40 protein-coding genes and 1 riboswitch are annotated in these 47560 nt (G+C 39.5%); of the genes, 6 read left to right on the top strand and 34 right to left on the bottom strand.

Annotated elements, in window-relative coordinates; translation table 11 throughout:
• Positions 1–205: 205 nt before the first annotated feature.
• Positions 206–1342, bottom strand: coding sequence for a glycosyltransferase family 4 protein (locus BUB87_RS09185; RefSeq protein WP_073344468.1), 1137 nt, complete (start codon positions 1340–1342; stop codon positions 206–208).
• A gap of 28 nt (positions 1343–1370) precedes the next feature.
• Positions 1371–2297 (bottom strand): Na/Pi cotransporter family protein, encoded by a 927-nt coding sequence (locus BUB87_RS09180; protein WP_073344467.1) that lies wholly within the window; start codon positions 2295–2297, stop codon positions 1371–1373.
• A gap of 195 nt (positions 2298–2492) precedes the next feature.
• Here BUB87_RS09180 and BUB87_RS09175 point away from each other — a divergent pair, with 195 nt between their 5' ends.
• Together BUB87_RS09175 and BUB87_RS09170 are read left to right on the top strand one after the other, a co-directional pair.
• Positions 2493–3644, top strand: coding sequence for an MGDG synthase family glycosyltransferase (locus tag BUB87_RS09175; protein ID WP_073344466.1), 1152 nt, complete (start codon positions 2493–2495; stop codon positions 3642–3644).
• Between the two features lie 103 nt (positions 3645–3747).
• Positions 3748–5232 carry an aminotransferase class I/II-fold pyridoxal phosphate-dependent enzyme gene (locus BUB87_RS09170; protein WP_073344465.1) on the top strand — a complete coding sequence of 495 codons (1485 nt, stop codon included), beginning with the start codon at positions 3748–3750 and terminating at the stop codon, positions 5230–5232.
• Positions 5233–5284: 52 nt separating this feature from the next.
• On the opposite strand, the gene ymfI is transcribed toward BUB87_RS09170, so the two are convergent.
• The 17 genes from ymfI to BUB87_RS09085 form a co-directional block, all read right to left on the bottom strand.
• Complete coding sequence (gene ymfI, locus BUB87_RS09165) at positions 5285–6025, bottom strand: elongation factor P 5-aminopentanone reductase (protein ID WP_073344464.1); 741 nt, start codon at positions 6023–6025, stop codon at positions 5285–5287.
• The gene (locus BUB87_RS09160; RefSeq protein WP_073344463.1) at positions 6022–6288 is read right to left on the bottom strand and encodes a metal-sensitive transcriptional regulator; all 267 of its coding nucleotides are present in this window, start codon (positions 6286–6288) and stop codon (positions 6022–6024) included. The genes ymfI and BUB87_RS09160 overlap by 4 nt, the downstream gene beginning before the upstream one ends.
• Positions 6289–7578: a 3-phosphoshikimate 1-carboxyvinyltransferase gene (gene aroA / locus BUB87_RS09155; RefSeq protein WP_073344462.1), complete on the bottom strand. Its 1290-nt coding sequence runs from the start codon at positions 7576–7578 to the stop codon at positions 6289–6291.
• Positions 7569–8423 (bottom strand): prephenate dehydrogenase, encoded by an 855-nt coding sequence (locus BUB87_RS09150; RefSeq protein ID WP_073344461.1) that lies wholly within the window; start codon positions 8421–8423, stop codon positions 7569–7571. Before BUB87_RS09150 ends, aroA begins: the two co-directional genes overlap by 10 nt.
• Complete coding sequence (gene aroF, locus BUB87_RS09145; RefSeq protein ID WP_073344460.1) at positions 8420–9439, bottom strand: 3-deoxy-7-phosphoheptulonate synthase; 1020 nt, start codon at positions 9437–9439, stop codon at positions 8420–8422. Before aroF ends, BUB87_RS09150 begins: the two co-directional genes overlap by 4 nt.
• Positions 9440–9609: 170 nt before the next feature.
• The gene (locus tag BUB87_RS09140) at positions 9610–11358 is read right to left on the bottom strand and encodes a glycoside hydrolase family 2 protein (protein ID WP_073344459.1); all 1749 of its coding nucleotides are present in this window, start codon (positions 11356–11358) and stop codon (positions 9610–9612) included.
• A gap of 202 nt (positions 11359–11560) precedes the next feature.
• Positions 11561–12565, bottom strand: a complete 1005-nt coding sequence (gene mglC, locus BUB87_RS09135; RefSeq protein ID WP_073344458.1) for a galactose/methyl galactoside ABC transporter permease MglC — start codon at positions 12563–12565, stop codon at positions 11561–11563.
• Positions 12566–12585: 20 nt separating this feature from the next.
• Positions 12586–14100, bottom strand: coding sequence for a sugar ABC transporter ATP-binding protein (locus BUB87_RS09130; RefSeq protein WP_073344456.1), 1515 nt, complete (start codon positions 14098–14100; stop codon positions 12586–12588).
• Positions 14101–14177: 77 nt separating this feature from the next.
• A complete protein-coding gene (locus tag BUB87_RS09125; RefSeq protein ID WP_200792792.1) occupies positions 14178–15269 on the bottom strand; it encodes a galactose ABC transporter substrate-binding protein in 1092 nt (363 codons plus the stop codon).
• 226 nt (positions 15270–15495) lie between these two features.
• Positions 15496–17274 carry a sensor histidine kinase gene (locus BUB87_RS09120; RefSeq protein ID WP_073344454.1) on the bottom strand — a complete coding sequence of 593 codons (1779 nt, stop codon included), beginning with the start codon at positions 17272–17274 and terminating at the stop codon, positions 15496–15498.
• Between the two features lie 22 nt (positions 17275–17296).
• Positions 17297–18922 carry a response regulator gene (locus BUB87_RS09115; RefSeq protein WP_073344471.1) on the bottom strand — a complete coding sequence of 542 codons (1626 nt, stop codon included), beginning with the start codon at positions 18920–18922 and terminating at the stop codon, positions 17297–17299.
• A 131-nt stretch (positions 18923–19053) separates the two neighbouring features.
• Positions 19054–19374 carry a thioredoxin gene (gene trxA / locus BUB87_RS09110; RefSeq protein ID WP_073344451.1) on the bottom strand — a complete coding sequence of 107 codons (321 nt, stop codon included), beginning with the start codon at positions 19372–19374 and terminating at the stop codon, positions 19054–19056.
• A 77-nt stretch (positions 19375–19451) separates the two neighbouring features.
• Complete coding sequence (locus tag BUB87_RS09105; protein ID WP_073344448.1) at positions 19452–20504, bottom strand: GNAT family N-acetyltransferase; 1053 nt, start codon at positions 20502–20504, stop codon at positions 19452–19454.
• Position 20505: 1 nt separating this feature from the next.
• Positions 20506–21117: a DedA family protein gene (locus tag BUB87_RS09100; protein ID WP_073344446.1), complete on the bottom strand. Its 612-nt coding sequence runs from the start codon at positions 21115–21117 to the stop codon at positions 20506–20508.
• Between the two features lie 21 nt (positions 21118–21138).
• Entirely contained in the window at positions 21139–21573 is a 435-nt protein-coding gene (locus BUB87_RS09095) for a MarR family winged helix-turn-helix transcriptional regulator (RefSeq protein WP_073344444.1), read from the bottom strand.
• Between the two features lie 36 nt (positions 21574–21609).
• A complete protein-coding gene (locus tag BUB87_RS09090; protein ID WP_073344442.1) occupies positions 21610–22737 on the bottom strand; it encodes a glycosyltransferase family 4 protein in 1128 nt (375 codons plus the stop codon).
• An 87-nt stretch (positions 22738–22824) separates the two neighbouring features.
• Positions 22825–23502, bottom strand: a complete 678-nt coding sequence (locus tag BUB87_RS09085; RefSeq protein WP_073344440.1) for a hypothetical protein — start codon at positions 23500–23502, stop codon at positions 22825–22827.
• A 122-nt stretch (positions 23503–23624) separates the two neighbouring features.
• On the opposite strand from BUB87_RS09085, the gene BUB87_RS09080 reads away from it, so the two are divergent.
• Positions 23625–24959: a hypothetical protein gene (locus tag BUB87_RS09080; protein WP_073344438.1), complete on the top strand. Its 1335-nt coding sequence runs from the start codon at positions 23625–23627 to the stop codon at positions 24957–24959.
• A 5-nt stretch (positions 24960–24964) separates the two neighbouring features.
• On the opposite strand, the gene BUB87_RS09075 is transcribed toward BUB87_RS09080, so the two are convergent.
• The gene (locus BUB87_RS09075; protein ID WP_073344436.1) at positions 24965–25228 is read right to left on the bottom strand and encodes a putative Se/S carrier protein; all 264 of its coding nucleotides are present in this window, start codon (positions 25226–25228) and stop codon (positions 24965–24967) included.
• A 137-nt stretch (positions 25229–25365) separates the two neighbouring features.
• Here BUB87_RS09075 and BUB87_RS09070 point away from each other — a divergent pair, with 137 nt between their 5' ends.
• A complete protein-coding gene (locus tag BUB87_RS09070) occupies positions 25366–26016 on the top strand; it encodes a CAP domain-containing protein (protein WP_073344434.1) in 651 nt (216 codons plus the stop codon).
• Positions 26017–26018: 2 nt separating this feature from the next.
• Here BUB87_RS09070 and BUB87_RS09065 read toward each other — a convergent pair whose 3' ends face one another.
• Together BUB87_RS09065 and yunB are read right to left on the bottom strand one after the other, a co-directional pair.
• On the bottom strand, positions 26019–27455 hold the full coding sequence (locus BUB87_RS09065; protein ID WP_073344431.1) for an aminopeptidase: 1437 nt from the start codon (positions 27453–27455) through the stop codon (positions 26019–26021).
• 69 nt (positions 27456–27524) lie between these two features.
• Entirely contained in the window at positions 27525–28208 is a 684-nt protein-coding gene (gene yunB / locus BUB87_RS09060; RefSeq protein WP_200792791.1) for a sporulation protein YunB, read from the bottom strand.
• A gap of 107 nt (positions 28209–28315) precedes the next feature.
• Between yunB and BUB87_RS09055 the strand changes: the two genes are divergently transcribed.
• Positions 28316–30913 carry a PBP1A family penicillin-binding protein gene (locus BUB87_RS09055; protein ID WP_073344426.1) on the top strand — a complete coding sequence of 866 codons (2598 nt, stop codon included), beginning with the start codon at positions 28316–28318 and terminating at the stop codon, positions 30911–30913.
• A gap of 49 nt (positions 30914–30962) precedes the next feature.
• Here the strand turns inward: BUB87_RS09055 and BUB87_RS09050 are convergent, their stop codons facing one another.
• The 12 genes from BUB87_RS09050 to BUB87_RS08995 all read right to left on the bottom strand — a co-directional run bounded on the left by BUB87_RS09050 (position 30963) and on the right by BUB87_RS08995 (position 47063).
• A complete protein-coding gene (locus BUB87_RS09050; protein ID WP_073344422.1) occupies positions 30963–31784 on the bottom strand; it encodes a LysM peptidoglycan-binding domain-containing protein in 822 nt (273 codons plus the stop codon).
• A gap of 3 nt (positions 31785–31787) precedes the next feature.
• Positions 31788–31917: riboswitch (cyclic di-AMP (ydaO/yuaA leader) on the bottom strand.
• Between the two features lie 773 nt (positions 31918–32690).
• Entirely contained in the window at positions 32691–34619 is a 1929-nt protein-coding gene (locus tag BUB87_RS09045; protein WP_073344419.1) for an ABC transporter substrate-binding protein, read from the bottom strand.
• A gap of 512 nt (positions 34620–35131) precedes the next feature.
• Complete coding sequence (locus tag BUB87_RS09040) at positions 35132–36079, bottom strand: transketolase family protein (RefSeq protein ID WP_200792790.1); 948 nt, start codon at positions 36077–36079, stop codon at positions 35132–35134.
• Complete coding sequence (locus BUB87_RS09035) at positions 36072–36893, bottom strand: transketolase (protein ID WP_073344415.1); 822 nt, start codon at positions 36891–36893, stop codon at positions 36072–36074. Before BUB87_RS09035 ends, BUB87_RS09040 begins: the two co-directional genes overlap by 8 nt.
• A 77-nt stretch (positions 36894–36970) precedes the next feature.
• Positions 36971–37621 carry a fructose-6-phosphate aldolase gene (gene fsa, locus BUB87_RS09030; RefSeq protein WP_073344413.1) on the bottom strand — a complete coding sequence of 217 codons (651 nt, stop codon included), beginning with the start codon at positions 37619–37621 and terminating at the stop codon, positions 36971–36973.
• A gap of 2 nt (positions 37622–37623) precedes the next feature.
• Positions 37624–39138 carry a xylulokinase gene (xylB, locus tag BUB87_RS09025; protein ID WP_073344411.1) on the bottom strand — a complete coding sequence of 505 codons (1515 nt, stop codon included), beginning with the start codon at positions 39136–39138 and terminating at the stop codon, positions 37624–37626.
• Between the two features lie 12 nt (positions 39139–39150).
• Positions 39151–40293: a TIM barrel protein gene (locus BUB87_RS09020; protein ID WP_073344408.1), complete on the bottom strand. Its 1143-nt coding sequence runs from the start codon at positions 40291–40293 to the stop codon at positions 39151–39153.
• Between the two features lie 33 nt (positions 40294–40326).
• Entirely contained in the window at positions 40327–42699 is a 2373-nt protein-coding gene (locus tag BUB87_RS09015) for a glycoside hydrolase family 3 N-terminal domain-containing protein (protein WP_084111110.1), read from the bottom strand.
• Between the two features lie 80 nt (positions 42700–42779).
• Positions 42780–43463, bottom strand: a complete 684-nt coding sequence (locus BUB87_RS09010; protein ID WP_073344406.1) for a hypothetical protein — start codon at positions 43461–43463, stop codon at positions 42780–42782.
• Positions 43460–45469 (bottom strand): beta-galactosidase, encoded by a 2010-nt coding sequence (locus BUB87_RS09005; RefSeq protein ID WP_073344405.1) that lies wholly within the window; start codon positions 45467–45469, stop codon positions 43460–43462. Before BUB87_RS09005 ends, BUB87_RS09010 begins: the two co-directional genes overlap by 4 nt.
• A 46-nt stretch (positions 45470–45515) precedes the next feature.
• Positions 45516–46385, bottom strand: a complete 870-nt coding sequence (locus tag BUB87_RS09000) for a carbohydrate ABC transporter permease (protein WP_073344402.1) — start codon at positions 46383–46385, stop codon at positions 45516–45518.
• Between the two features lie 12 nt (positions 46386–46397).
• Positions 46398–47063 carry a carbohydrate ABC transporter permease gene (locus BUB87_RS08995; protein ID WP_268761631.1) on the bottom strand — a complete coding sequence of 222 codons (666 nt, stop codon included), beginning with the start codon at positions 47061–47063 and terminating at the stop codon, positions 46398–46400.
• 283 nt (positions 47064–47346) lie between these two features.
• On the opposite strand from BUB87_RS08995, the gene BUB87_RS08990 reads away from it, so the two are divergent.
• A partial coding sequence (locus BUB87_RS08990; RefSeq protein WP_073342111.1) for a transposase occupies positions 47347–47560 on the top strand: 214 nt, incomplete at its 3' end.

Raw genomic sequence — 47560 nt, 5'->3', positions numbered from 1 at the left:
AGGGGAAACCCGAAAAAATTTTTTTAAGAACCTTTGAATCCCTACGGTCTTCAAAGGTTCTTAAAAAAGCTCAGGGGATCCCTGATTAAATATTTTAACCAATTTAATTCATTTTAATGCATAAAATGTAGAAAAAAGGTTATACTAAGAAATGGGTTAAATAAAATGTTAATTGATTCTTATCAAGAAAGAGCATGAAATTAATCTAAATACACAAAATATTTTTCACTCCCTTATGTTTATTGGCCTTCTTCAATTGCATGTAAACATCCTGGGTCTTAAGGCACATCTTTTCAGCACTGAATTTATTGCAATACAATTCAAATCCTTTTTCACCACATCTTCTGGCATATTGAGGGTCATCCAGAAACCTTAAAATAGCGCGTTTCAACCCTTCTGCATCACCGGGTTTTACCAGTAGACCATTTACGCCATCTGTCACTTCCTCTGGTATACCCCCTACATCTGTGGCTACAATAGGCTTGCCCGCTCTCATGGCTTCAATGATAGATACAGGCATACCCTCTGAAAAAGATGGCAGAACAAACACATCCGAGCTGTCCAGCAGGGCATTTACATCATCTCTGTGGCCCAACAGTTTTATCCGATCCGCCCTATTCAGCTCTTTAATCAGACTTTCTAGATGATCTCTTTGAGGGCCGTCCCCCAGTATGAGAAATTCAACGTTGTCTCTCATATTTAAAATGTCGTCAGCGACCCTGATAAAGTATTCGACGCCCTTTTGAGGTATAAGCCTGGCTATGGAGATTACCCTCTTCACATATTTTGGCACAGATTGGCCATAAACGCCTGCTTCATATTCGCGATATGGGATACCATTATATATCGTCAGTATTTTGCTTTCATGTATTCCTACCTGATTGATCACATATGCCTTTAGTGCGTCGGCCACTGCGATATATACGCTTGTCCATCTTGAAAGTACTTTCTCCATAACCACAAAGAACTTTTTCACAACATGGTTGTCAGGCATATAGTTATGAATTGTCACCACAGTAGGCTGCAACCTATTTACAATGCATGCAAGCCTGCCCACAATAGATGCGATATATCCGTGCATATGCACCAGCTCAGGTCTCTCCTTTTTTAATATAGAGGCTATTTTCGCAGCGCTGCCAAGCAATGAAAATATATTACTATCGTTGTTAAAAACAATATCATAAACCTTTATGCCTTTGCGCTGAAACCAATTTCGGGTATCATTATCAAAATCTCCTATCAAAGAAACATCATGGCCGTTTTCCACCAACCATGAAAGCAATATTTTTACATGGGATAGCATACCTCCACGGGACGTCCTCACAATATGCACTATTTTCATTCTATACATCTTCCCTCACATAATAACTTTATAATTGCAAAGAAACCACTATGTATTTGAAAAATGGAAGTAATATCAACGTGGTTCCCACATTAAAAAGTGTATGCACCATTGCGATCTGCTCTGCAGGGTCTTCTCCACTCAATATTATTGACAGATTAACCAGCGGCTTTAACAGCAGCATAAATATAATAGTTCCGAATACATTAAAAAGCAAATGAAAATACGCCGCACCTTTTGCTTTTTTATCTCTGGTCATAATAGCTGCTACAAGGGTATCAAAACACGTGCTTATATTCTGTCCAAACACCATGGGTGCCGCGCCCATGGTGGATATTAAACCGGCTCTTGCAAAAGACTGCAACATAGCTATACCAGCTGTAGACGATTGAATCACCGCGACTAAAAGAACACCTAATAGCAACCCCTCAAGGGGCTTCCCACCAATATCCCGAAGTATCCTTACAAAATCCAGGTTTTTTTTAAGGGGTATTAGTGAGTGGCTCATATAGTTTATACCGTAAAACAATAAGCCAATACTGATGATAAATTGAGATAGCCGCCTTATCATTATATTCCGTCCTAAGATATAGCCTAAAACCCCTATAGGGATGAAGTATATGGTAAAATCAAACACATTAAATGCCAGTACGTTAGCTGTAACAGTCGTTCCGATATTAGAACCCATTATTATTGCGGCAGCCTGGCCCAAGTCGATAATTCCTGCATCAATAAAGCTTATAATCATAATTATAACACCGCTGCTGGAACCTGAAAATACTGTTATTAAAAATCCTAAAAAGATGTTTGCCAAAACATTTTCAGAAACGCGGGCAAACATCCGCTTTACCCTTCTCAAAGCCATCCTTTTTATCGCGTCATTCATGAAATACATTCCGAACAAAAATATGCCCAAACCCAAAAGAATTCTTATGAGTACTATTATATACATCATATAACGCTCCCAATATTCAATTCACTGAAAAAAATATCAGCTATTGCCGCTCTTTATACTAAAATCATATTTACAAAGGTACCTTTTGATTCCTGGATTTTGTAGAAAACTTTGCTCAAAACAACGCTAAGCGGTTTTTGTTCACATATTTTTAAACATTTTGTGATATAATGAATTTCACGGAGGATTTTTATTATGGGAAAAAGGATTTTAATACTATCAGAAAAGGTCGGAGAAGGCCATGAGCGGGCGGCTAAAGCCGTCCAAAAAGCTATATATACATTGGAATTTGCAGCTCATGTTTTGATTTTAAATCCGTGGAAGACATTTTACCCAGCTTTGACGCAGCTATCAACAGAGACGTATCTCATGACATTAAAAGTTAAGCCAGAGTTATGGGGATATATATATGACAAAGAAAGAGCACAAAAAGGTAAAAAAATAATCAAAGTAGTCGGCAAAGGAATTTATTTCCAGATGGAAAGGGTTCTAAAACATTTCAAACCCGATTTTATCCTGTGTACCCATCCTTTTACATATTATGCTATATACCACTTTAAAAAAGAATTAGTTAAAAATGGTGTAACAATCGCTTCCATCATCACAGATTATGACATCCACGGCTACTGGATAGATGACTGCGTCGATATTTATTTTGTAGCATCTGATGATATCAAACAAAAAATAGCTGATAATGGCGTTAGACCGGATAATATCTATGTAACAGGGATTCCCGTAGATCCGTCTTTTAGCAAAAGACCAGACAAATACAAAACAAGAATAAAACTAGGCCTTGATGTAGAAAGACCTGTGGTCCTGATAATGGGCGGGGGATTGGGCCTGGGCAATATAGAAAGCATAGCCCAGGAGATATCAAAGGTACGCCGGAATTATCAGGTAATAATTATCGCAGGCAGCAATGAAGAGCTAAAAAATAAGGCTATGGCTATAGCTCGCGAATCATTGACGCCAATGCATGTTACAGGATTTGTCAATAATATAAATGAATATATGGCAGCATCGGACTTAATAGTGACAAAAGCTGGCGGCCTGACTATATCTGAAGCCCTGGCTATGGAATTGCCCATAATCATCAACACCGCACTGCCCGGTCAGGAGATGTACAACCTGGATTTTCTATTAAAAAAACAGGCGGCCATCAAAGCCAATGGCGCTAAAGATATAATTGCCGCGATAGATCAACTCTTAACCAATGCAGAACTATATGAAACCATAAAAGAAAATTGCAGAAAAATATCAAAACCTAATTCAGCTATAGATGTAGCAAAAATAATACTTGATAAAATCGACCAATCAAAAAAATTTTTTAACCCTTCTAATAAATAAGTATTGAAAAAATTCCCGCAGAGGTCTATAATTATATCGCTGCAAGCCCGAAACTTTGCAGAGTTTCGGGCTTTTAAACCGTAGAAAGAAGGTGTTAATAAACTTGAACAAATTAGATCAAACCAGAACCCCGCTTTTTGATGCACTCTTAAAGTACTATGAAAATAACACCGTGCCTTTTCACGTGCCAGGCCATAAAAAAGGCGCGGGAATGTCCGATAAATTCAAGAATTTTGTTGGAACAAACGTCTTATCTATTGACGTAACCGTCTTTAAAGAAGTGGACAGCCTGCACAAACCTACAGGCGCCATAAAAGAAGCCCAGGAACTGGCTGCAGATGCTTTTGGCGCTGATGCCACATTCTTTTGCATTCACGGTACTACCGGTGCTATTCAGGCAATGATACTGAGTACTGTAAAAGAAGGGGATAAGATCATTGTTCCCAGAAATGTACACAAATCTGTCACATCGGGGATCATTTTGAGTGGTGCTATTCCCGTGTATATAAAGCCTGAAATCGATGACAGGCTGGGAATTGCCATGGGTGTAACACCGGCTGCCGTAAAGAAAGCGATACGGGAAAACCCCGATGCAAAAGCTGTTCTCATCATCAACCCCACATACTACGGCGCCGCTACCGATATAAAAAGGATCGCCGATATCGTTCACCAGAACAACATGCTGTTGCTGGTTGATGAAGCCCACGGCCCACACCTCAAATTTAATGAAAAGCTACCAATATGCGCCCTTGATGCTGGCGCTGATATAACGTCACAGAGCACCCATAAAATACTGGGAGCTATGACCCAAGGCTCTATGCTTCACGTAAAAAATACCATAGATATCAACAGGGTTAAAGCTGTTATGAGCCTTCTTCAGACTACCAGCCCTTCATATGTCATATTAGCATCACTGGATGTAGCCAGGATGCAGATGGCTACAGAAGGTAAGGCTTTGCTGGATAGAACTATTGAATTAGCACAATACGCCCGTAAGGCAATAAACCAAATACCAGGCCTGTACTGCCCTGGCGAAGAGCTTATAGGTCAAAACGGCGTATACGACTTTGACCCCACAAAGGTAACCATAAACGCCCGGGACCTGGGAATTACAGGCTATCAGCTAGAAAGGCTGCTGGCAGAAAAATACCACATTCAGCTGGAGCTCGCCGATATGTACAACGGCCTGGCGGTATTTTCTATAGGTGACACTCGGGAATCGGTAGACGCGCTTTTACAGGCACTCAAAGAAATAAGTGCTTCCTATTATACCAAAACCGTAAAAAGATTTACATCCCGTGAAATACCCGATATTCCTGAACAGCTACTAAATCCAAGGGAGGCTTTTATCAGTGATACAGCGTCGCTGTTGTTAAAGGACAGCGTAGGCCAGATAAGCAGCGAGTTTATCCTCTCTTATCCACCAGGTATACCTGTCCTATGTCCCGGCGAGATAATAACGCAGGATATCGTTGACTACGTAGATGAAATGAAAAGAGCAGGGCTATTTGTGCAGGGGACAGAAGACCCTGAGGTCAATTACATCAAGGTCGTAAGGGATATAAAAGCAATCAATATAACCGCGTGACAAATGAAAACCCCCTTCAATCCACTTCATAACATGGTTGAAGGGGGTTCATTTATAAATATCCTCCATCCACCGTCAATATCTGCCCTGTTATATAACGAGCTTGGTCAGAAGCAAGGTAAACGGCTAAATTAGCTACGTCATCGGGGTTACCCAGCCTCTTTGCAGGTATATTAAGGCAAATCTCTTTCAGTTCATCATCGCTAAAATCATTTAACATATCCGTCTTTATAATACCCGGAGCGATAGCATTCACCCTTATGCCGCTGGGACCAAGCTCCTTGGCCAATGCTTTCGTCATGGCTATTATAGCTCCTTTGGCAGCAGAATAAGCAACTTCCATCGCCGCGCCAGAAATACCCCATATGGAAGAAATGTTTATGATGCACCCAGCTTTCTCTGATACCATATACGGCAAGACCTCTTTTAATACATTGTATGTCCCTGTCACATGGGTATCTATGACTTCTCTCCATTGGTCGTCTGTCATGTCAGTAAAAAGGGCATAGCAGGCAACACCTGCATTGTTTACAACTATATCAATTTTCCCCAGGTTGACCCTGGCTACTTTGACCATTTCTCTGACCATCTTTCTATCCCTGACATCCGCTCCAAAAGCTATAGCATAGCCGCCTTTATTTCTTATCTCGTGGACAAGGTCTATAGCTTCATCCCTTGATTTATTATAATTGACCAGAACCCTTGCCCCTTCCATGGCCATTTTATAGGCCATAGCTCTTCCTATCCCTCTGGAAGCACCTGTAACTATGGCTGTTTTCCCTTTAAGTCTCATTTCACAAATTTTAATATCGACCGTATTACTTTATTGACCTCGTCAACGTTAACGCCCTGCTTTTCCATATTTATAAGGCATTCATTGGCGTGATTTTCTAGAATTGAATAACCTACTTTTTCTATGGACGACTTTATAGCGGCTATTTGTAGCAGGATTTCATCGCAGGTCTTGCCTTCCTCTACCATCTTTTCAATACCATCAATATGCCCTTTTATAGTTCTTAGCCGAAATATAATATCTTTTTTCATATCATGAGCCATTTATATATCTCTCCTTATACCATTTAGTATTTCTATAAAGCCAGGAAATGAAATATCAACGCATTCAAAGTCTTCAATGGTGGTCTCTCCTTTTGCAACAAGAGCCGCTATTGCCATGGACATGGCTACTCGATGGTCTTTAAAGCTCTTTACCGTCGAAGCATTAAAACCATTCTGAGGCCTGCCATATATAACCATGCCGTCATGGGTTTCTCGAACATCAGCACCCAATGCTCTGAGGCCCCGGGATATCGTATAAATCCTGTCGCTCTCTTTAACTCTTAGTTCTGATGCATCTTTTATCACAGTAATTCCTTCGGCCATAGCAGCAGCAACGCAGAAAATAGGTATTTCATCTATCATTCTGGGTATTATATCGCCGGATATGGTAATGCCATGTAAGCAGCTGGTCCTCACCCGTATATCAGCTACGGGTTCGCTGCTCACTATCCTCTTATTTATTATCTCTATATCAGCGCCCATATTCAAAAGGGCATCAATTATACCTGTCCTGGTGGGATTTACCCCTACACCCTTTATCAGGATCTCTGAATCAGGTACTATAAGACCCGCTACTATAAAATAGGCTGCCGATGATATATCTCCTGCAACATCCACGATTTGCGGTTGGAGACGGTTTACAGGGCGTGAAACGATGATGTTTCCCGATATGGTCACATCTCCTCCAAAATATGACAGCATTATCTCGGTGTGATCTCTGGATTTTACCGGCTCATAAATGACCGTCTCTCCTTCGGCGTACAAAGACGCCATGAGAATAGAGGATTTCACCTGTGCGCTGGCTATGGGCATTTGATAATTGATACCCTTTAGTACAGAACCTTTTACTGTTATAGGAGGAAAACCACCGTCTCTGCCATCAATCACCGCTCCCATCTGCCTCAAAGGCTTTATAACCCTATCCATAGGCCTTTTCCTTATAGAATCATCCCCGTCCAGCACGCAGTCAAAGGTTTGTCCCGAGAGGATGCCCATCATTATCCTTATGGTGGTACCAGAATTGCCTACATAAAGAATGTCTTCAGGCTTTCTAAGCCCTTTGAGGCCTTTTCCGTGTACCACGATCCTCTCATCAAATTCCTCTATATCTATTCCCAGCTTTCTAAAACAAGATATGGTAGACAAGCAATCCTGACCTCTTAAAAAATTGTACACCACCGTATCTCCATCAGCAAGAGCCCCTAGCATAATTGCCCTATGTGAAATAGATTTGTCGCCAGGAACTACCACACTCCCGTATAATCCTTTGCAATCACCCTTTATCTGCATGATATAACCCTCTCACGATAATTTTTTGCGTTTAAAAAAAACTCGGCTAAATCCTCTTCCTTCTCTTCTTCTAACATGGCTCTAAAGTGTTCCAATGTATCTTCAAACATCTTTATAGCCCTGGCAATTTCTTTTTTATTGCGAAGGCATACGTCCTTCCACATTTCCGGAGATGAAGAAGATATCCTGGTCAGGTCTCTAAAGCTTCCCGCTGCTATCTCCTTTAATATCCCTTTTTTGTCGTTGTCCATCGTAAGATTTAATAAAGCTGCAGATATGACATGGGGCATATGGCTTATTACAGCCACTGCCACATCGTGATAATCAGGATCTATCAACAACGGCCTCGCCCCTATTGCAGAAACAAGGGATATGAGCATTTCAACCTTTTCATCCGGTGCACCGTCAGGCAACAAAAGATATGTGCAACCCTTTAGCAAGTCCTTGCTGCTATTGTTATAGCCTCCTTTTTCTAATCCTGCCATAGGATGACCGGATATAAAGTATACATCATCGGGTATCTCGCTGCTTACCCGCCTCAACTCTTCTCCTTTTACACTGCACACATCTGTTATGACCGTACCGGGCCTTACCCTCTCCGCTACAGCTTTAACCGTGTTATAAACCGCATTCACAGGGGTACACACAAATACCACATCAGCAGCAATAGTCTGGCCGGAATCCCCCAGCGATAGCCTGTACTCGTCAATTGCACCCTCTGCCAGGGCTTCTTTCAGGCTCTCTACATTTATATCCAAAGCCCATACATGGTGATCTGTATGGGCTTTTATAGCTTTTGCCAGCGAGCCTCCTATGAGGCCCAAACCTATTATTCCTATATTCATAGGCTGATCCTTCTTCCCAGGACCTCAGCGATTTTTGATATGCTCTTGACCAGATCGTCAAACTCATCGGGTTTTAAAGACTGAGGGCCGTCGGACAAAGCCGATTTAGGATCAGGGTGAACCTCGATTATAAGACCATCAGCACCTGCCGCAATGGCCGCCATTGCCATGGGTTTTATAAGATCCCGCCTGCCTGTGCCATGGCTGGGGTCCACAATGATAGGTAAATGGCTCTTGGACTTTATAACCGGCACAGCACTTAAATCCAGCGTGTTCCTGGTATACGTCTCAAAGGTCCTTATACCCCTTTCGCATAGCACAACATTAGGGTTCCCTTCCGCCATGATATACTCGGCAGCATTTAGCCACTCCTCTATAGTAGATGCAAGCCCTCTTTTCAAGAGAACCGGTTTTCCGCTCTTGCCGACCTCACGGAGTAGTTGAAAGTTCTGCATGTTGCGAGCACCAATCTGGAGCATATCTACTTTTTCAGCCACTCGCTCCACGTCCTGCGTATTGACAACCTCTGTAACTATTTTAAGGCCTAATTCTTCTCTGGCCTCAACCATGTACTCAAGGCCTTCCCATTGCAAACCTTGAAAGGAATATGGAGATGTCCTGGGCTTAAATACGCCTCCCCGCAACATCCTGGCACCAGCATCTTTAACCGCCCTTGCAGTAATCATGAGCTGCTCCCTGCTCTCTACAGCACAGGGACCGGCAATCAGCACTATATCATCTCCTCCGATTTTAACGCCGTCCACATCCACAACAGTAGGCTGTGGCTTAAAGCTCCTGTTCACCAGCTTATAGGGCTCAACGATCGGAACGGCCTTTTCTACTCCTGGCAGCAGCTCAACAGGATACCCTTCAAGGACTTTCTTGTCTCCTATAATGCCTACTATAGTCCTCTCGGTGCCTTTGGATATGTGGTAGTTCAAACCCTTCCTGGCCAAAAACTCACATACATTTTCCAGATCTTTTTCTGAGTAATCTGGCTTCATCAAAATAATCATAAAACATTCCTCCTCTACCATCCTACAATAGAACAAAACTAAATTAATATAACCAACCGTACTACCATGCTACGAAAACACCGTCTTATCACGATATCTCGTCACATGATAAATAAATTATATCACAACATCCGCGGCTTTGCCAGGAAATTTTATAGCATCATAAGGCTCTACTCCTCTATAGCTGCCTTCTGGCTGTTTATAGCATAAATCGCTTTTACATCAAATTTAGGCTTTCTGTCGTATGTGTATAAACCATTTACTTCCTGTTCTATATCATAGAGCTGAGTATAGCAGAAACCACAGATGGCAGGATTGCTCAGCAAGGCCTCTGTCAACCCTTTGTACCTTTCCATAAACTCCTGCTCACTGGCAGGCCTCTGCCCATAACCCCAACCCTTATCATTTCCCGGGCTCCACCATATACCGCCGTATTCGCTTACAAAATACGGCTGGCCTTGATACTTTTGTCTATCAGGGAATGTAACATAGACTTCCCCTCCATTTTTCATGGGTTCAAACTTTGCCCTAAACACCTCTGGATTCTGCTCATAGTCGTGTATGTCAAAAACATCCGTTGCCACATGGAAGTTGCCACTGGTATCTATAACAGGCCTGGTCTTATCAATGGCTTTTGTCACATTGTACACGATTCGCAGCACTTCATCATCCTGCCTGGTCCCGTTCAGGTCCCATGTTTCATTAAACGGACACCAACCGATAATCGACGGATGGTTAAAGTCCCTTTCCACCGCTTCAAGCCACTCAGGCAAAAACCTCTCTAAGCCCATGGGTGTCGTTATATTTAGCCCCCAGCTGCCGTATTCGCCCCAGACCAGGTAGCCCAGCTTATCAGCCCAATACAAAAATCTCGGTTCAAAGACCTTCTGATGCAATCTCGCTCCATTGAAACCAAGTTCCATGGATATCTCTATATCTCTCTTTAAATCCTCATCGCTGGGCGCCGTATATATACCATCGGGATAAAAACCCTGATCTAAAACCAGTCTCTGAAAAACAGGTTTACCATTTATTAAAATCGCATTTTTGCCTAAAATAACGCTTCTAAGCCCAAAATAGCTTTTTACGGAGTCAACCGGCTCCTCATCTTTGCAAAGCACCAGCTCCAGATCATAGAGTTCGGGACTACCCGGCTCCCACAGATGTATCTCCGACAGCTTTATGCAAAATCTGGCCGTTTTTCCTCCTATAGATACCTTTTCATAGCCTACTTTCTTGCCATCGTAAAGAGCTGTACCTTCTATGGTATACCCATCTGTATCGCCTTCAAAATACGTTTCTATGTATACGCATTCATTCTCTGGATCGGGTATAATCTTAAACGAGGATATATACTCCTGAGGCACACACTCAAGCCATACCGTCTGCCAGATACCCGTCGTCCTGGTATAATCACAGCCATGAGAGTAATACTCGCTGCTCTGCTTACCTTTAGGCTGAAGCCCCGAGCGCACATCGTCTTCCGCACAAACCACTACCACATTGGTGCCTGGTTTTATAAGACCTGTTATATCAAAGGAAAAAGACGTATACCCACCACGGTGTTTTCCTGCAGAGACGCCATTAATCCATACTTCCGTTTCATAGTCTACAGCTCCAAAATGAATAAGTACCCTTTTACCCATCCATTCATCAGGTATATCAAATTCTCTCTTATACCATACCGCTGCCATAAAATCCTTGTACTCTATCCCTGATAGCTTGCTCTCAGGGCAAAAAGGTACCAGTATCTTGCTCTCCAATTTTCTCTCGTATATTTTTCTAGCTCTGCCGCTTTTTCCATGATCGATCTCAAACTCCCAGATACCGTTTAAATTAATCCATGAATCCCTCACCATCTGCGGCCTGGGGTATTCAGGTCTCGGTATAACATTTTCTTTACTGCCCTGAATCGACATCATAATCCCCCTCTGCTTTCATTTTGTTAACGTATTTCTTAAAATTTCTCTCTTATTTTACTCTATTATTTAAAACGCTGTCAATGTATTTTGTATATACCCTAAGACCACCGCATATAAAAATAAAAGGCCTTCACCTTTTACATGGATAAAAGATGAAGACCTTTTATTTTATAGAATTTTAAAAACATACTATCTCTTACTATTTCTTGGCGAGGTATTTACGGATATCAAAAGCTATTGCCGCAATGATGACAATTCCCTTTACGATCTGCTGCCAATATGCGGACAATCCTAATATAACCAGGCCATTATTGAGCACTTCAAAGATGAGAACACCTGTAATGATGCCAGAGACTTTTCCAATACCGCCCGAAGTAGATACCCCTCCTATGGTAGCAGCAGCTATGGCATCAAGCTCATACATAAGACCATAGTTGTTTGTAGCTCCCCCGGTTCTGGCCGCCAGTAGCGCTCCAGCCAAACCGTAAAGAGCACCTGCGATTCCATAAACCATTATCAAGGTGCGTTTTACGTCAACACCAGATACCTCAGCGGCATTGGGATTCCCGCCTATGGCGTATATATATTTACCCAGACGGGTTTTATTTAACATAAACCACACCAATAACGCTACTATAGCAGCGATCAGTACTATATTGGGAATAAAAAATATAGAACCTGAAGCGAGATTTGTAAAATCATCCCTCAGACCACCTATAGGCTGAGCATTGGTGTATATGCTAACAGCACCGTAAACTATTACCGTCATACCAAGGGTGGCAATAAAAGGCGGTATTCTCAGATAAGCGGTGATTGAACCATTAATTATGCCTATAATCAAACCTAAAAGTATAACCAGAAGAATTGGCACAAAAACAGGAAGATGAGGCAATGCTTTAAACATCTTGTAAGCATAGTCTGGTCTTTGAAGAAGACTTGCCGCAACACAAGCGGTAAGCCCCACCACACGTCCCGCAGACAGATCAACTCCTCGTGTAATCAAAATGCCGCCTTCGCCTAAAGCGATGATAACGCGCACAGACGCTATTATAAGAACATTTCTCAGGTTTGCCAGCGAAAGAAAATTATTATCCAATAAACCTATTCCCAAAGTTAAACCCAACAACACAAGATAAATCGCATTTTTGTTCATAAATTCACGCAAACTAAAGCTTTTTTCTTTTTTTAATACGGCATCTGTCATTTTTATTAAACCCTCCTCATCTATGCAACAAATTGCGTAGCATACTTCATTATTAATTCCTGAGTAGCCTCTCTACCATCCACTATACCGCTTACCCGGCCTGCACACATTACCATTATCCTATCCGACATGCCCAAAAGTTCAGGCATTTCCGAAGAGATCATTATTATGCTTTTACCCTGCTTAGCCAGATCAGCGATAATCTTGTATATTTCATATTTTGCACCCACATCAATTCCCCTGGTAGGCTCATCGAAGATCAGGATGTCAGGGTTATTCAACAACCATCTGGCAAATATCACCTTCTGCTGATTTCCACCTGACAGGAACTGGATGGCGGTTTTCAGTGATGGAGTTTTTACCTGAAGTCTATCTATAAAAGACCTTATGTCATTAATAGCACGCCTTTGATTTAAGACAAACTTATAATCTATATAATTATCAATGCTGGAAATTAAAGCATTATCCTCTACCGATAAAACCGGAAATATACCTGTATTTCTTCTATCTTCAGTGAGCAGGGCTATACCATGGCGCTTTGCATCAATGGGATTTCGAATTTTAACCTCTTTTCCCGATATAAATATCTTTCCGCTGGATATACTGCGCAACCCAAATATGGCCTCTACCAGCTCAGTGCGCTGGGCTCCTACAAGCCCTCCTATACCCAGGATTTCCCCTCGCCTGAGTTCAAAGGTTACATTCTTAAATGATTTGGGATCGGCAGCTGTAAAATCTTCTACCCTCATTATGACATCGCCAGGAGTATTTTGCCGAATAGGAAACCGGTTAGTCAGATCGCGGCCCACCATCTTCGATATAATCATATCGATAGAAAGCTGACTTGCAGGCCATGTACCCACGTATTGACCGTCTCTCATGATAGTGACTTCATCTGATATTTCCAAAATTTCCTCCATTTTGTGAGAAATATATATAATAGCAATACCCTGTTTTCTCAGGTTATTTATGATTTCAAATAAATGCTTTACTTCATTTTCGGTTAACGAGGATGTGGGCTCATCCATAACGATCACTTTTGCTTTGCAGGAAATAGCCTTTGCTATTTCTATCATCTGTATCTGAGAGACAGAAAGCTTGGCCACCAGTGTATCCGGCTTTATATCTATTTTAAGTTCTTCCATCAAAGCCTTAGTGTCGTTGTACATCTTTTTGTGATCCACCACTTTAACGCCCATAATTTGCCTGACCGGAAATCTCCCCAGCCATATATTCTCCATAACACTTCTATATGGAACAGGATTGAGTTCTTGATGAATCATAGATATACCATGGTCCAACGCTTCCCGGGGATTTCGAAATTGAACCTTCTTGCCTTCTAGAATCACCTCACCGGCATCAGGCACATATATCCCAAAGAGGCATTTCATCAATGTAGACTTACCGGCTCCATTCTCGCCCATAAGGGCATGAACTGTACCTGGTCTGATTTTCAACGTCACATTGTCCAGAGCTTTTACTCCTGGAAAACTCTTAGAAATATTGCGCATCTCTAAAACATATTCTTGTGCCATACACTACACCTCGTTTAATAACATCGTTTTTCGCCTTTTAATCAGAGATTCAGGGAGCAACAAAACTCCCTGAATCTTTATTTAGCAAATTCACTTAAATTGTCCTTTGTGACAGGTCTATATGGAACCCATACGTATTTTCCATCGCTCAAATTCTTTACAGCTTTAGATGGATCTTCTCCTTTTGCCAATGCATAAGCCACATCCACAATGGCCTGAGCCTGACCCTTTGCATCGTTTAAAACAGTACCCAGCAGCTGTCCTGCCTTTATAGCATCAAGAGCAGGTGCAGTGGCATCTACGCCTACAACCGGCATGTATTTACCGCCCTGGAAATATCCTGCAGCCTTCAATGCTTCAATAGCTCCCAATGCCATATCGTCATTGTTTGCAAGTACGGCCTCAATTTTATCTCCAAAAGCCGATAACCATGCCGCCATTTTCTCCTGTCCCTGTGCGCGCTGCCAGTTAGCGGTATCGCTGGCCAGTTTAACCGTTTTTATTCCAGCATCTTCAAGGGCCTGTATAGAATATTTGGTACGTAAAATAGCGTCTTGATGTCCTGGTTCTCCTTCCAGCATCACATATTCCAGTTTGCCGTCTTTGTTTTTATCGGCCTCGGGATGCTTTTTCCAATAATCAGCCAGAATCTGTCCCTGAAGTTTACCGGATTCTTCTGCCTTGGCTCCTACGTAATACACTTTATCCCACTTGCTCATATCCTCTTTTAAAGGCTCCCTGTTAAAGAAAACTACCGGTATTCCTGCTTGCTTTGCTTTCTGAATAATCACAGAAGCAGAAGTACGATCCACCATGTTTACAGCCAATACATTGTAGCCTTGAGTGATAAATGTATCAATCTGATCATTCTGCGTTGCCTGCTGACCCTGACCATCTACGGCGTTTATTGTGATCCTATCGCCTGTAGCTTTGCTTTTTTCCTGAGCTGTCTTTTCAATGTTATCCCGTACATTAGAAATAAAAGTGTCATCAGCTTTGTAAAGTGCAACTCCTATCTTGATCTCTTTGCCGCTGGATGTCTTAGTACTGCCAGAACTGGCCCCGCTCCCCTGGTTGTTCTGTCCTCCGCTGCAGCCCACCAATATCCCTGAAATCAATGCTGTAGCAGCCATTAAGGAGATAGCTTTCATCATCCTTTTCTTTAACATTTATCCATGACCTCCTCTTTATTTTTCATATTTTTATTCTCCCTATGTCAATGATAATGTTATCATCTGTTTAAGTATAAATTAATATAAAATCCTACGATTTTTCATAGAAATTCTACTTTTTATATGTTTTTATACTGCTAATTTCACTGCGTAAAGCCCTTAAATCTGCGCACAAAAAAAAGGCTTTAAAAGCCTTTTACATGTAGATATACTCCTATGTGCCTTAATCTTTCACCACAGGAAGCCATATGCTCACAGTGGTTCCTACCTCCTCTTCACTCTCTATATGCAAGCCATATTCCTTCCCAAAAAACAGCTGTATCCTCTCATGGACATTTTTTATCCCTATACCAGAACCCTTCCTGCCTTCGGTCTGATACTCCAGGATGTGTTCCAGAACCTCAGGTTTTATGCCAACACCATTATCCTGGACTTGGTAAAGCAACTTATCGTCCACAATCCTCGCAGTAACCTTTATAAAGCCCTCATCTACCATATTTTCAATGCCGTGATATATGGAATTTTCAATTATGGGCTGCAAAATCAGCTTTAACGTCTTACATTCAAGAGCCTCCTCCTGCGCTTCAATTTCAAATTTGAACTTATCTTTATACCTTATTTTCTGAATCGTCAAATAACTCCTGGCATGTTCTAGCTCTTCTCTTACGGTAATTATATTCTTGCCCCTGCTTATGCTTATCCTAAAAAACCTGGCCAGCGCCGTCACCATATCGATGATTTCCTGCACTTTTCCGTTTTCAGCCATCCAGACAATGGAATCCAGCGTATTGTACAAAAAATGAGGGTTTATTTGCGCCTGTAATGCATTTAATTCACTCTTTCTCTTTTGCTCTTCTTCAAGCACTATCTGATTCATAAGGTGTTTAATCCGCGAAACCATCAAATTAAAAGCCTTTGCCAGTTGTGCTATCTCATTTTCGCCTTTAATGTCAAAATGCACATCGAAATTTTCAGCCTGTACCATCTTCATAGACTCTTCCAGGCGCTTCATTGGCCGGAAGATTTTTCTAAAGATTAAAGTAGATCCAAAAATCACAAAAAAGAACCCTAAAACCACCGACAGCACAATAAACCTGCTTACTTCTTTCTTCGTGGCTATCAATTCTTCCATATACGATATACCTACTATTTTCCACCTGGTGTACGCCACCGTCCTAACTGTCACCAGCCGCTTTTCTCCGTTTATGTTATCAAGATAACTGCCATCAGGGCGGTTGGCAAAAGCCATGTTGTTTTTCTTATTCAGGTCAAGATGTCCCGTTTGCTGAGGAGGACGATATATCATATTGCCATTAGAATCTATTATATAGATATAACTCCTTTTCCCGAGGTTTACCATCTGACACAGGCGATCTATTGTGCGAAAGTTCATGTCCAGCAACAAAACCCCATTCAGCCTCTGCCCTTTTTGTTCAAAAGTAACACCCCTGCTCAATGATATCACCCAGCTATGTTGCTCTTCAAAAAGGTTTTGAACATGGGGCGAAGAAAAATAGTAATTTCCAAAGTTCCTCAAGGCCAGATTAAACCAGCTTTCTTTTCTGACATCAGCTCCTCTTTTTAATTTTGAAAAAGGTGTCGCCAGCAAAAGTTCTCCTTTATCTGAAAAAACAGCCAGCGTTGCTATATCATTTTTCGAGTTTAATATCACATTCATCTGGTCCAGTACCTTGCTATTAGGAAAATCCTCCCCTACACTCAACTGGTTGCTTATGGTATTGGATATATATATCATGTCTTTAAGATAATACTCAAGATTTAAATTAACTTCTTCCAGCACCTGCCGGAAATTGAGAGCTGCATCCTGTTCCGCCACCTGTAAAAATTTATCATAGAGAACGAATCCTATAAAAAGCATGGCCAAAAGTACGACCATAGCAAAAGAAACCGTGATTATAAATTGTATACTTCTTACTCTTACACCTTTAAATAACCTTTTGAAAAAGCCACTGAAATAATCAAAAAATGCTGTTTGTCTCAATTTTTCAACCCCTATAAGCAATCTATCGCTTTATAGAATTTCTATACTCCGTAGGAGATATGCCTACATATTTTTTAAAGCTATAACTAAAATAATTAGGTTCCGTATAACCTACCTTTTCAGCGACCTCAAATACCTTCATGTTTGTCGTCCTTAAAAGCTCCTTTGCCGCTTCCATTCTGATCTTCAGCAAATAATTCATATAAGTTGTTTTCGTCTCTTTCTTAAATATAAAGCTAAAATAGGTAGGACTTATATGGAGCAACCTGCAAACCCTGTCTATGGTTATGTCGCTTTCGCCGTAATGGCTTCTAGCGTATTCCTTCGCCTTTTCCACAATGAGTTTATATGTGTCCTGCCTATCATTTAAAATGCTATTCATTATCTTAATACATATACCTTTGAGCCATCCCTTAACTGCCTGAATATTATTGAACTTATATACTTCAGTAAAGATGTCCAGATTGGCACCAAATATCTCCTCTGTATTAATGTTAAGCCCCTTTGTAGTCTTCAATATAGTGGTAAGAATTTCTATCAAATACACTTTATAGTCATTAATGGAAACCTTTGCCCAATCCACGCCTTCAAACAACCTATCCACTACTTCTTCGATATCCTCAGGAGTACCTACTTTTATACAGCTTGTGAGCATACGCTCCTTTTCTTCATCAAATATAATCTTCTCTTCTCGCTGAGGCTCTATATCTTCTATCCATATAACTCTGTTATTACCAAGTATCAATCTGTAATCCAGCGCAGAGACCGCCTGTTTATAAGAATTGCTTATATCCCCTATATCTCCACATACCACGCCCACTCCAACAGTAACTGTAAATTTAAGGAATTTTTCAATGTTGCTGCGTATCTCTTCCAGCGTGGAAATTGTCTTTTTTATGACTGTATACTCATCGCTCTCATCGCTAACCGTTATGATCACAACCTGCTCATTGTTTAAAAATGCTATTCCCAGCTGGTATTTCTCCACTATTTCCTCGCATATATTCAAAACTGCAAAGCTTAATAACTCACTATCCTGTGGCAAAATAAATCCCATATCAGGGGGTAATTCATCGCTGTTGTCAACACTTACGATGGACACCACAAATCTCTTTCCATCCAAGTTTATGCCATAAGCTCGCGCCTTTTCCGCGATCTCCCCTTTGTTCAACCTACCCATAACCAGTGACGCCAGAAATTTTTCTCTCAATATAGGTAAGCTCTTCCTGTAGTGTTCCCTAAGAACCTGGATATCCTGACGCTGAGCGATTTCCTCATCGATCTGCGACTTTACTTTTACAAGTACATCAATCAACTCACGGGATGAAATGGGTTTTAAAACATAATCTACCACATTTAATTTTATCGCTTTTTGCGCATACTCAAACTCATCGTATCCTGTCAATATTATTACCTTGATAGTAGGATATTTTTCCCGTAAATTTTCGGCTAATTTTATACCGTCCATAAACGGCATTTTTATATCAGTAATGACCACATCAGGCTCCATTTTTTCTGCTACGTCTAAAGCATCCCATCCATTTTCCGCTTCCGCCACCATGTCAAAGCCGTATTTTTCCCATTCGATCTTCTTTATAATACCTTTTCTTACCTCTTCCTCATCGTCTACCAGCAATAATTTATACATAATCAAAACCCCTTTACTTTTTTCGACAAAAACACCCATCTGTTCTCCATTCTATAACACAGCCTTTTTAATTGTCAAGCAACACAAAAGCAAAATAAAGCATCCCTCCATCGCTAGAGAGATGCTTTATTTTAGTCTACGTATTGCAATATTTTATTTAACAGATGCTGCTTCGGTGTAACTCCTATGACCTTATCGACCATCTTGCCGTCTTTGAAAATGCCCAATGTCGGTATGCTCATTATCCTGTATGTCGACGCGATCAGGGGATTTTCATCTACGTTTAACTTTACAACCTTTATCTCAGGATGTTCCTCAGCTATCTGGTCCACAACAGGTGCCATCATCCTGCAAGGCATGCACCACTCTGCCCAAAAATCTACCAGTACCGGTTTATCAGCATTCAACACCTCTTGTGCGAAATTACCATCTCTGGCTTCAATAACCGCCATAATTAATACCTCCTCATTCCGAATACCCTCCCTCAGTGGGGGGTCTAGATATAATATAATATATTTTTACTTTTATGTCAAGAAAATTTTTCTTTTATATAGGTCACAATACTATTTTCTGCCATAACTCCTCCCTTTAAAGCCTTCGACACTATTGTTCCACGGGATATTATAACTCTATACACTCGTTTCTCTTTATCCGTCCACAGATACTTATAGCTTTCGTTGCCTCTTAAAAAATCAAATATTTTAGCCCCATTTTCTATAGCCTCTTTTACCGTGAGGCCAACCAATACATTTCCCAGGCTGAATTTAGCATAATTCTGATCAAATCCGCTGAGGTAATAATAATAGCAGCGGTCTGTTTTAAATCCATATATAACCGCAGCTATTTTCTCATTGATTTTGATAGCATTTAATATCAAAAAGTCCCTTTTAAAAAGCTTTTTTGCCACCGATACGTGAAACTGCCTTATCTTTTCAGAATAAAAAGCACCTGGCATCATCTTTTTGTGCCATCTTTCCTGATGAAATTTGATAAGGTGCTTCATAAACACCTCTACGTCAACCTCAGAACGGGGCTTCACAACCTCGAATCTAAAATCCCTCTCCAGTCTCCTCATAGAGTATTCAAGATTTTTTCTAAAGCGCTTGTTTAATCCACTTTTGCACTGCTCCCAATCCGGCGCCAATTCCATATATGGACAAGATTCCTGTGGAATTACAGCAGCATCATCTTTGAAATTTTCTTTTATGTACTTTAGAAAGTATGAGTCTTCAGGTATGTGTTCAAGGTCAATTATTGCATCGCCGGGTATAGCCCCTCTGGCCAGACTCATTATCTGCTCAAATCGCCATTTTTGATCTATAATATCAATGTAATCGCTGTTATTGTACCCTATAAACCTGTATCGGAGCATTGAACCGATCAGTGGCATCAGCGATACAAGCTCATCATTTTCTTCACCCAGCAGAATAAACGGCTTGCGCCCTTTTTTAAAAAATTTTAACCATTCTACTATCCATTCATAGCTCAGAAAAGGTGTAAAGGATTCAATTTTTTGCAAACCAGCCCATTTGCTCTCGTATTTCTTTAAATCCTCAAGTCTGCGTACTACTGTAAAACCCATTTTAAATTCTCCCGGTTCTATAAAATTTAATGAATTTCCACCACACAAAAACGACGAGTATGATGATAATCGGTATTATTATATAGAGAATATGACCGTTTTTCCTCACTACGTTAAAGATGTTTATGCTCTGAGCGCTTACAACAGTCCAAAAACTCGCCCAGACAAAATCACCGCATAGCGAGTAAAAAGCATAGCTTATCACATTCATGCGCGATATACCAGAAATCCAGATGGCAGGGGTTCTGGTGATCCCTATAATCCTACTTATAAATACAACAACGCCACCATACCTGTCATACCATTTGCTCACCTTATCTATATCCTGAGCAGATACATGCAAATACCTGCCGTACTTTTCTATAAAAGGTCTTCCCCCATAATATCCAGCAGCATATGCCGCCAGATTCCCCGTTAAATTGCCAAGGGTGGCAATCAAAATCACAGCCCAAAGCGAAAAGCTGCCCTTTGCTATCAATATACCTGATGCAAAAAACAATATTTCCACAGGGCCTGGCATACCTGTACCTTCAATGGCCAGGCCCAAAAACACCGCAATATACCCGTATTGGACGACATAGTCGTATAAATGCTTGGCAAAACCGCTGTCCATTTTATACCTATCTCCTGTACACTAAACCCATACTTTCTTAAGCAATTCATTGACCTGCGATAGTAGTTCCTTCAGCTTTTGTTTGTCTTCTTCTTTTAAGGAACGAACTTTGTCTTCCAGCAAACTTATAAAGTGTTCGGCACTTTCCTTTAAGTATTGTTCCCCTTTTTCGGAAAGTTTAACATAGATTATCCTGCGGTCTTTTTTACAGGGTATCCTGTCTACAAAGCCTTCCTCCACCAGCTTATTTACCATGACCGTAAGACTGCCAAAACTTATATATGAAACGCTGCTGAGGTCTCCCATCTTGCAGGGCTGAATTTTTTTTATATTGCTGAGTATTTTATATTGAGACGGCGTTATGACAGCGTCCTTAAATAGATGTTTGAAGTGTTTTATATTGTCAAAATAAAACGCAGCCATAACCGTAGCAAGATCGCGATCCAATGTATCCATACTATCCCTCTTCATTTGAAATATAAATTTAATTTATCATATGTCTATTATATCAAACTCTTCATCAAATAAGCAATTCCAATCGTATTTTTTAGAGGTTTTTCTAGCATTTTCTGAACACTTTTTGTAAAGCTCTTTATCATTTAAAAGGGCACATGCTGCTTCTACAAACTCGGCCTGGCTATAATTTATAGCAATACCTGCACCGTTCTTCTTTAATATTCTTCCCATATCGCCTATATCTGTGGCTATTACAGGCAGACCGGCTGCCATATATTCTATTACTTTTAATGGAAAAGCATATCTAATAAGTTCCACAGGCTTTAAAACCGCTATTCCAATCCGAGCATTTTTGAAATACCGTGGCAGTTCATCGTACTTAACAGTACCGTAAAATCTCACCGAGTTTTCTAATGATAGGTCTTTTACCAGCTGAAACAGCATGTTCCCTTTGCTCCCCTTACCCAACACAGCAAGCTTTATATCAGGTAAAATTTTAATCAGTTCCCGCATTCCCCTTATAACAAACTCCACTCCAGCCCAGTCTTCCAGCGCCCCAGAATATATCAAATCCACCGCATCTACACCTATTCCATCATCTAAAGTCGATTCCGATTCCTCAGCCTTTTTTTCTTTAAAAACGCCAAGATCCACTCCATTAGGTATAAAATATACAGGAGTGTTAGTCTGATATCGCCTCAATTCTACCAGTTCTTCACTTACGCATACAACAATATCTGCCCATGTGAGACAGGTTTTCTCCATCTGCCTTACTCTCTCGTATATTATATCATAGTCAAAAAAGGCGGGAAAATAATCTACATCTTCATACACCAGTTTATTGATCTTGCGCTGGCGCTTCAATATAATAGCGATCATTCCTGCCCAGGGTCCTACGGCCATGCAAACATCATATTGCTCATTATCTATCCGTGAATAAGGAATATACATAGATCTGGGATCAAAGGTATCGAGAAAGCGCAATGATATTGTGATATATCTTACGTTCTCTTCTGTAATATCTCTTATTTCACCGCTGTTTTCAAAAGACGCCGATAAAACCGTTACCTTTATACCCTTGTTTTTTAAGTACCTGATCATATGATGGGGTCTTTGAGTAAGAGAATTGCTTAGATCAATGGTAGTGATAATAAGTACACTCATAAAAACCCTCCTTATGCCACAAAGTCTTGCCATCAACAGCCTTTAAAAAAAACCAGCAACTTGCGTTGCTGGTTTTTTTATTTTAACTTATTTTCCTCCGTATGGTGGTATGATGTCCCACAGCTGCGGTGGGAACATATCCGGGAACGGCCTATGCATAAATTCATCGCATACGTTTGCTGGAAACTCTTCACACTCTGGCGGCGTCGGGCAGAATCCAAAGGACGGTATCAACAATTGTACAGTTATAACCGCTTTTAGTATAATGAAAATACCAATTATAACATTTATAGTGTTATCAGTGTTTACCCTGCCAAAGAGACATTCAGCCTTGGCCTCAAATTTGACGTTATTAGGGTCTGGCTCTGGCAGATAAAGGACTATGTCCTTTGTAAATGTCGTTGGTGTGCCTGTGACGATCTGCTCAGTTCCATCAGAATATTTTACCACGATATCATAAGTAACCTGAAATGTTGCCTGAATTCTGACAAATCCTGGCCTATCAGGTAGTGGCGTCACTGTAAAGCCCGGTGGCAACAGCGTAATGGTTATGTTTTCACACCTATCAAATTGTGGATTGGTTTTTCCTACCAGTGGAACAAGTACAGATGTCGCTATATTATCCAGGCATATCCTCTGGGAACATGCATCATAGACCTTATCAGCTACTATGCATACGATCTCAGTAGGCTCGGGAAATTGTCCTGGCTCTACAGGTCCTGGTACAACCTGCAAACTTCCTATGGTTTTGGCATTAAAAGCCATGTTAATCCTCCTTTCACTTTCTTTTTTAACCTCACTATAATATACGTAAATAAATCTTAAGTGTTACAAATATCGTAAAAAGCATATATTTAATTTGAAACAACAAGTGGGTGGTGATTTTTTTGAATAACCCTCATGAAATTAAAATAATAAAACGCGGAGATGATACATATTGGATATTTTATCTTAAAGAAAACACCCTGTACTATAAGAGGATTCAAGATAATGAACCTATAGAAACACAGCTCACAAAAGAACCTGTCCTATACTACGATGTGGATATAGACCAGGACGACAATATCCACCTTATAGCTATACTAAACGACAATGAAATAAGATATTTTATATACACAAAAAACGGCTGGAAGAATACATTGCTTTATAAATACAACTCCACAAAGCAAGAATACCGCCGCATCGCTATAAAAAAGACAAAAGACCACTTACACGTCTTCTGCAGCATTAAAAATGTTCCCAGCACCAACTGGGATTTAATGCATTACCTGTGGGATGGGTCCCGGTGGAAAGCCAATACACTGGCAACATTTCAGGATGCTGACCCTTACTTTGACTTGGCATATAGCTACAATGATGAAATCTACATCATATTTAACAACTATTTTTCAAACCTCCACAAAAGCCTAAATAAATGGACAAATCCTGTCCAATTTGCATCAGATGTTTACACCCACTCACCGCATATGCTCATCGACAGTGAAAATACCATTCATTTTGTCTGGCAATGCGACAGCGGCATATACTACAGGAAAAAGTTCCAGGGCGGATGGCCAAAAAATACCTGGAGCGAAATAAAAAAGATAACACCGTATAATAGGCCGTCTTACCCTATTATAATGACCCTACACTTTTCCATGTGGATTTTATGGGTACAAGAAAACCAGTTATACTGCAGTATGTCATCAGATATGGGAACGACATGGACCAATCCATTTAAATACCAAACCATAAATCAGGATTTCTCAATTGCTAAATACATCAGTAATTCTCGAAGCATCTTTGACGCACAATACGTCTACGAGTGGGAAAATCCAAACTTAAATATCGCAGTAATAAAAGATTTCTTAAACCATGAAGGCAATAACAACAATTACTTCACTTTTTATATCCAGGAGCTACAGAACTATACCGAAAATCTCGTTACAACACTAAAAAGACTTGAAAAAGAAAATCAAACCTTAAAAAATACCATAAGCACGCTTCAAGTGGAAAAATCCTATGCTGATGATGCCATAGATAAACTCAACATAGAACTCACAGCCATAAAAAAGCAAAGTGAACACATATCGCAAATGTACAATCAAATGCAAAAGGAGATGAAACAGTTGCAGTCAGAAAATATGGCATTGAAGGATGCTCTTGAGAAAACAAAAGCTAAAAATGACAAAAGTATTTTAAAAAGGTTGGCAACATTGTTAAAAACGCACATCCTTATTTAATTATATCATTTTAATTTCTCTACCGCTTTGTATTTCCCGTACATCATCATAACCTTAAAAATTCCCGCTATAGGGAACTTTATTTTGTCGTACTCCTGTGCCACCTTCTCGAAATCCTCTATGCTAAACCTGATAGAATAACTACACCCCTGTGTAATACCCCTTGGTGTAGGCATGACAGCTACATTCAGTCCTAAATATTTTAACCTGCTCTCAAAATACATCGCATGTTGGGAGGAGTAAAACACTATTATACAAAACTCATGCATGGCACGCCACCTCTATATTAATATATTTAATGGCCGTGCACTGTGTTACCTCTCATACCACATATTTCTTAAAGGATTTGTCGCCTGTGAGTAGAATATTTAAAGTAAATACACATAGAAAGGAAGTGCAGCAAATCATGAAAAGATTAAAGATCATGGCAATTGCGCTGGCTACCGCCGCCTTATTTTCAGCAAGCACGGCTAATGCTGCATCGACTGCAATCAATTATAATACTCCCCTTTACTACAGATACCGATACTATACGTATTACAGCTATTATTATAATAGGTATACGCAAAAAACTTATAGCCCGAACACTTACACTTCAAACACAAATAATACTATTAAGCAACATCTTACGCCAGCAACAGAAAATGCAGTAAGATCTGCAGATAATTATGCCTTGTCGCAGGACGAGCAGAAAATGATAAGCTATATAAACAGTGAAAGGACAAAGAGAGGTTTAAGCGAACTCAATATAAACCCACAGCTATCAAAAATTGCTCATTTAAAGGCAGAAGATATGCTGAACAACAACTATTTTTCACATACATCGCCGACCTATGGCTCTCCCTTTGATATGATGAAAAAGTTCGGGATATCCTATACCATGGCCGGCGAAAACATAGCAAAAAATACAGATGTATACAAAGCCCACGTAGCTTTGATGAATTCAGAAGGTCATCGAGCTAATATACTAAATAGTTCTTACACCGATGTAGGTGTAGGGATTGTCCACGATAACAGGGGCGGAATAATCGTTGTGGAAATGTTTATAAAGAAATAAATTTATTTGCCATTGAGATAAAAGGCTTTATATCCTCTATGGGCCATATAAACATCTATCTTAGACGATACCTCATAGGGGGAATGCATACTCAACAGTGCCACACCACAATCTACGACCTGTATACCGTGGTTGGCCGCAAACATGGCTACAGTTCCCCCTCCTCCTAAATCCACCTTGCCCAATTCACCTATTTGCCATGCTACTTTATTATCATTGAATATTTTTCGAATTCTTCCTACAAACTCTGCATTGGCATCGTTAGAACCACCTTTTCCGCGGACACCGGTATATTTAGTCAATACCAGTCCTCTTCCCATATAAGAACAATTTCTTTTCTCAAAAGCCTCTTCATAGTTGGGATCTACTGCAGCATTTACATCAGCGGACAACATCCTGGAATTGTCCATAGTTCTCCTCAAAAGTAGATCACTGTAATTGGGATAGCAAAGTCCCAACAATTCTGCAATGGTATTCTCAAAAAACATAGAATCCATACCGGTATTGCCAACGCTCCCTATTTCCTCTTTATCGGCAAAAATAGCCATGCACGTGTATTCAGGCTTATCCAGCTCCAGTATAGCTGTCATGGATGTGTAGGCACATACCCTATCGTCCTGCCCATATCCACCTATCATGCTCCTGTCAATGCCTACGTCCCTAGCCTTAAGCGCAGGAACCAGCTCCAATTCTGCACTGGTAAAATCTTCTTCTACTATACCGTATTTTTCGTTTAACAATCTCAAAATATTCAGCTTAACCTTTTCATCAGCTTTTTTGTCGTCAATAGGTATGCTACCAAGCAAAGGATTCAGACTCTCACCAGTGATGGCTTCGCCTAAGGTCTTTTTCATCTGCTCTTGTGCCAGATGGGGCAATATATCTGTTATATGTAATACAGGATCGTTTATATCTTCCCCTATCTTTATATTTACTTTTTCTCCATTGGACCTTACCACAACACCATGCAAAGCCAAAGGAATTGTAACCCACTGGTATTTCTTTATGCCTCCATAATAATGGGTCTTAAGCAATGCCAGGTTGTTGTTCTCATAAAGGGGATTTGGCTTTAAATCGATACGCGGCGCATCGATATGCGAGGCGATCATGTTTATCCCTTTTTCAAGGGGTTGCTCTCCTACTACGATTAAAATTACCGATTTCCCGCGGTTTTCAAAGTAAAGGCGCGTTCCTGGCGAAGGTTTCTGACCTTTTGAAATGTATTCATTTAGTGATACAAATCCCTTTTCCTTAGCACGCCTTATAATCTCTTCAGCAGCTTCCCGCTCAGTTTTGGCATAATTTAAGAAAGCCTTGTAATCTTCACAGTATTGAAACACCCTATCTTTTTCCTCAGGACCAATCTTATTCCACGCGTTATCGACTTTATAAGCCAGTTTTTCTGATAACTCTTCACCTAGAGTTTTTTCGTCTCCCATTTTTAGACCTCCTCAAAAAATAAATTTACAAAGAAAATTATAACATAAAGGTAAGCTTTTGCAAAATCGTCACTTTACAGGAATCTTCAGCTTATCATCAGTAGTATCATAATAGCTGTTAGGAACATCTCCTATTATTATATTCTCTGCGATGGGAATCTCTGTGACCACACTTAGTATTTTGCTAGAAAGAGGTGCAACTATCCGCACTTTCCCATCTACTATCAAAAAAATCCTGTGCCTCGTCTGATTTATACCTGCTTTATCAAACTGTGTCCTGAAATCCACTTCAACAGTTCCTACTGGTAGTATGCTTACAGGCAACCGAGGCCCTAGATTTGCAAAGAGCTGACTGCTGAACAGGCTTCCTAAAGGTACATATACCCTTTGAGATTTAATCTGGTCCAGCTGTTTCTGCACCTCAAGAGATGTCTTGGCCGCTATTTTATTCATTTCTACAATATTGGATTGTACCATGGCGATTTTTCCGTTTTTGTCTGTCCGGACATACACCAGATCATTATAATTGATATTTTGTACAACGTTTTTGTATATGGCACTGTCAATGGATTTAATCGCCAGAACTCGAGCTTGTGCCTCTGAAAGAGCGAGAACTATAGGTTCTATTTTTATGTCAATTATGTACAAACAGACGAATATAATTAATAATACCACAATGAAAATATATCCTTTCCCTTTATAAACCCCAAGGCGCTTATTATGAACCCACGGATATTTACGGCGCAAATTCAACATAACACCTCCTGCTTTCATTATATGATATTAAAATTTATAGTGTTAAAGGATTTTATATGATATAATTGTAATATAAATACATTACTATTAAGGAGGCTTGTAAGATGGCCGAACCGAGATCACCCGTTAAACCTAAACGCAAAAAAAAAGTTAGCATACTAAGAATAACATTGCTGGTAATAATGTTGGCTCTGGCCGTCGCCATAGGTGCTGCGGGTGGAAAAGTATTGGCTATTATCAATTCTACGCCAAAGCTTTCGCCAGACGCGTTGTTAGAACAGAATTTATCCACTTCCATATATGCAAAAGATTCCAATGGCAATTGGCAAAGAGTTGCTTTATTACATGGTGTCAATAATCGTTTATGGGTACCCATTTCAAAAATACCCAAACATCTCCAAAACGCAGTTATAGCGATAGAAGATCAAAGATTCAGAGAGCATCACGGCCTGGATTTTAAACGTATCTTTGGTGCACTGATCGCCGACATAAAATCGAGAAGTTTTTCAGAAGGCGGCAGTACCATAACTCAACAGCTTGTTAAAAATACGATGTTAACAGACGAAAAGTCGTTAAGGCGCAAAATTCAGGAAGCTGTCCTGGCATGGCAGATTGAAAATATGTATTCAAAAGACCAGATACTGGAAGCATATTTAAACACCATCTTTTTAGGTAGCCCCAGCGTCAATGCATACGGCGTTGAAGCTGCATCGCTTGTTTACTTTGGTAAAGATGTAAGTAAACTGGACCTGGCAGAATCAGCTTTGATAGCCGGTATCACCAATAATCCATCGCTTTATTCACCGTATGCCAATCCCAAAGAGGCAAAGAAGCGACAGGAATTGGTACTCTACATGATGTTACAAAACGGTTATATAACCAAAGAGGAATATGAGAAAGCAAAGGCTGAAAAACTCGTCTATAAAAGTGCTGAAGGAATAAGAGATTATCAGCATCAATACTTTATAGACCAGGTGATAGAAGATGTCGCCAGCGAACTTGAAAAAAGGGACAATATCACCCGCAATGAAGCTTTAAAAAAGATATACACAGGCGGATATAAGATATATACTACCATGGATCTCAGAATACAAGATGCCATTGAGCAAAACTTCAAAAACAATAAATTATTTCCTAGAGATGAAATCGTCAAGAACCATGAAGGCGAAAACATATTAGAACCCCAGGGAGCAATGGTAGTATTAGATCCAAAAACCGGAGAAGTAAAGGGAATGGTAGGGGGTAGAGGAAGTCAGGAAGGAAAATTCTTGCTGAACAGAGCTGTAAGTCGCCGCCAACCCGGTTCATCCATAAAGCCCATAACAGTATATACCCCTGCAATAGATAATGGTTATACAGCTGCATCGGTGATAGACGACGCTCCTGTAACCTTTGAGATCAAAGGAAGTGGTCCATGGAGTCCAAAGAATTATGAGTCGGGTTATTACAGAGGCCTAGTAACATTAAGGACAGCATTGCAAAATTCTATTAATGTTCCTGCAGCTAAACTGGTAATGGCCCTGGGCGTTCAAACCTCTTATAAATACGGCATTCGTTTTGGGCTCACTTTAACCCATGCTGATAGCCTCTCACCTGCGGCCTTATCACTGGGTGCCCTTACGCAAGGCGTCACTCCTTTAGAAATGGCTGGGGCATATGGGGCTTTAGCTAACGGAGGAGTCTACGTAAAACCTATAACTTTCACTAAAGTACTGGATCGCAATGATAACGTGGTGATAGACAACAGGCCTGTAAAAAGGGTCGTAGTGACTCCACAGGTAGCCTACATTGTAACCAATATGATGCAATCAGCTGTAAGAGCAGGTACAGGAACCAATGCGCTGCTGCCTAATATGCCCGTGGCAGGCAAAACAGGCACGACCGAAGATTACCGCGACGCATGGTTTGCTGGTTTTACCCCACACTATGTTGGTGTCGTCTGGATGGGGTACGATCAACCAAAAACCATGATAGATAGGTATGGAAAGCGCGTAGTAGGTGGTTCATATCCTGCCATGATGTGGAAAGCAGTTATGCAGCAGGTGCACAGCGGCATGAAATACACCGATTTTAGCAAACCAGACGGTATTGTCAGCGCATATGTATGCAAAGACTCTGGAGATTTGCCAACAGACCTTTGCCGGCAGGATCCTCGAGGAGATAGGGTATACAAGGAAATATTTATACAAGGCACGGTACCTACTACTTACTGTAAAGTACACGTATCTGCAAAGATAGATATATCCACGGGCAAATTGGCAACAAATAACTGTCCACCTGAGTTTGTACAAACCCGCGTATTTATAAACCCACCTGACAGACCGCCTGAACTAAACAAATACACGCAGGATGGCAAATACGTACTGCCCACACAAGTCTGCGATGTACACACCACCAAGCCAGAGTTAACTCCTGGCGGAGGCAATAACGGCAAAACTAATTCGCCACCAAACTCTGGTTCGCAAAATACCCCAAACCAAAATACGTCCAGCGACCAAAACAGCAACAGCAATCCTGATCAGAGCCAAAACAACACTACGCCAAATACCCCGAGCAATCAAAATGGCAACACAGCTCCCGACCAGAGCACAAATAGCAGCAATCAGACTCCCCAAAACAGCAATAATACAACAAATCAAAAAATAACTGATAAGATTAAAGATACAATCAATAACATAATAAATGGCACCAAAAAGCAGTAAAAGAGCATGTAACATGCTCTTTTACTGCTTTATATATTTATTTTTTCTATTACTTAAGATACGTAAACACCATCCTGCCAATCCTCGCAGCTATGGGTTGTGACCACAGCCAGCTGTTCGTTGCGCTATCATCAAAATAGAATAGCGCGCCATGAGTTGGATCACTGCCGTGCAACGCGTCATATGCCGCTTTTTTTGCTTCCTCTGATGCAGGTTTGTTTATCCAGCCATTTTCTACAGGCGTAAATTGATAATATCCATCGGTTTTCTCGTAAATGACATCACTTATAGTATTGGGAAAACGATAATCCTTCACCCTGTTAATTACCACAGCTCCTACGCCAACTTTGGCTTCATACGGCTCCCCGTCAGCCTCTGCCGTTATCAGCCTCGCCAATAGATCCAAATCGCTCAGCGAATACGTAATAACGCCTCTATAAACAGAACCCCTGGATGGTTCCTGATAAACACTATTCCCATTGTCGGAAACATAACTTGATCCTGTCGTTGGTGTAGAGCCCGGTATATTAAGCACCTGTCCGGGATATATGTAGTCATCCCATTTGTTATTGGCTTTTCGCAAGGAATAAAGTGATATGCCGTACTTTTTAGCTATAAGGTATAAGCTATCGCCGGCTTTTACCGTATATGTGTCCGATGGTACATATAAAACCTGTCCAGGGTAAATATACGTATCTTTAAGATTATTATATTTCATAATAGTGCTGGCTGTGGTGTTAAAAAGATTTCCTATCTTGTAAAGAGAATCACCTGCTACTACTTTATAAGTGCCGGCATATGCGGTTTGCACTAAAGTAAGAGATAAAGAAACTGTCGCCAAGAAAACCCTGGCTTTTTTTGATTTTAACATAAATTCTTCCTCCTCCTTCGCCTCCGAGGTTAGTTGCCGGGTTCGGGTCGAGGACACACCCTACTCGTCACACGAGATTCACCCCTGAAAAAAATCCCCCGTACTCCTTTCGGAGATTCGGCTTTATGATTTGTTAATAATTTTGTAACATGTTTAATATTATATTAACAAATACTCGCAAATAAATCTATATTAATTTGATGGCAATACAGGTATATTGAACCTATGTTAGCTTTATTATGTAACTTCTTCATCCCCCTGAAGGGAATAGGCTTCTTCCCAGCCTGGCTCTTCAGGAACATTGGATTTCCTGCTAGCAAGCTCTCCTGCTCCTGATTATCACACCTGCCAGATATAGAAAACTTAGCCCTACTGCAAGGCTGGTTAGATTATATTAATAAAGATAAAGGTGCGTTAAGGGCAAGCGAAGCTCGTTTACTTTATCCTTGACGCACCAAATAAAGCAACTATAATTTATTAAGCTATAAGCCTTATAGATAGTATCGTTACCGAAACTGTATAGGCCTTTAGCCAAATTTCATGGCGTACTTATATCAAATGGTTTTATTATAGTAAACTTTATGCCTAGTTGTGACATTTACCCAAGCATTAAACAATTGACCCGGCGACAAAAGCATGGAGATCATCGAAGCTGTGTTGAGCATGCCCAGATTATTGTATATTGACACGTAGTTGTTCTCAGCATATAGCAACACATTGGCATAATCAGTAAGAGGACTATTTACGATTGGCTGAGCTATACTCCCTATGTTAACCGTAAAGCCATCTACCTCAGAAAAGCCATTTTCTTATAATAAGCCTATCCAGATCTGTCATTGCTAATTCATATCCTCTTTTTTTGCAGCTGTCAGAATATATCTTCACCTTTTATTTTGAGACTGCAAATCAGTTAGGCATAAAATCACCATCTACAACCATTTGAATACCCGCAAATCCCAAATTAGTTTCAGCTATTCTCTCTGCATCTTCTGGATCTGTCGGCAAAGGCATATTTCTATTATATTTTTTAATTAAATCTTGCATTGGCCAACCACCCCTCATTTTTGTAGTCTTCATATTAAACCACGTGCCTGTAACATTTTGGAACCAATCTAATCCAAAAGCATTTTCATTGGCAATCCATACTAGGTCGCTGGCGGCTTTTTTCATTTCTTCATCATTCATATATAACATCTTCTTTAGGACTTTATCTATATCAACAAGTTTTCCATCAGAGCCAGGAAGTATCATATTGAGCTGTCCTTTATTAGGCCCTTTTTCCACAACTGGAAAATTACCTGCATTTTTTGCAAAACCCCAGTAAAAGTTAGATAAGGCCCAATATGGTACTGTTATAGGTCCCCAGTTGGCATCAATCCAGTCTGTCGACATATCGTACAAGTGTTTACTTTGTGCATTGTCCCAATAGACCGTCCCATCTACATATAGTGCTTTGGTCGGCATACCGAATTTAGTAAGCTGCTCCGCACATATTTCAGCTGCTGGTCCTAATGCATAATAACCCGCGGTACCTATTATGAAATTATAAACTTTACCGTTTTTATCTCTCCAAATACCATCACTGCCTTTTGTCCATCCAATTTCTTTCAAAAGTTGTGCTGCTTTTTCGGGATCATATTTATATTTTGTCATTTTTTCTTGGACTTCAGGTAGTACCCAGTCTTTAATCATGCTCAAAGGCATGGCCATTATTGAATATCCTATTGTTTCTTTACCGTAATAGTTTCCTACTTCACGAATCTTAGTCTTATCGAAAGCATAAATTAGGGCTCGCCTAAATCTCACATCATCAAAAGGAGGCTTTTTGATATTAAATACAAATCCAAAATCACCACTCGAATCAAACATTTGATAGTGTATTAAATCCTTATTTGACGATAATAAATTTTCTATTATATCTTTTGGTGGCGTTCCATCGCCTCTATCGTATTTTCCTGTCTTATACATTGCATATTGCTGCGCTTGATCCGGCATCTGAACTAAATCTACCTCTTCGAACTTTACATTTTTTGCATTCCAATAATCTGGTCTCTTCTTGAGTATCATATGAGATGGCGTTACATTAACTACTTTAAATGCGCCCGTACCAATAGGATATTTGGGACTACATTTGGTAAATTCCTGCCAGTTCTTTGACAATTCATCACTCAAGTGTTGATCAATATAAAGACCAAAAGCTCCTCTCTTATCAATATCCTGAGCAGGTTTTGCGCTCTTTAAGAGTTCAGCAGCTTTATCTACATATTTACCATATATGTGATATGGTATTGTGGCTTGCCAATCCATTGCTATTAGTAATTGTTTTACCCTTGGATTGGGCTGAGGGTCGTTCCAGGTAAAAATCACTGTATAGTCATCGGGAATCTCTACACTTTTCAAAAATTTACATATAAAAGCACCGTTATTTAAAATGTAATAAGCCCAAACATCTTTGCTGGTAAACGGTTTTCCATCGTTCCACGTTACTCCTTTTCTCAATTTTATGATAGTTTTATTTCCCTCATCCTTGGGCATATCTATTGCCAACCTTGGATAAATCTTATCGGTAGATCTTACCCATTGGTATAATCCTTCCATAGTAAACGTCCATGCTGTACCTATTCCACCAGCACCGTATGGATTTCCTTGAAATAAAGGTGGTTTTGGCCAACCAGCTTGCTGTTCTCTCCATATTTTCCCTTTGTTATATTTAACATCACTAGTGTTTGCAGTTATTTGAGTTACCTTTGTCATTCTATTATTACAGCCCGCAATTAATATTCCTATTAAAAATAGTACAGTCAACAAAAAAGCTGATAATTTTCTTTGATCCAACTTGACTCCTCCCCTCTTATACAACATTTTTAATTTTACTTTGCCTTATTCTACCAAACATATATTAGGTATAATTACTTTGCAATAAGTTTTGATAATCACCTCCCTGCTTACAGTTTATGATTTACAGAATTGTTTGTTAATTAATTTAATTGACTTGCTTTATTGATCGATAATTCCCTCCTTTTCATTCTGTTTTATAAGTCCTTTTTAAAAAAACTTTAATAAGTTACTAATATTAGTCTAACTTACCATAAAAACAAACATTTTTGAAGTTCAAATTTGACCAAATTCGCCGAATATTCGCTGCTTTTTTTTGAATATTGCTCACGTTTTCTCACTCTTTCTCCATTTTTCGCCTATATATGTTTAAAATGCCTTTGTTCCCATATCAAACGCTATCATGGTTTAAATCTTTTTCTGTCTTTTTTTGATTCAAAAATAAAAAGCTATAAAAGAATTTTTCAATCCTTTTATAGCTTCTCCTTATTTTTCATTGCTACGCTGGACATTTATCTGCGCTTTTTAAGCTCTATGGCCTTTAAGGCTTCTTCTACAATATTATCCGGCGTCAGATGGTACAATTTCACCAACTCATCGGGCTTTCCTGATTGCCCAAACATGTCCTTTATACCTACGCGCCTTACGGGTACCGGCACCCTCTCGCTTACTATTTCGCATACCGCTGACCCTAATCCTCCTATTACGCTGTGCTCTTCTGCTGCCACTATGGCTCCTGTCTCCCGTGCCGCCTTGATTATCAGCTCTTCGTCTATTGGCTTTATGGTGTGTATGTCTATCACCTTTGCTTCTATCCCTTTGCCTTTTAATATCTCATATGCTTCTAATGCTGCCGCTACCATTATCCCTGTGGCTATTATCGTTACATCTTTCCCTTCTTTTAGCACTATCCCTTTCCCTATCTCAAATCTGTAGTTGTCTTCTTCATATATTACGGGTACGCTCAGCCTACCTAGCCTTATATATACGGGCCCTTTGTACTCTGCCGCTGCTTTTACCGCTGCCCTGGCTTCTACGTCATCCGCTGGATTTATCACTACCATCCCCGGTATTGCTCTCATTATCGCTATGTCTTCTACCGATTGGTGAGTGGCTCCGTCTTCTCCTACTGTTATCCCTGCATGGGTTGCTGCTATCTTTACGTTTAACTTCGGATAGGCTATGGAGTTCCTTATCTGCTCAAACGCCCTTCCTGTGGCGAATATGGCAAAGGAACTAGCAAAGGGTATCTTGCCGCATGTGGCTAGCCCTGCCGCTGTCCCCATGAGGTCCTGTTCCGATATGCCTACGTTGAAAAACCTCTCGGGAAACTTTTTCGCAAAGTCTGCTGTCTTGGTAGATTTTGATAGGTCGGCATCAAGTACTACTATGTCTTTGTTGTGCTCTCCTATCTCTGCTAGTGCTTTTCCGTAGGATTCTCTCGTCGCTATCTTATTCATTCCTATCCCCCAATTCTTTCAGCGCTTTTTCTTTTTGCTCTTCGGTGGGCGCATTCCCGTGCCACTCTACCTGGTTTTCCATAAAGGATACTCCTTTGCCTTTTATGGTGTGGGCTATTATCATTGTGGGTTTGCCTTTTGTCTCTTTCGCTTTCTCTACCGCTTTTTTTATCTCTTCGTAGTCGTGTCCGTCTATCTCTAATACGTTCCATCCGAAGGCTTTCCATTTGTCTGCTACTGGCTCTATGGTCTTTACTTCGTCGTTGGCTCCGTCTATCTGTAACTTGTTGTAGTCTAAAAAGGTGGTTAGGTTGTCCAGCTTGTAATGGGCTGATGTCATGGCTGCTTCCCATACCATGCCTTCCTGTATCTCTCCATCTCCCAACATCACGTATACCCTGTAGTCTTTTTTGTCCAGCTTCCCAGCCAGTGCCATTCCATTGGCTGCTGATAATCCTTGCCCCAATGAGCCTGTGGTCATGTCTACTCCAGGGGTGCCTTTCATGTCGGGATGGCCCTGCAGCATTGAGCCTGTCTGCCTGAGCTTTATCAGCTCTTCTTTGGGGAAATAGCCCCTTTCTGCCAGTACGGCGTACAATGCCGGCGCTGCGTGGCCTTTGGACAATACAAATCTATCCCTGTCTTCCCATCTGGGATTTTCGGGGTCTATTCTCATAACGTCAAAATACAGCGTAACCAGTATGTCTATCGCTGATAGTGAGCCTCCTGGATGACCTGACTTTGCTGCTGTTATGGATTTTATTATGTTTCTTCTGACCTCTGTGGCAATGTCAGCCAGTCTTTCGTTGTCCATAGTTTTACCTCCTTCGTCTATCTGTGTTTTATAAAAATGAACGGAAAATTATCTCCTGAATGTTTGGTTTTGAATAGTCAGATCTTCAGGTTGGCTTTTGCCCAGTCTTCTTTAAACCGCTCAATTCCCGCGTCTGTCAGAGGATGTTTTATCATCTGCATTATCACTTTATAGGGTACTGTGGCTATGTGGGCTCCTAGTTTTGCTGCTGTGAGCACGTGTATGGGATGCCTTACACTGGCGGCTATGATCTCCGTTTTTATGTCGTAAGTTTTGAATATCTGTGCTATATCTTCTATGAGCTTCATGCCGTCACTGCTTATGTCGTCTAACCTGCCTATAAATGGGCTTACATATGTGGCACCTGCCCGGGCTGCCAGCAAGGCCTGGTTGGCACTGAATATTAGCGTGACGTTGGTCTTTATCCCTTCTTTTGAAAGTATTTTTACTGCTTTTAACCCTTCTGCTGTCATGGGTATCTTTATGACTATGTTCTTGTGGATACTGGCTAATTTTCTTGCTTCCTGAACCATTCCTTCATGATCTTCGCTTATGACCTCTGCACTTATGGGCCCATCTACTATTTCCGCAATTTCCTTTATTACTTCTATAAAGTCTCTGCCTTCTTTTGCTACCAACGATGGGTTTGTGGTAACACCTGATATGACGCCCAGCTCGTTGGCTTCTTTTATCTCCTCTATGTTGGCTGTGTCAATAAAGAATTTCACAATTAATCCCTCCCGTATAAATCCTTAAGCGCAGGATATAACTGCGTATACAGCCTATAATTTTTTTCATATACACCAGATACTTTTTCATCGGGATGTTGCACATTTATCCTTTTTATTATAGCCTCACATGCTTCTGGTACACTATTATATATCCCTGTACCTACTCCTGCCAGAATAGCAACACCAAGCGCAGGTCCTTCTGCCGAATTTATAGTCACTATATCCTTTTTGAAAACATCCGCCTGTATTTGCCTCCACAGTCTGCTCCTGCCGCCTCCACCTGATGCCCTGACTTCTTCCACCGGTATACCCATATCTTCTATTATTTCAAGACAATCTCTTAGACTAAACACAACACCCTCCAGTATAGACCTTATCACCTCGTGCCTGCGATGTTTTGCTGTAAGCCCAAAGAAAACACCTTTGGCATATGGATCTAAATGTGGAGTACGTTCACCCATGAGATATGGCAAATAGACTAATCCTCCACACCCAGGTTCTGCTTGCTCTGCTTCTTTATCCATGTACACATAGGGATCGGTATCAGTCAACATACCTAATGTCTTTTCTTCAAATCCAAAATTATCTCTGAACCATTTTAATGAAAGACCGGCACCCTGGGTTACCCCCATAACATGCCACGTATTCGGTATGGCATGGCAAAAGGTGTGTACGCGTCCCTTCGGGTCAATTGTAACCTTATCCGTATAAGCAAATACTACCCCTGACGTACCTATAGTGGATGATACTATGCCTTTCTTCACAATGCCATTGCCTACCGCTCCTGCTGCCTGGTCGCCACCTCCACCGACTACAGGCGTCCCTTCTTTTAATCCCGTTAGTTCCGCAGCTTTCTTACTTACTTTACCGCTTACTATGTGGGATTCATACACTTCTGGCAACCATGCCATGTCTAATCCTAATCTTTCTACAATTTCTTTGCTCCATTTTCTTTCTTTGATATTCAATAAAAGTGTACCGCTGGCGTCCGATACCTCTGTTGCAAATTCCCCTGTGAGTTTGTACCTTATGTAATCTTTCGGCAATAATATATGCGCAATCTTTTCAAAAATCTCTGGTTGATGCTTTTTTACCCACATGACCTTGGGGGCTGTAAAACCTGTTAAAGCCGGATTCGCCGCTATTTCTATCAACTGCTTTGGCCCGATAATATCTGTTATCTCTTCACATTCAGCACTGCTTCTCTGATCACACCATATGATAGCGCTTCTCAACACATTACCTTCCTTATCCAGCAATACTGCTCCATGCATCTGCCCTGAAAGGCCTATCCCTTTTATCTCTTCTGCTTTTATCCCGCTTCTCCTTATAACGTTGTTGATGCTCTCACACGTGGCTTTCCACCAGTCCTCAGGTTCTTGTTCCGCCCACCCTATCTCTGGTTGATACATATCGTACTCTACCGTATTGCTGGCAATAGTATTACCCTTGGTATCAAACAAAACCGTTTTTGTCCCTGATGTACCTATATCAATTCCTATAAAGTAACCCATTGCTAAACCTCATCATTTCTTTATAAAACTTATCAGTGGCAAACTTATGCTTTTCGGTGCTCTGGCCCTTATTAAAATAGCTTCTACTAATCCTCGATACTGATCTGGCTTGTTTACAGCTTCCAGTATTGCCTCATGGTCCAGCTCTTCTATTCTGGCATTCATGCTCCTTAACGCATCTATATTGTTCTTTACTGCTACATCTACAGGCATCCTCTCCGGATTTATGTCTATGCCGAAGTAACCTCTGTAACCATGCATCTTTAGCACATATAATGCCGCTTCTGCTTGTTCAGGTGATATCACTCCTACATTGAGGTCCTGATCATAATTCCCCAATGGTTGACTGTTCCAGTGGGTGTGCATTAGCTTGCCGTACTCCATGGCAAGGCTGAAGGCATAAGGCAGATCTTCATACGCCATCAGTACATGGCCTACTTCGGGATTTAATCCTACCAGTGAGTGGCCTTCTTCTAAAATTCTCCTGTTCTCTTCATTTCTAAGTGCTCTTTCTACCTTCTGGGCCACCAAAATCCCTTCAGCTGTTGTCCCGTAAATTATCCTTCCTCGCGGTTCATAAGGCTTGGGTTCAATGGCAACCCTTACTCCTGGTACCTGATCCATAGCTTCCGCTATTCCATATGCAAACCTATCTCTCATGGCCATAAAATCGATTCCAAAGGGGTTCTCATAACCGTCGCCACCATGCCATATTATCGCAAAATCTGTGTTTAGCTCTTTATTGAGCTGCAAAGATATCTTAAGCCTTTCTATAGCCTTCTTACGTACCTCTTCAATAGGTGAAGCCAATGAAGAAAACTCCCATTGCTTTTGGAAAAACAGGTTTGGTATAACCGTCAATATCCTTATCCCCGTGTCTCTTGAAAATTTTTTGTACAAATCCATATTGTCTTCATTTATTTCGTTGGGATAATGAGCTTCCAGTGCGCTCACTCCATAATCTTTCAGAGAAGCTATTATATCCAGCCTCTCTTCAATCGACTTAGGCTCTGACATCGCCTCTCTAAATCTACTTCCTGATGGCGAAAAATACCATATACCTACTGAAAATTTAAGGTCAAGGTGAAAATTTTTTAGTTGATTTAACATCTCTTCTGGAGATCTCCTCACTATCTGATTCCTTATATCCAACATCACTACTACCTTCCTTTCATCATAATTTGCTGATTAATCTATCACAACATTAGTGAAAAATTCCTTTTTACCAGATACGTCTAATATTTCCCCGGTAATCTTAAACTCGCCGGAAACTCTTATATCATCCGAAGAGCTTCCTACCATTACTTTCACTATACCGGGTTCTACTACATATCTCATTTCCTCATTGTAAAATCCCAATTGAGTTATAGCTAATTCAAATATCACCTTTTTCTTCTCTCCCGGTTGCAAAGTAACCCTCTTAAACCCTTTTAATTCTTTAACAGGCCTTGTCACATTAGAAACAATCTGCTGTATATAAAGTTGGACCACTTCATCTCCTTTGTAGTTACCAATGTTTTGAATGTCCACACTTATTTTTATTTTATCATCCACACCAACTTCATATGGACTAACCTCTAAATTGCTGAATTCAAATTCCGTGTAGCTTAAACCGTAACCGAAAGGATACAGAGGCTTTGTACTCAGTTCTACATAGTCACCTTTCCAATGTGAACGCCCACCCGATGGTTTATGGTAATAATACACTGGTACCTGACCTACAGAACGTGGAAATGATATGGGAAGTTTTCCTCCAGGGTTATAGTCGCCAAATAAAACATCTGCTACAGCCGCTGCTCCTTCCTCACCGGGTAACCACGCTTCTATGATCGCCGGAATATGCTGTGATATCCAATTTATAGAAAGTGGCCTGCCATTTACTAATACTACGACTACCGGCGTGCCTGTCTCATAGATCGCTTCTACCAATTCTTCCTGTACCCCAGGCAAGTTAAGGTCAGCGCGATCCCTGGATTCTCCTGATGTACAGCTGTCAGTTAAACCGGCTTTGTCTCCAACAACTACTATAGCTACATCAGCTTTTTTAGCAATTTCAACAGCTTCTGCAAAGCCATCCTTTTTGTCCCCTATTACGTCACAGCCTTTCGCATAATACACTTTGGTTTCGGAAGAAATCTTTTCTTTTATGCCTTCAAGTATGCTCTTAATAGGCACAAAGTTGTCTACTAACTCGACCTTTTCTGGTATAGGAGTATTAAATACGTTTGAACTTTCTTTCATCTCCAGTAGCGATTCTATGTGACACGGATAAGCGTAATCGCCAATTATATTTCTGACGCTATCGGCATTGGGTCCGATTACAGCGATGGATTTAATATCTTTTTTCAGTGGTAGTAAATTGTTCTCATTTTTAAGTAATACTATGGATTCCTGGGCTATTTTGTAGGCCAGTTTCCTTTGCTCTGGATTATCAAATACCTTAGCAATCTTTTCTGTATCTACATAGGGATTTTCAAATAACCCTAACAAGAATTTTACTTTCAATATTCTGCCTACTACGATATCTATCAATGATTCCTTTATTAATCCTTTTTCTACTGCCTCTTTCAAAGGTTGTCCGTAACAGTCTTTGCTCGGTAATTCGATATCGACACCTGCTTCCAAAGCTATTTGAGCCGCTTTACCTTTATTTTTTGCTACATGATGATACTCATATAGCATATTTATAGCAAAATAGTCGGATACCACGAGGCCATCAAAACCCCATTCATTTCTGAGGATTTCGGTAAGCAGTTTATTAGATCCGTGGCAGGGAATACCATCTAATTCATGATATGCAGCCATAATCGAGGCTACTTTTGCTTCTTTTACCGCTGCTTCAAAAGGGGATAGAAATACTTCACGTAATTCCCTTTCGGGTATATGTGCTGGTGCCCAGTTCATACCACCTTCTGAGTTTCCATATCCTACAAAATGTTTGGCCGTAGCCATGATACCTTCTTGCAAGTTTTTCCCCTGGAGTCCTTTAATATAGGAAACGCCCATTCTTGAAACCAAATATGGATCTTCTCCGAATGTCTCTTCTACCCTTCCCCATCTGGCATCTCTCGTTACATCCATTAAAGGTGCAAGGGCTTGATGGGCGCCAACTGCTTTCATTTGAGTCCTTATGACAGCACCCATTTCTTCTACTATTTCAGGATCCCATGTGCTGGCAACACCAATAGTTTGAGGGAAACAGGTAGCTCCCTTTGCCATGTACCCGCTGCAAGACTCTTCGTGAACAATAGCAGGTATTCCTAGTCTCGTATTCTCTAATAAGTATTTCTGTATTTCATTTGCCAGTTTCGCCGATTCTACAGGGTCTAAATTACTCGCTCCTCCTATTCGAGTTATTTGTCCTATCCCATCTTTCATAAGAACTTTTGCTTTGTCAGGAGAAAAACTCATATTATCCAATAATTCATAAACCCACACGCTGCTCAATTGAGCAATCTTTTCATCTAGAGTCATCCTCGATAAGAGATCCTGCACCCTTTTTTCTACTGGTTGAGTGGCATCAAGATATAGCATATTTTTCTTTTCATTATTGTTACTCATTATAAAAACAACCTCCCATTCCATATATAAAAATATAAACTGTTATATGTTAAGAATTAATTTTTTTTCGAGATTAAAAACTATGCATTAAAAACTTTTGTTTCCAGCTCATCAACAGTCATGAACTTTAACGATATATTTGTTCCAAAAACATCTTTCATAGCATTTAACACTTTTTCTTGGTCTTTCTGCTTGACATCTTTTATGCCTTTGTTTTCTAAATAATCTAAGGTAGATACAAATTTGATTTTACCATTTTTTTTGCCGATTATTATGCTAAAATACAAATTTTCACCATTAAATATGCATATAGCAACATATGCATCATCTGTTAAATTTTGAATATATTTTTTTAACAGTTTTATCACAGGTGGCACATCTATTTTGGGATAAACATATATCCCTGCTGTGTTGTTAAATTGCTGCACTGCATATTCCACATATTCATCCACATCCATATCTTCATAAGAATGTTCTTGCATATGTCTATTAAATTCTATTAGTGCACTTTTTCTTAATATAAATATTCTTTGAATTCCTGGATTTTCTTTTATAAAAATTTCAGCATAACTTTTAGGATCTTGCACTTTTTCATCAATTACTATTACTTCTCCTTCAGTATCATAAGTACTTATTATTGTTCCATCATCATCGCACAGAATATAAAAATTTCGCCTCATGTCATTGCCTAATTTAAGAACTTCTCCTAAGTTGCGCCAGGTATATGGATCCAAATCCATTATGCAAACATCTTTATCTATCATTTTTCCACCTCCCATACTTTGATAGAATACGGTTTAAGTCGTATCTCAATTTGTCTATTTCCTTTTACATCTTCAGCTTTCCATGCATTCTTAAATTTCCTAAATCCATTAAAATAAAGTTTTGACGTAACTTCTTTTTCAGTAGGATTTGCTATAAACAACAATTCATTTGTTTTATCCGGAGACCTAAATAAACTCAATTCTAATTTTGAATTTGATAATATATATTCTCTCTTTATATCTAATTTCTCTATTATTTCTATGATATCTTCGTAATTGTTTATATAGTAAATTTTACCCGTACCAACTACATTCTCACCTTTCGTAATACCTCTAAAATAGCTTGTACATTCCATATCTGTATTTAAATACGGCAACCCAGGACCCATTACGACTACTCCGCCCTTTTCTGCATATTGAATAATTTTTTGCTGTACACTTTCATCCATAAAATCGTAAGAGCTTAAAATTATCAAAGTGTAACGTTCCATATTTTCAATATGTAGATGGGTGTCTGTTATATCGTAGTCATAATTGTTTTTATCTAATAATATTCCTATGTTCTCAAGCCATGCGTTGTGTGCAGGATGTTTGTCCTTTGTATCAATGTACTTAAAGTCAAAATAATTGCTACTTTTAAACAACTCTTTAGGTATACTTATACCACCATATATATCAACAAAATCATTAAGATTATAGCTATTATGCATAGCTAAAAATCTTCCATAATCGTAATCTCTCATAAGCACTATACTTCTCACTTTTTCATATTTATAAAATTCATATTTTGACATAAAAGTACAGAAGTCTTTATAGAAACTATAGTATTTTTTTCTTATGCGATTATCTCTAGTTACTGGTGAACCCTGCCATCTATCTCTTTCCACAATCATATAGAAGTTTATAGCTTTTATACCATGCATAAACACTGACATAGTTGTAAATTCCTCTTCATCGGGCAAAAACGTCTTGGGAAACGAATACCATACTCCTGAACCAAACTCAGGTATAAAAGGCATTTTACTGGTGCCAGCTAAATATTTGACCATCTTTTTATAGTCATGATAATCTTCTCTATTAGGATACCTATCTATACCATATACATCTATCTCTTCAGTATCTTCTGCTGAGACAACATCCATAGGAGTCCAGTACTGGTAAGCAGCATTGTGGTAAACTGGAACATCTATGCCTCTATCCTTCCACATCCTGGCTATACGCCTCAGAGAATATATAATCTGGTATTCCTTGTACCTTATCCAGTCGAAATAATAAGGTAATTCTCTTTTGTGTTGAGCATTAAACTCTATAGGAGGATATACTTGCATAAAATCTTTATAGTTAGTACCATATTTCTCATTTAAAGTCGATATATTACCATACCTTTGTTTGAGAAAATTTTGATAAAGCTTTATAGAGTCTTGACTGTAGTCCATTGTATAGGCATTATCTTTAAAAAAGTAACACGTCTCATTGTCTGCCTGTAACCCTATTATACAGCCTTTGGGGTAAAGATGCTCTTTTAATATGGGCGCTAAGCTATCAAAATATAATGCCACTTCTTTATAAAATTTTTCACTGGCATAACTAGGCACTGGAAATTGTTTTGAAGCTGTGGTCAGCATACATAATGTACCATGAGGTGTTTTTGCCTGTATTTCAGGATCCATTAAAACCCTTTTAGGATAACCGAAATATGTTAATTCTGCGTTGATATGAGGGCCAGGCCTCACCAATACTTTCAAACCAAGTTCTTCACAAATCTTTAAAAATGTATCGATATCTTTATTTTTTTCTATAGTGCCAAAATCAAAACTCCCTCTAGCCACCTCATGAATTCCCCATGGTATATATGTCTCTACAATTTTAAACCCCATGCTTTTTACATTATTTAATATATCTTTCCACAAACCTCTCTCCAAACGCCAATAATGCATCGTACCACTATATATCGGCAAAAGTTCCCCATTTAATATAAAACCATTTTTTGTAACTTCAATAGACATATTTACCCACCTTTCAATTTAATTTCCAATATTAATTGTACCTTCTTTATCCTTTTATCGATCCAACTGTCAATCCTCCAACAATATGTTTTGAAAAGAAGAAAAACGCAATCATGATAGGCACCACCGAAATAGCAACACCTAAATACATAGCACCATAATCATTGCTATAATAACCTTTCATCATTGCAACTAACACAGGCAATGGAAATTTATCCTGTGAAAATATCAAAACTAATGGCGCAAGATAATTATTCCATGAACCTACAAAAGTAAATATTGATATCGTAGCTATAGCAGGTACTATAAGCGGCAAGATAATTTTATTAAAAATCATGAATTCTCCACAACCATCAATTCTTGCAGATTCTATTAATGAATCTTGAACAGATGAATCTATATATTGTCTAATCCAGAATACAGAACTTGCACTCGCGATGGATGGAAGAATTAAAGGCCAATAAGTATCCAATAAACCCAAAGATTTTACTAGTTGGAAATAACCTACCAAGCCAAGTTGCCCTGGTATCATCATGGTAGCAAGTATAAACCAAAATAAGATACTATTACCTTTAAATTTATATTTTGAAAAGCCGTATGCAGTTAATGCACTAAAATAACCGCTCAAAACTGTACAAGATACTGCTATAATCACACTATTTAAAAATCCTCTCCAAATATTAATATTTTGAACCATACGAGTATAATTAGCTATTAAAGAATTGCCCGGTAATAGCAACAATTTGGTTGCTAACTCGTCATTGCTATGAGTAGAGTTTATTATCATTATATAAAATGGTAGAAATGATATAATGGACATTATAATTAAAAATACATATATTATACCTGTAGAAATATTAACCTTGCTTTCTCTTGACTGGATATTATTTGGTTTTTCTAAAATAATATTCTCCATAACCATCACCTCTTATTCATATATAGATTTTCTATTTATTATCTTAAATGATATTATTGAAAAAACTAATATTATTAAAAACAACGCATAACCCAATGCAGCTGCATAACCATAATTATTATTTTTAAACGCTGTGTTATACAAATACATTACCATCGTTAATATAGACTTTTCAGGAGATCCTAATCCATCTGTTAAAGTCATAGGAACATCAAATATTTGCATTCCGCCAATTAATGATGTAATAGCTTGATATAATACTACTGGGCGCAATAGTGGTAATGTTATTGTCCAAAAAACTTTCCATTTAGTTGCTCCATCTACATAGGCAGCTTCATACAACTCTATAGGAATTGCTTTTATACCTGCTATAAAAAATATCATACTCGGACCAAACCATTGCCAAAATTGAATAAGAGAAACAGTAGCACGAGCATAAACTGGTTCGTTTAACCAATTTATAGGTGCTTTAATAAATCCCATTGATAATAACAACTTATTAACTGTACCAGTTTGCCAATCCAACAAAATGCTAAATAAAACACCTATAGAAGCTGCTGTAACTAAGTTAGGAACATAAAAAATCGCTCTAAAAAAACTTATACCTCTAATCGTTTTTTCAGTAAGCAACACTGCTAAGAAAACAGCTAATACCATTTGTGGTATAACATTGAATATCCATATAATCCATGTATTACTAAAAGATTTTAAAAATACATCATCGTGTAAAAGATTTAGGTAATTACTAAAACCTATAAATTTAATTTGGTTTATTCCATCCCATTTGGTAAAACTTAAATATAATGAATATAAAACTGGATATAGTCCAAATACAAAATATATAATAAAATAAGGAGTAATAAATAAATGAGACTGTAAAAAATTTTGTGTAAAATGATTAAAAACCTCTTTCTTGGTAAGAATTCAAAAATAAAACAAACCGAGAAGGAGGTTTTTAAAAATGTCAATTTTGACAAAGGAACAATTAAAAAATTTCATCAGTGAAAACAATATTCAATCTATTCCAGACCTTTATGCGTCATTAAAAAACCTTTTTAAAGATACTATCCAAGAAATGCTTGAAGCAGAGCTTTCTACAGAGCTTGGATATGAAAAGTATGAGAAGAAAGATAAAGATACTCCAAACTCAAGAAATGGATATACTCAAAAGACTG

Source organism: Caldanaerobius fijiensis DSM 17918, from assembly GCF_900129075.1.
Taxonomy (GTDB): domain Bacteria; phylum Bacillota; class Thermoanaerobacteria; order Thermoanaerobacterales; family Caldanaerobiaceae; genus Caldanaerobius; species Caldanaerobius fijiensis.
This window is presented reverse-complemented; position numbering and strand designations above follow the sequence as displayed.

Excerpts from the sequence above, each read along its gene's own strand:
- BUB87_RS09125 (WP_200792792.1), bottom strand. The coding sequence starts at position 15,269 with ATGTTAAAGAAAAGGATGATGAAAGCTATCTCCTTAATGGCTGCTACA.
- BUB87_RS09085 (WP_073344440.1), bottom strand. The coding sequence starts at position 23,502 with ATGGCTTTTAATGCCAAAACCATAGGAAGTTTGCAGGTTGTACCAGGA.
- BUB87_RS09130 (WP_073344456.1), bottom strand. The coding sequence starts at position 14,100 with ATGGCACAAGAATATGTTTTAGAGATGCGCAATATTTCTAAGAGTTTT.
- xylB (WP_073344411.1), bottom strand. The coding sequence starts at position 39,138 with ATGGGTTACTTTATAGGAATTGATATAGGTACATCAGGGACAAAAACG.
- BUB87_RS09090 (WP_073344442.1), bottom strand. The coding sequence starts at position 22,737 with ATGAGTGTACTTATTATCACTACCATTGATCTAAGCAATTCTCTTACT.
- ymfI (WP_073344464.1), bottom strand. The coding sequence starts at position 6,025 with ATGAGACTTAAAGGGAAAACAGCCATAGTTACAGGTGCTTCCAGAGGG.
- mglC (WP_073344458.1), bottom strand. The coding sequence starts at position 12,565 with ATGACAGATGCCGTATTAAAAAAAGAAAAAAGCTTTAGTTTGCGTGAA.
- BUB87_RS09095 (WP_073344444.1), bottom strand. The coding sequence starts at position 21,573 with ATGGATACATTGGATCGCGATCTTGCTACGGTTATGGCTGCGTTTTAT.
- BUB87_RS09075 (WP_073344436.1), bottom strand. The coding sequence starts at position 25,228 with ATGCATGAGTTTTGTATAATAGTGTTTTACTCCTCCCAACATGCGATG.
- BUB87_RS09035 (WP_073344415.1), bottom strand. The coding sequence starts at position 36,893 with ATGGACAACGAAAGACTGGCTGACATTGCCACAGAGGTCAGAAGAAAC.
- aroF (WP_073344460.1), bottom strand. The coding sequence starts at position 9,439 with ATGATTATTTTGATGAAGCCAGATTACTCAGAAAAAGATCTGGAAAAT.
- BUB87_RS09020 (WP_073344408.1), bottom strand. The coding sequence starts at position 40,293 with ATGTTGGATATAAGGAATCAGATAGTGAGGAGATCTCCAGAAGAGATG.
- BUB87_RS09000 (WP_073344402.1), bottom strand. The coding sequence starts at position 46,385 with ATGGAGAATATTATTTTAGAAAAACCAAATAATATCCAGTCAAGAGAA.
- BUB87_RS09070 (WP_073344434.1), top strand. The coding sequence starts at position 25,366 with ATGAAAAGATTAAAGATCATGGCAATTGCGCTGGCTACCGCCGCCTTA.
- BUB87_RS09150 (WP_073344461.1), bottom strand. The coding sequence starts at position 8,423 with ATGAATATAGGAATAATAGGTTTGGGCCTCATAGGAGGCTCGCTGGCA.
- BUB87_RS09105 (WP_073344448.1), bottom strand. The coding sequence starts at position 20,504 with ATGGGTTTTACAGTAGTACGCAGACTTGAGGATTTAAAGAAATACGAG.
- BUB87_RS09175 (WP_073344466.1), top strand. The coding sequence starts at position 2,493 with ATGGGAAAAAGGATTTTAATACTATCAGAAAAGGTCGGAGAAGGCCAT.
- BUB87_RS09065 (WP_073344431.1), bottom strand. The coding sequence starts at position 27,455 with ATGGGAGACGAAAAAACTCTAGGTGAAGAGTTATCAGAAAAACTGGCT.
- BUB87_RS09040 (WP_200792790.1), bottom strand. The coding sequence starts at position 36,079 with ATGAATAAGATAGCGACGAGAGAATCCTACGGAAAAGCACTAGCAGAG.
- BUB87_RS09015 (WP_084111110.1), bottom strand. The coding sequence starts at position 42,699 with ATGAGTAACAATAATGAAAAGAAAAATATGCTATATCTTGATGCCACT.
- trxA (WP_073344451.1), bottom strand. The coding sequence starts at position 19,374 with ATGGCGGTTATTGAAGCCAGAGATGGTAATTTCGCACAAGAGGTGTTG.
- BUB87_RS09100 (WP_073344446.1), bottom strand. The coding sequence starts at position 21,117 with ATGGACAGCGGTTTTGCCAAGCATTTATACGACTATGTCGTCCAATAC.
- BUB87_RS09180 (WP_073344467.1), bottom strand. The coding sequence starts at position 2,297 with ATGATGTATATAATAGTACTCATAAGAATTCTTTTGGGTTTGGGCATA.
- BUB87_RS09005 (WP_073344405.1), bottom strand. The coding sequence starts at position 45,469 with ATGTCTATTGAAGTTACAAAAAATGGTTTTATATTAAATGGGGAACTT.
- BUB87_RS09115 (WP_073344471.1), bottom strand. The coding sequence starts at position 18,922 with ATGTATAAATTATTGCTGGTAGACGATGAGGAAGAGGTAAGAAAAGGT.
- BUB87_RS09055 (WP_073344426.1), top strand. The coding sequence starts at position 28,316 with ATGGCCGAACCGAGATCACCCGTTAAACCTAAACGCAAAAAAAAAGTT.
- BUB87_RS09050 (WP_073344422.1), bottom strand. The coding sequence starts at position 31,784 with ATGTTAAAATCAAAAAAAGCCAGGGTTTTCTTGGCGACAGTTTCTTTA.
- aroA (WP_073344462.1), bottom strand. The coding sequence starts at position 7,578 with ATGCAGATAAAGGGTGATTGCAAAGGATTATACGGGAGTGTGGTAGTT.
- BUB87_RS09010 (WP_073344406.1), bottom strand. The coding sequence starts at position 43,463 with ATGATAGATAAAGATGTTTGCATAATGGATTTGGATCCATATACCTGG.
- BUB87_RS09140 (WP_073344459.1), bottom strand. The coding sequence starts at position 11,358 with ATGTCGATTCAGGGCAGTAAAGAAAATGTTATACCGAGACCTGAATAC.
- BUB87_RS09185 (WP_073344468.1), bottom strand. The coding sequence starts at position 1,342 with ATGAAAATAGTGCATATTGTGAGGACGTCCCGTGGAGGTATGCTATCC.
- BUB87_RS09160 (WP_073344463.1), bottom strand. The coding sequence starts at position 6,288 with ATGGCTCATGATATGAAAAAAGATATTATATTTCGGCTAAGAACTATA.